This is a genomic window from Dyadobacter sp. CY312 (genome assembly GCF_021390535.1).
GTDB lineage: Bacteria > Bacteroidota > Bacteroidia > Cytophagales > Spirosomataceae > Dyadobacter.
Map to the genome: position 1 here is coordinate 57672 of NZ_JAJUXG010000025.1, position 45814 is coordinate 103485.

Here is a 45814-nt window from a genome sequence, read left to right on the forward strand (position 1 = left end):
GGTCCACTACGAGAAGCAATATTTCAATGAATCTATCACACAAATTCTGTTGAACGATAGCCCCAAGACCAGAAGGTCAACGGCGGGCATTGGTGTAAAACCCCATCTGAGCCCCCGCGAATCGGAAGTGCTGACCCGCATTGCACAGGGATTGACGACGCAGCAGATGGCCACTCAGTTGTTTGTGAGTGCCAAAGCAATCGAATTTCACCGAAGCAGTCTGCTTATGAAGTTTGGTGTTCCTAACACAGCCTTACTGATAAAGACGGCCATGGAAATGCAAATGATTGATTAGTTCTATTTGTTATTACAGGTGATACTCATGAAATTCTGGTCTCCTCGCTCTGGTTGGCGGATCTTTCTTTTTATTCTGGTTGTACTAAGTGGCGGGTTTCAATCTGTTAAGGCAGTAACGGATACAACCTCTGTTGATAGCATAAAGAAACAGATTAAACTATTAGTGCAGGATAAGTACTATAGTCAGGCTGCAAAGGCTTATGATTCCTTGGGTAAACTATACCACCGACAATATGGGTACAATAAATACACGATGGACTCATATTTCAGCAGCTTGAAATATTACAGTTTAACGGGCGATTCTCTGGGGTATTTTAATCAGTACCTGGTGATAGGAGACTACTATACCCAGGACTATTTCATGCATGCTTACGCCGAACAATATTTAAAAAAAGCCCAGCAATATTTCGAGCGAACCCGTAACATGCCCAAAGTCATCGAATCTCGATTGGGTTTAGAAAATATAGCTCAAAATGTAGAACCTATGCCGCCCGGTTTGAAAACGCACTTGCGTGAAACCGTGCGGCTTAGCGTGCAGTATAAACAGCCCTATTCTCAGGCGTATGCGCTTAGTCTGTTGGCCAATACATACTCCCGCGCCAAGCAGCCCGATTCTGCATACTATTTTGCCAGCCGAAGTCTGATCATATCAAAGCGATTACAAGTGAACTGGTTAATTGCCTTAAATCACTTTTACCTGGGCCTGGTCGAGCAGTTCAGACATAATAGTATGGCGGCCATAGAAGCCTACCAGAAAAGCTACGACTTATCGAAGGCTGAAAATAGTTTGGGTATGATGCAGGAATTGTCGCGGCACACGGCAGATAGCTATTCCCGTATGGGCGACTACAAAAGGGCATACGAATGGTCATTGAGAAGGCTTGATTATACAGTCCAGTTTTACGCATCCGAACAAACAAAAAGTATTCGTTTACAGGAACTGGATAGTCAGATTGAAACACTGGCAGTTGAAAAACAACTGGTCGAAGAACAAAGACATAATCAGAATGTATTAAATTCTGTACTGTTTGTTGGACTTGTAATAAGCATTATAGGCGTTTTTACACTGGTGTATCTAAGACGTCAGCAAAAATTGATCGATCATCAGCACACGGTCATAGCCCAGCAACAGATTCGACAATTGGAACTTAAATCGCTACGTGCCATGATCGAAGGCCAGGAAGGCGAAAGGAGCCGGATTGCGCGTGATCTACACGATGGCTTGGGTATCCAACTGTCTCGAATTAAACTATTCATTGAAGCGCATCAGGAAGAATTGCCTTCATCTATCAAAAGGCCTCTGAACCAGTTTCTGGATGAAGCCTGCACCGAAACCCGGCTGATCTCTAATGACCTGCGGCCATACGCACTGTCAACTTTCGGGCTGGTTACAGCACTGGAAGACCTGGTGCAAAAACTAAATCTGGTTAATAAAACAAAGCTGATTTTAGATCATTATGGCCAAATGCCACCTTTGGGCGATGAAGCTGCGGCTATGATCTACCGGGTGGTGCAAGAATTGCTTAATAACGCGCTGAAACACGCGCACGCCCAGGTGGTGACGGTCCAACTTATGGTAAATGAAGAAGCAATCTTAATTAGTGTGGATGACGATGGCCTGGGAGCTGATTTCGATAATCTGCTTTCAAAAGGAAATGGAATCGCTAACATTAATTCCCGCATTGCCTATCTCGGCGGGCATGTCATGTGGCAAAGCGAAGTGGGAAAAGGAACCGCAGTTATGATTTCATTGCCCATGCAAAAGTTACAAAAAATAGAAGCGCTCGCATAACAGAGGTTGAGCGATTTAAACTTACGCCAACATTCTGCCTACCGAAGTCAACCCCGAATCCTTCCTATGAAGTCTGGGTCTAAAGGGGAACCAGCATCTGTTAAAAACCATCTTTTTTAGAAAGCCGAAATTAAATGCTGCTTCCTTGCCTAGGGTTTTCCCTAAGTTTTAAAAAAGTAGGGTTTTCCTTAATGCATCTTCATGTCGATCCGTCCTATTTTTGCTAAGTAAAATTCTATTTGGCCTATTCCTAATCTTTGCCTCACAAGTGTATGCGAATACTCGTACTAAATAATTTTATGTCGACATTTCGAGCGTTGACAGCGACAATCGCTACTTGTCTTGTTGCTTTGCTGGGCAGTAATTCCTCACTATTTGGCGCTGATACAATTAAACTGGAGGCCGAAGCAACCCAGGGTGTAACCCTTAATGGCGTGCAGATTGTGAATGACCAACCTGGATATTCAGGTTCGGGCTATGCCTGGGGTTTCGATGATGACAGCAACGGGGGCAATAATATGGTTTTTACATTCTCAGCTCCGGCAGGAAGTTATCAGCTTACCATTGGATACTACTCACCCTACGGTGATAAAAAGACCTTACTGACGGTGAACGGTACCGCCAGCGAATATGATCTGAAATTGACAGACGGTAACTTTGGATCTTCTGTAATTGGTTCGTTTGAATTACTGAACGGGCAGAACACCATCACGATTAATAAGAATTGGGGCTACTACGGCATTGACTTCATTTTGCTCACGCCCGCATCGGTCAAGCCACCCACAGTTGTTGCGCTGGTCAATGGACGGGCCGAAGTAGAAGCGGGCGATTTGACGGGGGTGGATGTGTCAAACGCCAATGCAGGGTTTTCGGGAACGGGCTATGTAACAGGTTTCGATAATGCGACAGATCAGGTGAGTATTACGGTCAATGCCAGCGCAGGGCTGTACGACTTGTCTATCGGCTATGCGTCACCCAATGACGACAAAGGGGTTGACTTTCAAGTCAATGATGAAAAAGGAAGCAGTACCTTGAAGCAAACGTTCGGAGGGTTTACGAGTTCAGGTGCCGGGAAATTTCTGTTGACTGCCGGACTAAACACCATCACCATTTACAGAGGTTGGGGATACTTCGATATCGACTACATTCAACTGACACCAACGACAGCCTCGTTACCAGGTAAACCTTCAAAAGTGCTTGTCGATGCGCAGGCTACGTTATCAACGAAGGGGTTGTTTTCGTATCTGGTTGACCAATACGGCAGTAAAGTACTTTCAGGCCAACAGGATGACGTCGAATATGTCCTGGAAAAAACGGGCAAAGAACCAGCTATTGGTTCGTTCGACCTGATGGACTATTCGCCCAGCAGGGTTGAGTTCGGCACTTCGCCCATGCGTAGTAGCGAAGCCATTATCGACTGGGCCAGGAAAGGTGAAGGCCGTGGGATTATCAGTCTGCTGTGGCACTGGAACGCCCCCACCGATCTGATCAATCAGGCACCTGATCAACTCTGGTGGCGGGGATTTTATACCGAGGCTACCACCTTCGATCTGGCGGCTGCCCTGGCCGATAAAAACAGCACCCGTTACAAGCTATTGCTCAGTGACATTGACGCCATCGCCTTTCAGCTCAAAAAATTTCAGACGGCTGACGTACCGGTGCTCTGGCGCCCTCTGCATGAAGCCCCGGGCGGCTGGTTTTGGTGGGGAGCGAAAGGGGCGGGCCCGTTCAAGGAACTCTGGCAATTGATGTACAATCGACTGACCAATTACCACCAGCTGCATAATCTGATCTGGGTATATACAGGCACGGATACGATCAATCCCGACTGGTACCCTGGCGATCAATACGTGGATATTGTTGGCGAAGATATTTATGCAGATCCAACAGCCAATCTGAGTGGGAACTGGGCGAATGCTCAAACCCTTTTCAACGGCAAAAAGCTGGTAGCACTAACGGAAACGGGTAATTTACCAGACCCCGACAAAATTCGTGGATTTGCTACGTGGTGGTCGTGGTTTGCGGTATGGACAGGATCGGATTATATCAAAAAACAGCCGATTGATCAGTTACAAGCAGTGTATGCGGATAACGATGTGATCACGCGGGATGAGCTTCCAAACTGGCGGCCACCCGTTACGCTAAAAGTACAGTACCAGGATGCCGACAAAGGCAGTGCCAGCAACTCAGCGATCCGGCCAAATTTAATGCTGATTAATGAGGGATCAACGCCGGTTCCATATAGTGAACTTACGATTCGGTATTGGTTTACGGCTGAAAATTACGCAGGTATCAATTCCTACATTGACTACGCGCAACTCGGTGGCAATAAAATCAAAACCAAATACGTGTCGCTGCCTAATCCGCGTAATGGCGCTACCGGGTATCTCGAATACAGTTTTGATCCATCGGCGGGCAATCTGGCGGTTGGTAATTCAGGCGTAATCCAATCTCGGTTTGTCAACAGCGATTATTCAAACCTGAGCGAGCAAGACGACTATTCCTATCAGGCAGCAACGAATTTCACTCTCAACAATCACATCACATTATACCGTACAGGTTCGGATGGTGTAGCGCAATTGATCTGGGGTATTGAACCTGATGTGGTCCCGTCGTTTGTGAAGCTGAAAGCATTGACTCAAAACCGGAATAATGCGGTAAGTAACAGCTCGATCAACACATTCATGAGCATCGTTAATGAGGGTAATGTGCCCGTTTCTTATGGGGATCTATCAATACTCTATTGGTTTACGGCAGAAGGAACGCAGAATCTGAATTTTTTCACGGACTACGCCAAGCTTGGCAACGCCAACGTAACCGGTCAGTTCGTGAGGGCTGGGGAGCGAAGCAAAAGCGATACCTATTTGCAACTTCATGTCAAGCCAACAGCGGGTATGCTATACCCGGCAAGCAATACCGGAAATATTAAGTATAGAATTGCCAAGTCCGACTGGTCCAAATTTAGCGAGAGCAATGACTACTCATTCAAGCCAGCGGCAGCAATGGATACGAATAGTCAGGTAACAATCTATTACAAAGGTCAACTGGTATTCGGGACCGAGCCGGCGGTGCTTAACAGCACCCGTTTGGCAGCTGATGAAAAAACGACTGCTTTACAGGTTTCTGTGCTGGGAAATCCAGTGGTTGGGGAAAATGCCCAGGTGGACATTCGGGGTGCCGCGGGAGCTGCGGTGTGGATGTCGCTCACTACGGTAAATGGTATAACTGTACTTGAAAAAAAGATAGATCAAGCCGTTGAAATAGAGCGTCAGATTCTGCCTTTGGGCAAAAGCACCGGCATCTATCTACTACGTGTCCGTACGCTAAATGAGTCTTCAACTGTAAAAATTATCAAACCTTAACCAGTTACCCCGACGCATCGCTCGGAGGTAAAGAACCTTATCCCTTCGTATCAATAAATTCTAAATATAAATATGAAAGAAATTGTATTTGACAGAATCAATCAGTACAAAACGCTGACGTTAGGTTCACTCTTTCTGGTCGTGCTAACAGTCTGCACAGCCGTTGCCCAGCAATGGCAGGTTACGGGTAAGGTTACTGAGAGCCAGGGGGCTAGTGGTGTGCCAGGCACCAACATTAAAGGTACCACTACTGGTACGGTTTCCTGATTCTGAAATTCCCCAGCGGATTGAGGCGGGAATATAAAATGTCAAAGGTGAATCGATGGAAACAAATGTTTGATTCCATGATGCCCTCATGCTTGGAAGATGCTTTGACAACTGAGCAGGTCACGGATATGGTAGAGTATCTGAGCAGTTTAAAGAAAATGTAATGTGACATCAAATGTCGGCGCATATAAGATTTATAAAACATATTAAGAAATGGAGATTAGTGAAAAGAGACGTTCAGTTTTAAAAACTATGGCCGGGGGAGCCGGCTTGCTAGGGCTGCCCATGACAATGACTGACGTCTGGGGTGCTACTGAAAAAGTACTCGGGTCGGTTTTGAATGGGCAAATCAAGCATTCCGTATGCAGGTGGTGTTATGATAAAGTTCCTTTCGAAACCTTCGCTGCGGAAGTGAAAAAATTAGGAATCACTTCTATTGAGCTCTGTGGTCCGGCAGAATGGCCCGTTTTGAAAAAAATGGGGTTAACATGCGCGCTGCCTTGGGGAGAAGGATTGACCAGAAGTCTGGACCGAGGATTTTGCGACCCGGCTAATCATGATGAGCTTATTAAGGGTTTTGAAGACATTATACCTAGAGTGCGAGAGGCTGGTTATGATCAGATTATTTGTTTTTCAGGAAACCGCCGTGGAATGAGCGATCTTGATGGGATGAGAAACTGTGCGGTTGGTTTAAGGAAACTCATGCCGCTCGCTGAAAAACACAATGTGACAATGGTGATGGAACTGCTCAACAGCAAGGTTAACCACAGAGATTACATGTGCGACCGCACTTTATGGGGAGCAGGCTTATGCGATATGGTAGGATCAGAAAAATTTAAATTGCTTTACGATATCTACCATATGCAGATCATGGAAGGAGACGTGATTGCGACCATCAAAAAATACAGCAAGTACATTTCGCATTATCACACTGGCGGCGTGCCGGGAAGAAATGAAATAGACGAAACTCAGGAGTTGTATTATCCTGCTATAATGAAGGCAATTGTGGCAACTGGATACAAAGGATTCGTCGGACAGGAATTTGTTCCCAGCCGCAAAGATGATATAGCATCTTTAAAACAAGCGATTAGCATTTGTGATGTGGTCTAGCATAAATCACATTACCATGTTTTACCTGCTTTCTTTCTGACTCTACTACTAATTCTAAATGTATCTCAAGTTTGTAATGAATAGAATATTAATCGCATTAGCCGTTTTCTTTTTTGTGTCAAGCCTCGTGGTCCGGGCTCAGAAACTGATAGATCCGAAAGCGACAAAACAGACCGCCACACTTTACAAGAATATGCATGAGCTAGCCAAAAAACATACACTTTTTGGTCATCAGGACGCTACCGATTACGGACACGGTTGGCGTGATGAACCTGGACGCTCGGACGTGAAGTCGGTTGTTAGCTCGCATCCGGCCGTGATCGGTGTCGACATTGCACCATTGACCGGCAGGTCAATGGAATCTATACAAAAAAGTGAAGTGCGTTTAAGAAAATTGGTAACAGATACCTATGCTCGTGGTGGTATTACAACCATCTCCTGGCATTTTTCTAATCCGGTATCGGGTGGTGATTTTTACTGGAAGGATTCTGTGTCATTACCAGCTGTTAAATACATTATTCCGGGAGGTAAAAACCATGATGATTACAAGCTTATTCTGCAAGGTCTTGCAGGCTGGTTCAAAACTCTGAAAGGTGCAAACGGGGAGCACATACCACTTATTTTCAGACCTTACCATGAATTCGACGGAGATTGGTTTTGGTGGGGCAGGGCACATTGCACGCCGGATGAATTCAAATCACTGTGGCAATTTACTGCTGGTTACCTGCGGGATAGTCTGGATGTCCATAACCTGATTTACGCATTTTCTCCTGACAATAGATTCAACACTGTCGCAGAATTCACAGAGCGGTATCCGGGCAACGACTGGGTTGACCTGGTTGGAACGGATAACTATGGAGATATGGGGCGCGATGGCAAGTACAATCTGGAACAAGCGATAAAAAAACTCAAAATCGTAAATGACTTTGCACTGGAAAACAAAAAGCTGGCCGCGATGACCGAAACAGGCCTGGAATCCATCGTTAATCCGGTTTGGTATACCGAAGTACTGCTTAAAGTGTTACGAACGAATAAGTTGAACCTCGCTTATGTGCTCGTTTGGCGCAATGACACCCAAAGCCCTACACATTACTATGCACCTTTTCCTGGACATGCTGCCGTACCGGATTTTAAGAAGTTTTATGATGATCAATACACATTGTTTGAAAGCGATCTTAAAAATATATATGGCAAATAGCGCCGCGTATCCGAAACAACTTAACCAAAATGCATATGGATTATAGCTAAAACAAATCACGCTGGTTAACCAAATAAACCACTTCGGATTGGCCTCCGAAGTGGTCACATCCTCACTGAGATCCTTGGCCAGATTCAGTGCAGGACTATCAGGTAAATACAGCCAGGAATTTCCAGAAAACCTATCGTGAAATATTCAACCCAATTATTGTAAAAGTATGAAACATGCTTTACTAAGTCAACGTGGCTGTGGCTGGGCTTCAGCCCGGCTGGTGCCGCCTCTTTATTTTAAAATCACAAAGCTAACCATGACTACAGCCTGTCTTATTTTCGTGGCTGTGATGCAGGTAAATGCCGGCGGACATAACAACATTATCACAAGACAGACTTCCTACAAAACGGCTCCAAACCGGTTGCCAGTTATTGATGTGACAGGAAAAGTGGTTGACGACAAAGGAGAACCGCTTCCGGGCGTCAGCATTGTGATCAAAGGATACTCGCAAGGAACAACTACGAGTTCTGACGGTAAGTACTCGCTGGCGGTTCCAGGGAACAGTTCGGTGCTGATCTTCTCATTTGTAGGATATTTATCCAAAGAAGTAGCCGTTGGAACACAAAGCATTATCAACGTAACGCTCGCAGTAGATGACAAGGCGCTGGAAGAGGTCGTCGTTGTTGGTTACGGTGAAATGAAACGCGCCGATCTGACCACCGCGCAAACATCGGTTTCTGCCAAGGACATTGAGAAAACAGTAAACACGACCATCGAGCAGGCTATTCAGGGCCGGGCGGCGGGTGTATATGTCACGCAAAATTCAGGACAACCCGGCGGCGGGATTTCGGTCAATATCCGTGGTGTCAACTCGATCAGCGGGAGCAATGAGCCACTGTATGTAGTTGATGGCGTACAAATTCCCGGGCAGTCAGCCTCCTATGGCTCACAGAGTTCTTCGAATCCGCTGGCAGGTTTAAATCCAGCCGACATTGAATCCATTGAGGTATTGCAGGGGCCTTCTGCAACAGCTATTTACGGGTCCCGTGCGACTAACGGTGTGTTAATTGTAACAACAAAAAGAGGAAAGGCGGGCGATACCAAGATTGCCTATGGCTATCAATATAGCCTGCAAACACCACCATCAGCGATGAAGGTGATGAATATGCCGCAGTATGCGCAAATGGTGGGTGAATATCATGCCATTGCAGGTGGAGATACGCCGGGAGAATTTCTGGATCCATCGCTTTTGGGACCAGGTACCGATTGGCAAAAGGAGCTTTTCAAAAGCGCACCAATGAACAAGCATCAGCTAAGCCTGAGCGGAGGGAATGAGAAAACGACCTACTACCTGTCGGGTGAATACCTCAAACAAGATGGTGTTGCACTGGGTTCGGGTTTTGATAGATACGGATTCAGGCTGAATTTGGATAACAAACCAAGAAAATGGGCCACAATTGGAGCGAACCTAAGTTTTAACCAAACCAATGATAACCTTACAACAAGTCAGGAAAACGTGATTGCCAGTGCGTTGCAGCTAACGCCTCAAATTCCGGTGAGAAATCTGGACGGATCGTGGGGCGGGGGAGATGAGAACAATGGTGCCAACCAATTCGCACCTGTAAACCCGATTGCGATCGCAAATCTGACCACAAATAAATTGGTCAGACGGCAGTTTTTGGGAGGCTTAAATCTGGGAATAGAGATTATCAAAGGTCTTAATTTCAGATCTTCGTTTAATACCAACCTTGGGTTTTCGAACTCGACCTATTACATACCGACTTACGCCATTGGCTGGGCACGAAATGTAGCTGCTTCCCTTAACAATGTGACAGGGACAAATACATATTATAACTGGAATCAGCTTCTGGAATACAACACGCAACTGGGTAAGCACAGTATCAACGCTATGGTTACCCATGAAGCACAGGCTTCTACCTACAAAAATGTGGGTGCCACCCGGACCGGATTTTTGACCAATGACATACTGGATGTCGCTGCCGGAGACGCGCTTACTTCCAGTAATTCGGGTGGATCCGGCGAATGGGCGATGGAGTCGTATCTGGGAAGAGTGAATTACAATTATGCTGACCGATACATTGTGATGGCAACGGTAAGGCGTGACGGTTCTGCCAATTTTGGTAAGGAAAATAAGTGGGGCGTTTTTCCGTCCGTTTCCGCGGCATGGCGGGTTTCGCAGGAGTCATTCTTTAACATACCGTTTATCAATGATCTGAAACTGCGTTTTGAAACCGGCGTAACCGGGAACCAGGGAGGCGGTGGAATATATTCACCCATGGGAACCGGGGCAACGCCCACCTCTACCGGTTTTTTACCTACCAAGTACAGCAACCAGGGTTTGAAATGGGAAGAGACAAAGACCAATAACTTCGGTATTAATGTGGCATTGCTCGACAACAGGATTCAGTTTGAGTTTGATTATTATATTAAGGATACCGATAACCTGCTGATGGAGAAGCCGCTTCCCTGGTATATGGGAACCAATGGAACTGGCGCGGTAAGCTCTCCTACGGTTAACATAGGCGCTTTGCAGAATAAAGGTTTTGGCTTTACGATCAACACGGTCAACATCAACCGGGGTGGTTTTAAATGGGAAAGCAATCTGAATATTTCCAGTTTTAAGACCAGGATCAAATCTTTCTATTCCGAAAGTGCATTCGTAGACCGTACCTCATGGTGGATGCAGGACTGGACGCAACGTGCACAGGTCGGTCAGGCGCCATGGCTGTTCCGGGGTTATGTGGAAGAAGGTTTGTTCCAAAATGTTGCTGAAATTGATGCTAGTGCTGTACCGGTGGATAACAATGGACAAAGGTTGCCAACGGATATTGACAACATCTGGGTTGGAGACGTGAAATTTAAAGACATCAATGGTGATGGCAAGATCAACGAAATGGACCTGACCAACATTGGTAATCCATGGCCGAAACTGTTTGCCGGTTTCACAAATACATTTTCCTACAAGGGTTTCGATCTCAGCTTGCTTTTCACAAGTACTTACGGAAACGACATTTACAACTACCTGGCCAAGCTCAATACCAATGCAAGTAACATTAACCTGAGCCGCAACCTGCTGGTTGGCGCCATGGACTATGCCAAGCCCGTCACCAATGAGAGCGGCGAAGTAGTGCTGGCAAATCCAGGAACGGACGTAGCCCGAATTTCGAACGGACCGAATGGGAATTTCAACAGGCACACCGACAAATGGGTTGAGGATGGCTCATTTATCAGACTAAAAAATGTTTCGCTGACCTATAATGTGCCTGCCTCATTGATGTCGAAACAGAAAGTGGTACGCGGTGCAAGGGTGTCGGTTGGGGCACAAAATGTGCTCACTTTTACGAAATACACAGGCTTTGATCCGGAAGTAGGTGCTTATGTGTCAAGGGATTCCAGTCCTGGTAATCAGGCGATAGGGCTTGACTACGGCCGCTATCCGCTCACTCCAATTTACACTTTTAGCCTGGGCTTGGACTTCTAAAAATGAATCAAATGAAAAATCTTAAATACATACTTTATAGTAGCAGCTTTCTGGTCGCACTGCTAGGCCTGACATCCTGTTCAGAAGACTTTCTTGAAAGGCCGCCTGTGGATGCCATCGTAGATGCTGGTTTTTACCAGACGGATGATCAGGTTTTGGCATCTACCGCATTGCTTTACAGCAAGGTTTGGTTTGATTACAACGATAAGGCTTCTTATAATCTGGGTGATTTCAGGGCAGGTACCGCATTTTCGGCTTACAATGACCGCGGTAATGTGCTTTTTAACACAACCGGAAATACACCTGAGAACGGTTCGGCATGGCGTTCATTTTTTATAGTTGTGGGCCAGTCCAATCTGGCGATCACCAATATCAACCAGTATGCAGGAGCGGGCGTTTCTCCAACGATCAAAAAAATGGCGATTGCAGAGGCCAGATTCATGCGCGCTATGGCTTACAGATTTCTTGTAATGAACTGGGGCGCTGTTCCGATCATTGAAAATAACCTTGAATTACTATCGGATACCACTGTTTCGAGAAACACACCGGAAAGCGTATGGAAGTTTCTGACAAGTGAAATGCGACAAGTGGCGGAGGATCTGCCTGAAACTCCGATACGTCCCGGGCGTGTGACCAAATGGTCGGCAGAAGGCATGCTGGCACGTTTCTACCTGACGCGTGCAGGAGTAGAATCGGCCGGATCAGGAACCCGGAATCAGGCCTTTCTGGACAGTGCCAAATACTATTCAGAAAGAGTGATTACCCAAAGCGGATTGTCGTTACTCAGAAACTACGAATCGCTGTTCCTGTTTCCTTACGATAATAATTCCGAGTCACTCTTCTCGCTTCAATGGGTTTATTCTCCCGGTGCTTTTGGTACTCAAAATTCAACACCGGCGTATCTGGCGTTCAGTCCCGACATTGCCAACGGTGACGGCTGGGGAGGTGACAAAAGTATGACATGGTGGATGCTCAGTCAGTACGAAGGAATCAGAGTAACGGCAACAGGTATGCAGGGACGCACAGTGGATCAGCGCTTAAAAGCCACATTCATGCTGCCGGGCGCTTCCTATCCGGAAATCACGCAGACGATTCCTGGCGGTGAGCAGAAACTGATCGTTCCCAATACCGGCGGCGACAACAATTTTTTATCCATAAAAAAATACGTGACCGGAAAAGCCAAAGATGTCGGTGGCATGTCGGCTGCGCAGAACTACGGACATGATACATACATGATGCGACTTGCTGAAATGTATCTGGTGTATGCAGAAGCCGTTTTAGGTAATAATGCTTCTACCAATGATGTAAATGCTCTGAAATACTTCAACGCAATACATACGCGGGCGGGCTTGCCGGCTTTTACAGGACCTTTGACTTCGGACGTGATTTTCAGGGAACGACTCATCGAATTTGCTATGGAAGGAATGGCGTGGTATGATCTGGTAAGCCTGCATTACTACAATCCGGCAAAGGCCTACGAAATTCTGAACAGCCAGGACAGAGGATTGTTTGCCACCGCACCCGACCAGTTCCCCAACCCGACCTCGTGGACATTCACCAAAACGGAATGGTCCACTACCGAGCGCACGATCAATGCCAATAGTGGAAACTTTCTGCTGCCAATTCCATCGGCGGAGTTGAGCCAGGCACCTAATCTGCAAAAACCACCTGTTGATTATTACAGCAAGTAATTTTCGTGATTTATGAAAATCGATATTCAAATGAAAAACACATATAAATTGGCTTTGTGCCTCGCCATACTGGCGTTCATCGCCGTATTTCAGATCGCCTGTAAGGAAGATGATCTTGCTAATAATGGAGAGCCGTCAATCACCTACATCCGCGTTACCAATCCGGCATCTTCGGACTCACTGCTGGTTGGAGCGTTTCAAAATAATCTGATTGCGATTGTCGGTGAGAACTTACAGGATGTGCGTGAGATCTGGTTCAACGATCAGAAGGCAGTACTGACACCAACTTATGTTACAAGCAAGAGTATTCTGGTAAGTGTTCCGGCAATGGTTCCAAAGGAAATCAACAACATCATGAAAATGATTTTCGCAAATGGGCGAACACTGGAACACAAGTTTGAAGTGCAGATCAACGAACCCGAATTGCTCAGCATGAACTGTGAATATGTGCCGGAGGGAAGTGTAGCAACCATCAACGGAAACTATTTTTATCCGCCGCTTACAGTAACATTTGCAGGAGGGGTAACAGGGGAATTGGTTTCTGTTGAAGACCAGATCATTCAGGTGCGTGTGCCCAAGGGAGCCGTTGCAGGCCAGCTAACGGTAAAAACCACTTTTGGAGAAACGAAATCAGACTTTTGGTTCAGGGATAGTCGCAACATCTTCTTAGGAAATGATCCTTTCGTGGGTTGGTGGAACCAGGCCTACGTGGTGACCAAGCCAGGGGCAGGAGATCCTGTTGCGATTAATGGAAACTACATACGGGTGAAAGAGGCGATCAGCGGCTGGCAGTGGAAGGAAGTGGCTGGTGGCCCGCCAGATGCAATGGGGCCGATCAGCAAAAATATTCCTGATGCGGCTATTTTAAGACCAGCGGATTATAACCTGAAATTTGAGGTAAATACCCTGAAACCCTACAACAACAATTTGCTCAAGATTAATGTAGGATTGGCCAATGACTTCCTCACCGACGCCTACCAATGGGCTCCACCTTACGATACAAAAGGTGTATGGAGAACGGTGACTATTCCTTTTGAGGATGTTGCGGCCAGCTACGAAAGTCTTGGTATAAGAATGAGTGTCAGTCCTAATGGTTATTACACAAGATTGTTGTTTCATGGGGGAGGAGACCTTGACGCCGATATCTCGCTGGATAATTTCAGAGTAGTGCCAAAAATTCTTAAAAAATAGAGCTAACGACTTCCATGATGAAAAAACGAATATACCAACGGTTTTTAACCGTAACAATTTTATTACTGATCTTCAGATTACTCGTTGCCTGCAACGAAAATGAAGTCGCCAAGAGTGACGAGGTACAATTGCTCAGTTTCGGGCCATCGGGTGTGATGTTGGGAGATACGATCAGTTTTATCGGTAAAAATCTGGACAAAGTGACTTCCATAGAATTAACAGGTGCCAGTGTTCCGGCTTCTGCATTCATGAAACAAACGCCCGAGCGCATTACGCTCAAAGTTCCGAATGAAACATCGGAAGGACTCGTGACTTTGAAGACACCGGCGGGAGACATTGTTTCAAAAACAATATTAAGCCTGGAAGTAGCTGTTAAAATTTCAAAAATACCGGCACGGGCCAAACCTGGTGACAATATCACCATCACAGGAGAGTATCTGAACTGGGTGAGGGGCGTCACATTCGCATCGGATACCACAGTTATTGAATTTGTGAGCCAAACCATGACCGAACTGGTGGTAACCGTGCCATTCGGCGCCCAAACCGGCCTGATTACACTTTCAGCAGGCGGGACGGAACCGCTTTCGATTGAGTCAGAAACGGAGTTGGTGGTAACAATGCCAGCAATAAAAAGTTTTTCACCCGCACGTGCGGAACGCGAGAAAAATCTGACGATAGCGGGCACAAATCTGGATCTGACAATGGGCGTGCTGTTTACAGGTTTAATTGAGCCGATAACAGAATTTGTAAGTAAAGCACCCAGTCAGTTGGTCGTCAAAATCCCAAAGGAGGCAGCAAAAGGCAAAATCAGCCTGATCGCATATTCCGGTGTGCCGGTTGTATCGGCTGACACACTAAAATTTGTAGGCGATAAATAGCAACTCCAAACTAATTAAACAGTGAAAAAAATATATTTGAGTCTGGCGCTTATGGCAGCATTTGCCGGTGCCACCGCCCAGCAAAAACCAGCCTCGGCGCAAGCGTTAAACTACAAAGCTGATCTGAAAGCCAGCGGAATCACTTTGGAGAAAACAACGCGTATTGATTCTCTGCTACAAAGTTTTGTGGATCAGAAAAAAGCCAGCAGCCTTGTTGGTTTTGCAACAAAAGACGGTAACGTGGTATACAATAAGGCATTTGGTTTCAAGGACGTTGAAAACCAAATTCCAGCGTCCGTGGATGATTATTACATTCTTTTTTCACAAACCAAAGCAGTGACAACCGTGGCTTTTATGACTTTGGTTGAAAAGGGATTGGTTTCGGTCGATGATCCGGTTTCAAAGTATTTTCCTGAAATTTCCAATCAGGTTGCTACGGCGCTGAATGAAGATGGAACGCTGGAAACCAGGCCGGCGAAAACTCCCATGACTTTCGCACATCTAATGTCGCACTCATCCGGACTTGGAGCCGGGCTGGTCGGAAAAGCGCGCCGCGCCGAAATGGAGAAAAAAAATGCTGCTGGGGGAGCGCCAGTGGGACCGGGGCAGCGAACCGGCGGAGCAGGCACTGCCAGATATCTCAAAGATGATATGATTGCTTTGGCAAAATATCCACTGGGCTTCGATCCTGGTAGTGAGTGGAATTATCACATCAGTACCAATATGCTTGGCTATATGGTCGAGGTGATCTCTGGTAAAAGTCTGCGTGAATACGTAAAGTCGACTGTACTGATTCCACTGGGAATGAGTGATACGGATTGGTACTATGAACCGTCAGCTATGAACCGTTTTGTGAAGGCATACAACGGTGTTGACGGCGACCTGATTCCACAATCCAACAAGTTCAGCGAGGCCACGATCAGCACTGTTCAAACCTATGCGGAAGGAGCCATTGGACTCAATGGGCCGATTGGTGACTATGCCAAGTTTTGTCAGATGCTTCTGAATAAAGGGGAATACAACGGCAAACGTATTCTCAAAGCGGAAACAATTGAAAAAATGACCCGCGTCAACCGTCTGCCTGCTGTGAATTCCGGTGGAAAAGGGTTTCAATTCGGGCTTGGATTTGAACTTTACAATGCTGACAAAAAGCCGGTTCCAGAGGTGTCCAACACCGCCTTTGCCTGGGGCGGACTCTACGGCACAGACTACATTGTAGATCCTGAAAACAATATGATTGTGTTGTTTTATCTGAACATGCCAAAGCACGAGCCGATGTATAAACCATTTCTGAGCAAGGCCTATCAGCTGTTTAAATAGTCATCAGCTTAACCCTGCCACTACAACAATGTTTTAATAGAGGGGAGGAAGGAGTAATTTCTCCCTTCCCTTTTTCTTTCTTTAATTACGTCTCACATTACAAGAGCTATCTTGCTCCTAATCTTGATGTTAAAATCTTGCGACTTACTAAATATATGTATGATGAGGTCCTTAAAAATGGCTTTTGCCTTGTCTGGTTTACTTTTAACAACATATTCCTCCCGGGCACAATCACCTGGCAAACCGGAGAGCAACCGGTTCACCAAAGTTGTACTTGCTCAGCGTCTTGAAGAGCCCATGCAGTTTCAAATTTTAAAAGACGGCAGGGTTCTGTTTGCTGAAAGGAAGGGTAAATTGAAGGTTTACGATCCAAAGTCACAAGCACTTGAAACAGTTGCAGAGTTTGCCGTCAGTACAAAATATGTCAATAAAGCAGGAGAAGTAACAGAAGGAGAGGATGGCATGCAGGGAATCATCCTGGATCCCGATTATGAAAAAAACCACTGGATTTACATTTATTATTCTCTGGCTGGTGACGAGGCAAAAAACATCTTGGTCCGTTATGAGTGGCATGGTAAAGAGTTAATAGAAAGCAGCCGAAAGGTGGTTTTGGAAGTGCCCGTTCAGCGTGAGGAATGCTGCCACGTTGGTGGAGGGATGACATTCGATAAAGACAAAAATCTCTACCTGACAACCGGTGATAATACGTTTTCCCGTGCCTCAGATGGTTTTGCTCCCTTGGATGAAAGACCAGGAGAATCTGCCCGCGACTCTCAGAAGTCATCTCCAAATACAAATGATTTGAGAGGGAAAATTCTGAGAATCCATCCTGAACCAGATGGCACGGCAGGGGCCGCCCCATACACCATTCCAAAAGGTAATCTTTTCCCTGTGGGAACGCCTCAAACCAGACCTGAGATTTACACCATGGGTAACAGAAATCCCTGGCGGCCAACGATCGATTCGAAAACCGGATGGCTTTATTGGGGAGAAGTTGGTCCGGATGGCTCACGCGATGACCTGGAAAAACGCGGACCGCAATCCTACGATGAGTTCAACCGTGCCAAGGGACCTGGATTTTACGGATGGCCGTACTTTGTTGCCGATAACAAGGCGTACATAAGATATGATTTTGCAACCAAAGTTTCAGCGGGACCATTTGATGCCGCAAAACCTGTTAATAATTCTCCAAACAGCACAGGCTTAAAAGAGCTTCCTACTGCACAACCTGCGTTTATCTGGTATTCAAAAGCGCAAAGTCAAGAGTTTCCGCTAATGGAAAGCGGCGGAAACAGCGCCGTTGGCGGTCCGGTTTTTAGGAAGGCCGATTTCAAAAATGCCTCCCGATCATTTCCGGAATATTATGAAGGTAAATGGTTTATAACTGACTGGGTACGGGGATGGGTGAATGTAGTAGAAATGAATCAAAGCGGTGAGTACAAATCAATGGAGCGCTTTCTGCCTGATCTGAAACTGAAAGGACCTATCGATATGAAATTCGGGCCGGAAGGTGACCTGTACGTGCTTGAATATGGAAACGGGTACTTCAAGGATAATCCCGAGGCAGAACTGATCCGGATTGAGTATAACAGCGGAAACCGGAAACCCCTGGTGGAAGCATCAGTGAGCAAAACGGCGGGCGCACTTCCTATGCAGGTGACATTTTCGTCGGCCGGGACCAGGGATTATGATCAGGATGATTTATTGCAATATGAGTGGGTGATCACCAAAAATAATGTGGCTTTTAAAACCCTGAAAGAAGCCAATCCATCTGTTACTTTTACCACGCCTGGTACTTACAAGGCAACCTTAACGGTGACCGACAAGGCCGGAGAGAAAAATACCAAATCGGTGGAAATAAAAGCAGGTAATGAACCTCCTATGGTAGATTTTAAAATAACCAAAGGAAATTCTACCTTCTTTTTCCCAGGAAAAAGTATTCAGTATCAGGTGAGCGTCAGCGATAGGGAAGATGGCAGTCTTGCAAACAAAAGGATACTGCCATCGCAGGTTTCGGTCAGCACCAATTACCTTTCAGAAGGTTTTAATTTGACTAAAATAGCACAAAAACAATTGAGTGTAGATGCATCGGCGCAGTATGCAACAGCCATTTCGCTAATCAATAACGGAGATTGTAAGGCTTGTCATGCTACGAATGAAAAGATGCTGGGGCCTTCATTCCAGGAGGTGTCTTCAAAATACAAAGGGGATCCGACTGCGATGGCAGCTTTGTCTGACAAGATATTAAAAGGTGGCTCGGGTGTTTGGGGAGATGCATTTATGCCTGCCCATCCGACGATGGCGGAAAGTGATATGAAAGGTATTGTCAAGTATATCATGAGCTTGTCCGACGCCCCAAAACCTGCGAAAACCCTGCCTGTAAAGGGTACTTACACAACTGTTGTACCAAAAGGAGATACGGAAGGCAGCTTCATTTTCCGTGCCGCCTACTCGGACAGAGGCACAAAAACAGCTCCCGCTCAGTCGTCAGAAGCGACTGTTGTGCTCCGCAGTCCGGTAGTTCCGATATCGTTTGCCGACCAGATTCAAGAAATTAGCTTCAACAATGACAGTACCGTGGCATTTGTCAGGAACCCGGGTGGATCGTTCAGACTCAGAGGGACTGATCTTACAGGTATCAAACAAATCGAGATTGTCCGAGCGCCCGGCAGAAATTCGACTACACCGCTCTCAGGAACAATCGAAATACATGCTGGCGCCGCAGACGGAATTCTTTTAGGTAAGCTCTCGGGTGAATACAAGGATAAAGTGATTGTCGACGTAACTCCCATGGCAGTATCTGGTGTAAAAGATATTTACTTTGTCTTTACCGGAGCGCCACTCAGAATAAAAGCAATCCGGTTTGGTCAGGGTGAATAAAATCAATCAATAGTAATTAGATCATTTATGTATAAAAAAATAATCCACTCCGTTTTACTGATCATCATTGTAACTGTTTCTTTTGCCCAGAATGCGCCAATCACTATCCCGATAGAGACCAGACAAAACGTTATGGTGCTGCAAACGAATGAGGAAAACCATCTTGGAATAACCTATTTTGGAAAGAAATTAAGTCAGACAGAGGAATACAAACTCATTCCTTCGCAAAGCCGTCAACGTGACGGTAATGCGGGTATTTACAATTCGGCTTATACCCCGTCGGGAACATGGAGCGTGTCCGAACCTGCTCTTCAGCTAACACATGGCGATGGAAATAAATCACTGGATCTTGTTTATGTTAGTCATAATGTTACAAAAGAAAATGAAAACGTAACTGTTACAAGCATCGTTTTAAAAGACCCGGTTTACCCGGTTGAGGTAACACTTTTTTACAAAACCTATTTTCAGGAGAATGTGGTTGAGCAATGGAGTGTGATTAAAAGCGAAGAGAAAAAGTCGGTCACGCTTGAAAAATATGCCTCCGCAAATATGTATTTCATAGCAAAGGATTATTATCTGACGCATTACAATGGAACATGGGCCAAAGAGATGAATCCGGAAGAAGAATTACTGACAGCCGGAATCCGGGTATTGGATTCTAAACTTGGGACTCGCGCCAATCTGTACCAGCCACCAAGTTTTTACTTGTCCTTTGATAAACCGGCAACAGAAACCGAAGGAAAAGTTTTACTGGGAACCCTGGCCTGGTCAGGGAATTTGCGGTTAATCGCGGGTATCAATCCATATGCTTCTGAGTACCCGCTCGCTTCAAAGCAGGAATTTAAAACGCCTTCTTTTATCTACACCTTCTCGGAAAACGGAAAAGGCGAAGCCAGCCGCAATTTGCACAACTGGGCTAGAAAATATAGAATTCTGGACGGTGAAGGAACGAGAATGACACTTCTGAACAACTGGGAAGCTACCTATTTCGACTTTAACTAAGATAAACTTTCTGAGCTTTTCAGAGACGGCAAGAAGTTAGGCGTGGATATGTTTTTGTTGGATGACGGTTGGTTTGCAAATAAATATCCAAGAAACAGTGACGGAGCAGGATTAGGAGATTGGCAGGAAAACGTTAAAAAACTTCCTCATGGTATAGGTTATTTGGTAAAAGAAGCACAGAAGACCGGGATAAAATTTGGGATCTGGGTTGAGCCGGAGATGGTAAACCCCAAAAGTGAATTGTATGAAAAACATCCGGATTGGGTTGTCAAACAGCCACAGCGCCCTGAACACTACATGAGAAATCAGCTCCCGCTGGATTTGACAAATCCGGAAGTTCAAAATTTTGTTTATGGAATTCTGGATAAACTTTTCACGGAAAATCCTGATATAGCCTACATTAAATGGGATTGCAACGCGGTCACCTATAATGCTTACTCTCCCTATCTTGAAAAGAGCAAACAAAGCCAGTCTCAGTTTTACGTGGATTATGTAAAGGGATTGTACAAGGTTTTGGAAAAGCTGCGGGCAAAGTATCCAAAAGTACCGATGATGCTTTGCTCTGGCGGCGGTGGCCGTGCAGATTACGAAGCACTAAAATACTTTACAGAATTCTGGCCCAGCGATAATACAGATCCATTGGAAAGAGTTTTTATGCAATGGGAATATTCTTATTTTTTTCCGGCAATCACGCAAAGTGCACACGTAACGGATTGGGGAAAACAGCCGTTGAAATTTCGCACTGATGTGGCCATGATGGGTCGGTTGGGATATGATATCGTAGTAAGTCATTTAAATGAAAAGGATTTCAAATTCAGCCAGCAGGCCGTCGCTACATACAATGCTGTGAAGGACATCATTTTCCAGGGAGATCTTTTTCGCTTGGTGGATCCTAAGAAAAATGATTACGCCGCGCTGATGTTCGCTGCTAAAAACAAGTCCAAAGCAATTCTGTTCTCTTATCTGGTCGGAAACAGAAATGGTGACGGCTCCGATACACCGATTCGCCTGGAGGGATTGGATGCTTCCAAAAAGTATAGAGTGAAGGAGTTGAATCTGCATCCTGAGACAAAGTCTGCGTTGAAGGAAGAACAGATTTATTCAGGAGAATATTTGATGACGGCCGGATTCAATCCGGTTGTGAATGCGAGAAGGACGAGTGTGGTAGTGGAGATTGAGGCAATGTAGTACGCTTTGTTTTTCGACAACAGTAATAGTCAAAGCCGAAAACGGAACATTACCTGTGCTTTCATTTTTTGTCCATGATCTAAAATAAAAATACAAATCAAATTAACCATGAAGTCACAAGCTAAAAAGTATTTATCGATTCTGTTGCTGTCTGTGCTAATCCCGACGATATCCGCCAATGCTCAATCTGTAAAATTTCCCGAAGGCTGGACCGATGGTTATGCCTATGTCAGTGGAATACGCTCGCACTACTACCACGCCAAGCCTGCGCCGGGTAAACCTGTGATGGTGATGGTGCATGGTTATACAGACATCGGGCTCAGCTGGACTACACTAACTTTGAAATTGCAGGACGCTTATGACATTTATATGATTGATGCGCGAGGTCACGGTTTGACCGATCCGCCTACTGCATCGGATAATGGGGAAACCATGATCAAAGATGTAGTCGATTTTGTAAAGTTCATGAAATTTGACAAGCCGATTCTGATTGGGCATTCCATGGGAGCTGCCACAGTGATGCGGGTAGGGGCGCAATATCCTGATTTGGCCAAAGCCATTATCATGCTTGACCCTTTTGTTGGTAATCGTCCTACCCGGCCTGCACCATCAAGCGCGGCGCCAGTCCGCAGGCCCAATATGTTCAAAAGTCCGGATACCCTGGTAGCCCAGAATAATACGCCATTTGAACAGGTTGTAGCGACAGGCAAGCGCCAAAATCCACTGTGGTCTGATTTGGATATATATTATTGGGCAGTCTCAAAAAAGCAATATCACGGGCCTTATTCACCCGAACAAGCACAGGCAATGACAGGTACGATGAGTACAGCAGACGCCCTGGCAAAAATAAAGGTACCGGCACTGATCTTAAAAGCAGATGGGAAGCCTGAAGTACGCAAGGCCAACGAAGAAGCGGCTCGTGTAATGCAAAACGGCAAATTAATTCATATTGATGGAGCAGGGCATAATCTGCATCACGATAAGCTGACGAAAACAGTGGAAGTATTGAATGCGTTTTTGCAGGGTATATAATTATAATTCTTTCGTTATGAACCGGAAAAATATATCAATAACGCTGTTAATAATTGGTCTTTCGCTTGCTCTGCGATTTACTGTTGACGCCCAAACATTCGAAGAAAAACCACTATGGACATCGGGTATCAACGATAATCCCGTGAAATATGATACTGCCGAAGAGGTGATAAATTTCGATGTACAACCCCAGTCTCTTTCAAAGAAGAACCGGGTCTTTCGCAAAGTTTCCGTTCCTACTTACGTTCTTCATCTACCACCGCCCGGAAAAGGAACGGGGGTCGCCGTAGTGATATGTCCCGGAGGTGGTTTTGTAGATAATTGGTTCGATCGTGAGGGCACCGACCTTGCACTTTGGCTAAAAGAACAGGGTGTGGCATCGTTGGTGTTAAAATATCGCTTGAATACCAGAGATAGCAGCAGAAATTTTGTAATTCCCAGGGATACATATTTTGAAGCTGTGTTCGATGATGCAAAGCAGGCCATCATAACTTTACGAAAAGATGCAGCTAAACTTAAAATTGATCCCAATAAAATTGGCATAGCAGGTTTTTCGGCTGGTGGAACATTGGCGCTAGAACTCGCAGCAACAGACGAAATAAAAGAAGGCCCCGGCAAGGTTAGCTGGAAACCCAATTTCGCAGGTCTTTTTTATGCTGCATTTTTAAGAAATTATACTGTTCGAAAGAAAAGTTGTCCGCCGGTTTTTATCATCAATGCACACGACGATAAGTTGACTACAGCCTCCAAAACTGTTGAGTTTTATTCATCGGTGCTGAAAGCAGGGATTACGGCCGAAATGCATATTTACAATAAAGGCTCTCATGGATTTGCAATGGATTTTACAAAAGGAGAAACCCTGAAATACTGGCCTGAGAGTTTTTTAGCCTGGTTGAAGGACATTGGAATGACTCAAAAAAAGTAAGCATCTTCAGAGGAGAAAAGTTACCGTCTTGCTAGCCGCTTTAAGCCTTGCTGAGGAAAAGAAAATTCGTGTCAAGAGCTATAACCATTTTTGATGGTAGATGTGATTCCGGACAGCTTCTTACAAGTGTGGTGATGGAAATTGGAGAATACCGAGCCGTTGACCACCTTAAATCGGGAATTAAGATCATGTCATTTCGGATTGAATTGACCAATATAAATGACTGACTGGTAGTTGTGTAACTCATGAAATAAAAGAATGGGTCGGTGGTCAATCTGCCACGGAATCTAGTGGTCATGTCATCCGAATTCTCCATGCATAACACTCTCAAATTTTGCTATTTCCCTTTATTTCCCTGTGTATATCCATAATCGCCTGGCTCAAAACCTGCATATCCGTCTGGGGTTCGGGTAGCTCCCGGCTGCTAAAACTGTAAAACTTCCAGATTTCAAGGATATCATCAGCACTGACGCTGTAAGGTTCATAGAGTTTGTTGTAAGATCTGAGCAGCACCGTGCCATCGGAATTAATGGTAACCTGTTTGAAGACAAAATCCTGTTGCCCTTTCAGGATAACAATACAGGGAGTGTCGGCTTTCAAGCTTTTCCAATCCTGCAAGTATTGCCCGATGATATCGCTGCCTTCCGGAATGGGCTGCATTGAATCACCGGTCGTCGGAAAAATGCGGTGGGTATGTCCTTTGGGCAGGTTGGGCATCGTAAACTTTGGAAACTGCGCCAGGTATTCGGGATCGGAATAGCCTGCACGGTAACCAGCTTTGGCCTTCACCGGTACATATTCGATGTTTTCCTTGTTGTCAGAATTTACCGTAATGGCAAGCACCCGGATTTTTCCACCGGTCAGATACACGTCATTACCTGCTTCCAGCTCTCTTAATTTAAGCTCCGACAGCTTTGACAAATCAACACGCAACAGACTGTCTACACTGATTTTGAAAAAATCGGAGTAGTTCAGATAGTCTTGTGGCCGGGGAGATTTGGTATGCCCGTTTTCGAGTGCATTCAGTTTTGTTCTGGTCAGCGATATCTTGGCAGCCAGCGTTTCCTGGCTCATTTTGCGCCGATCACGAAGGAATTTTATGTTGCTGCTGAAAAATATTTTTTGACTATCCATTTTAAGTTTGTTATAATTACAATCAATGAAATGATACAAATTGTATCAAATGTAAGAAAACGTCTTGAATTATGATGCAGTCAGCGAATAAAATGGACATGGTCAGCAAACTCCAAAAGGACATACTTGGTTTGCAGGGGTTTCGTACTGTAACCCAGAGCCAGCATACCGATTTCGGTCTGGGTGTCATAGAGCGGTCTTTCCCAAACGGGGTTTTTCCAACGGGTGCTGTTCACGAACTGGTCAGCCATGGCCGACAGGACGCAGCAGCAACAAGCGGATTCATTGCTGCCATACTGGGCAAGACCATCAGGCAGGGCGGTCTGGGCATCTGGATCAGTCAGAAAAGGACCATATTTCCACCTGCACTCAAATTTTTTGGCGTTGACCCTGACCGCATCATTTTTATTGATGTGAAAAACGAAAAGGACTTAATGTGGATCGTCGAGGAGTGCCTTAAATGCAAGGCACTTACTGCAGTTGTAGCAGAATTAAAAGAGATCAGCCTCACCGAATCACGCAGGCTGCAACTGGCTGTGGAGCAAAGCCGGGTAACCGGGCTTATGCACCGTATGAACCCGGCCACAATCAACAACACTGCCTGCACGGCCAGATGGCAGGTGCGTTCACTTGCCAGCGAACCGCAGGACGGAATGCCTGGTGTAGGCTTTTACCAGTGGCATGTACAGCTGCTTAAAGTGAGAAACGGTCACAGCGGAAGCTGGGTTGTCCAGTACAAACCAGGTCAGTTTAACCACATGCAAAAGCCAGCTACGAGAATGGACCGTCAACTTCTAAAAACAGGATGATATGTCAAAAAGATATGCAGCCATCTGGTTTAAACATCTGCTTACAGATCAGCGGATTGTCAGACGTCCCGAATTAAAAGACAAGGCTTTTGTAATAGCAGCCGTGCAGCGGGGACGGATGGTCATTACAGCGGCCAGCGTTACAGCACAGAAGCGGGGAGTGAAAACCGGTATGGTGCTCGCTGACGCCCGGGCGATTGCACCTGCCTTGGAAGTGATTGATCACAAACCGGATCTGGAAAAGAAATTGCTTCTGGTCATTGCAGAGTGGTGTATCCGATACTCGCCCATTGTTGCATTGGATCTTCCTGACGGTCTGATCCTGGACATCACCGGATGTGTGCATCTGTGGGGTGGAGAACCGGCTTATCTCAAAGACATAAACCAGCGTCTGGCTGTGCAGGGTTACCAGGTGCGTTCAACCATCGCCGATACAGTCGGATGCGCCTGGGCCAACAGCCGGTATGGCCGCATCAAAGCCATCATAGAACCAGATGGGAGTAAAGAGGCGCTTTCGGTGATGCCGCCACAGGCACTCAGACTGGACGATAGCATCCTGGAAAGACTCGAAAAGCTTGGGTTTTATCAGATCGGACATTTTATGGACATGCCGCGCACGGTGCTCAGACGCAGGTTCGGCCAGCAGCTACTGATCCGGCTGGATCAGGCTCTGGGATTTGCCGCCGAGCAGATTGAGCCGGTCCGCCCTGTTGAGCCGTATCAGGAAAGATTACCCTGTTTGGAGCCCATACGCACGGCCAAAGGAATCGAAATAGCACTTCAAAATCTTTTGGAAGCACTTTGCAAACGTCTTGTCAAAGAAGGGCTTGGAATAAGAAAAGCAGTGTTTAAAGCCTACAGAATGGATGGCAGCCCTCAGCAGATTGAGATTGGGACGCATAGTGCATCATCTAATATTTCACATTTATTCAAACTCTTCCAGCTTAAAATAGTCCGTTTGCGTCCGGATCTGGGCTTTGAGCTGTTTATACTGGAAGCGCCTGTTGTGGAGCAGATCAGTCAGGATGCCATGATGCTCTGGAATATTTCTGGAAGTAATGACCAGGCCGAAATCGCAGAGCTGCTCGACCGACTCATCAGCCGGGGCGGACCGGATATTGTTAACCGTTACCTGCCAGCCCAGCATTACTGGCCGGAGCGCTCAATCAAACTGGCAGGCTCTCTGGTGGAAAAACCTGAATTCGGCTGGCCGGTAGCGCATCCCAGACCAATCAGCTTACTGCATGTTCCCCAGCTTATTGATGTCACAGCCCCGGTCCCGGATTATCCGCCCATGTTGTTTCGCTATCAGGGCCAGGTGCACAATGTGATCAGGGCAGACGGTCCCGAGCGCATTGAGCAGGAGTGGTGGATTCAGCAGGGACTACACAGGGATTATTACATCATAGAAGACCAGAACGGAGCCCGCTACTGGATCTTTCGTTTAGGCCACTACGGTGCGCATGAGCATCCGAAGTGGTTCATTCACGGATTTTTCTCTTAACGGTTTTGCTATGGACTACACCGAACTACAGGTTACGACCAATTTTAGTTTTCTTCGCGGCGGATCACATCCCGAAGAACTGGTCAATCAGGCTGCCGATCTGGGTTACAAAGAAATCGCCATTACCGATCACAACACGCTCGCTGGCATTGTGCGGGCGCATACCGCTGCAAAAGCCAGACGGATCAGAGTCATTGTAGCCTGCCGGTTGAATCTGATCGATGGTCCCTCGCTGCTGGCTTACCCGACCGACATGGAGGCTTACAGCAGGTTATCGGGACTTCTGTCCATGGGAAACCTGCGCACTGAAAAAGGGAAGTGTGAACTCTGCAAAGCTGATGTTTACGCCCACAGTAAAGGAATGAAGTTTATTGTTTTGCCGCCCGCGATCTTAAACGAGTATTTTGAATTTGATGCTGGCTTTGCTGTTGACCTGGGCGAGTACCGCAAGAAGTTAGGCACAGATCTATACCTGGGCGCAAGCAGGTCCTACATGGGTGATGATGCAAAAATACTCTTCCGGCTTGATGAGCTTGCCCGAAGCCTGGATATCCCCATGGTCGCAACCAACGATGTGCATTACCATCATACTGACCGCAGGCAGTTGCAGGACATTGTGACCTGCATCCGTGAAAAATGCACGATTTACAACGCAGGTTTCAGACTGCACCAGAATGCAGAGCGCTATTTAAAACCGGGTCAGGAAATGCTAAGACTCTTCCGGCAATATCCGAATGCGGTGCTCAGGACCAAAGAAATTACAGATGCCTGCCAGTTTTCGCTGGATTCGCTCAAATACGTTTATCCCCAGGAAATCACCTCAGAGAACCGCAGCCCACTGCAGGAGCTGACTTATCTGGCCTGGAAAGGTGCCAGAGCGTTTTATGGAGATATTTTGCCTGAAAAAATAACCAAAGCGGTGGAATATGAGCTCACTTTCATAGAAGAGATGAACTATGCTCCGTACTTTTTGACGGTTTATGACATTGTACGGTTTGCCAAGGAGCAGGGCATATTGTGCCAGGGAAGGGGATCAGCCGCGAATTCAACGGTCTGTTTTTGTCTGGGAATTACAGCCGTTGACCCCACCAAGTTTGATCTGCTCTTTGAGCGCTTTATATCCTCAGCACGTAATGAGCCGCCGGATATTGATGTGGATTTTGAGCACGAAAGGCGTGAGGAGGTCATCCAGTACATTTACAACAAATACGGCCGGGACCGCTCGGCCATTGTTGCAACCGTGACCCAGCTGCACCAAAGAGGTGCGATCCGGGACGTTGCCAAAACGATGGGCATGTCTGTGGATGCGATCAACCGGCTGGCAGGCTCGATATGGGAGTTTACCGATGAATGGTTTGATGGCAAACGCATCAGCGAACACGGTTTTAATCCGGATGATGCGCACCTTAGGAAAGTATTGGACCTGACTTCTCAGTTCATGGGCTTTCCCCGTCAGCTTGGCCAGCATACGGGCGGTTTTGTGATCACCCAGGGGAAAATCACGGATCTGTGCCCGATTATCAATGCGAGAATGGCCGACCGCACCAACATCGAATGGAACAAGGACGATATTGATGCGCTTGGTTTCTTAAAGATCGATGTGCTTGCCCTGGGTATGCTTACCTGCATCAGAAAAGGATTTGACCTGATCAAAACGCATTACGGCAAAAGCCTTACATTGGCTACTGTTCCACAGGACGATCCGGATGTTTACAAAATGATCTCTGCTGCGGATACCGTCGGTGTTTTTCAGATCGAAAGCCGCGCGCAGATGTCGATGCTTCCCAGACTACGGCCGAAAAACTTTTACGATCTGGTCATCGAAGTCGCCATCGTGCGCCCTGGCCCCATACAGGGGGATATGGTGCATCCCTATTTGAGAAGACGTAATGGGGAAGAACCGGTTGAATACCCGTCCAAAGAGCTCGAAGAAATCCTGGGACGAACACTGGGCGTCCCCCTTTTTCAGGAGCAGGCGATGAAGATTGCCATTGTGGCTGCGGGCTTTACACCGGCAGAGGCTGATGGACTGAGGCGAAGCATGGCTACCTTCAAAGCGAAGGGGCTGGTGGCGCAGTACGAGAAAAAACTTGTGGAGGGTATGATCGGCAAAGGTTATACCGAGGAGTTTGCCCGGCGCGTTTTTAAACAGCTGGAAGGTTTTGGCAGTTATGGTTTTCCCGAAAGCCATGCGGCCAGTTTTGCGCTTTTGGTTTACATAACAAGCTGGATCAAATGTTATTACCCTGAGGTTTTCGCTGCGGCCCTTCTCAACAGCATGCCGATGGGTTTTTACCAGCCGGCCCAGATTGTCATCGACGCTCAAAAGCATGGTGTGCAGGTCAAACCCGTGGATGTGAATTTGTCGGGCTGGGACAACCAGCTTGAAGAAAGATCAGGCAAATACCACATCATCCGGCTTGGGTTCCGCCAGGTAAAAGGTTTGTCACAGGCGGATATGTGGACACTGCTTTCGTGCAGAAGCACCGCTTTTAAAAGTATTCATGCGATCCGCGACGTGGGAGTCTCCCAGCAGTCCATTGAAAAACTCGCTGATGCCGACGCTTTCCGCTCCATGGGTCTTGACCGCCGAAAAGCCATGTGGGAGGCTTCGGCACTCTCAGACAGACCGATGGGGATATTTAAAGGACAGCAGTCTCAAAGCGATTTTGAGCCTGAAGTCAGACTGCCCCAAATGAGCAGCTCGGAACATGTGGTGCAGGATTATGCTTCGACATCGCTCTCACTTAAAGCACATCCGGTGAGCTTTGTACGCAGCCGGCTGGCCGCACAATATGCGGTGCGCACAGCAGATCTTGCCAATTACCGCGATGGGATGATCGTGCGTGTTGCCGGTCTGGTGCTGGTGCGTCAGCGTCCGGGTACAGCTGGCGGGGTCTGCTTTATCACCATTGAAGATGAAACCGGATTTTCCAATCTGGTGGTCTTTCAAAACCTTTTTGAAAAATACCGGAAGGAAATTTTAAGGGCCAGACTGCTGATGGTAGAAGGCAAACTGCAAAGGGAAGGGGAGGTGACCCATGTGATCGTCCGCCACTGTTATGATATGTCGCCCCTTTTAAGGAAAATGCACCAGATCGATCAGGATCCGCCCGTCCAGACGCTTTCGAGGGCTGATGAGAAGGACGAGTACGCTTCACAAGCAGTCAATAAAAAGACACAAATCAGAAAACACGGAGTTCAGACAGAGATTTTTCCGGGTGGGCGGAATTTCAGGTAGTTGTTTAGTATGAACCAACAACATAAATTTATGCCGGTTTTCAAGTCGCCCTTTATTTAGTATCTAATGAAGCTGGCAAGTCTCTGATAAACAGACTAGATCAAATGAAGTGACGAAGCCCGTTATTTATTCAGGCGGAAACCAGGTGACCGACGCTATTTAAAAAAGTCAAATGAAGCTGATGACCAACTTTAAAACGTTAATTTTTCGATGGGACCACAATTACTATCCAAGGATTTGAAGCTCGTTTTTATAGAAACAGCGGTGTATGATACCAGCGGTAATATTGCATCAGTAAGGTTGGGTTTCGAATTTTTGAAGCTTGAATATACAGTCCTGCTAAGTAAAAACAATGTAGAAAAAGATATCAACTTCGTTGATGCTGAGGGTGATTCGGAGCTCTTCGATTCTTTCCTTCATCAGATTGAAGAGCTACATTGGCAAGAAATGAAGGACTTATTCGCAAGGTATGAGTTACAACAAAACCCATATGTTCGGGGCTAGTAACCCCATTTGTCTTTGTCATTGTTCATATTACAAAGTAGTGTAAAGTCTCTTATCATGGTGGTTGTTCAAGGCCTGGAGAGTGCAGTGTATTTAACAACGATAATTCGGAAATTACAGTCATATTCCTTCGGTCGGAAATGAACCATTTTAAAGAGATGATTGACAGTATTATAATTTAAGCAAGGTTATTGTTATTAGGTGGTCAATCTGCTATGTAATCCAGTGGGCAGGCTATCCGAAATTTCCACTCCGTTGCGGATGTAACAATTCTTAACGCTGCCGCTCCAATGATTCTTCATTTAACGACAACCACCTATGAAGGCGAAATTACACGGTATTTCGAGCGCGAGACGAGTAACAAAAATGTTGTTACTAACACACACACAGCTGCTGTTGTAATGTTGCGCCTTGCCGATAAGTTTATCATTTTCAGAAGTGATCTTAGATTACATACAGGCAAACTACGAATTTCGTGTTTACTTCCTACCGTGAATCCTCCTTTGAGAACGGCAGCAATGTTGTGAGTATAACATCATAGAATTTTATCGTATTTTAATCGAACTTACCAATAAAAAATAAAGCTTTTTTATTGGTAAGTTCGATTCGGCAGATATGTAAAGTGATATTTAAACATATTATTTTCTTAAAATTATTTATTTTATTTATAGAAAAATTTTAATTTTATTCTGTGATTAGCCAATCAGCTAGCGGGTTGGGAACGGTGTATGTAAATCCAGTGGTAGAATGAAGTGCCACAGGCAATGTTAAACATAGTTTCACTTTTTTCTATATGTTGCCAATTAATTCCTTTACGTTGTAACTGCTGTTTTTTTTTAGTTTGTTGGTAGGTGTATATGTTTATTTATATGTACTAATATTCTAATTTTCAGTTATTTATGTGTTTTAAAGAAAAGGGGAGCGACATAATATCTATTGAGTGTTTCTTTGAAGGATAACCAAAGCAGCGACATTTTTTAGCCGGTCTCTAAGATTAATCATTAAAAACTTCCTCCAGCCATACCATCATTTATTGCAAGCAATTCAACCCGGACTGCGAGCTATTACGTAATTTTTTCTATGAAATTTTTCTAGTTACCTGTGACTTTTTTCTGTTTCATACGTACAATTTAATGTTTTAATAAACATTGAGTCTACAATACACTTTTAACTGATCGTAGTATGAAATATTTCTCCTGTCTGCTTCTTTCTTTTCTTCTGATTGCAACGTTTTGCCAGGGGCAGAACTGTACAATCAATGCCGGGGTAAACAGTTCTGTCTGTCTTGGCCAGCCGATCCTGCTGGACGGAAGTCTTGGTGGACCTGCTAATTCATCTTCGGTGAAATGGGCATTGGTATCCCAGCCCGCTGGTGCAAATGTGACCATTAATAATACAAACAGTTTGTTGACCAATGTGGGTAATGTCTCGATAGTCGGTATTTATACCTTCAGTTTGAACGCTGTTTGTGGTGATGGTGTGGCCATTGTTGATCAAGTTAGTGTTACGGTCAATCCGGTCCCGTCTGTGCCAATCCTTAGCGGATCCTCGAACTTTCCCTGTTATAATGGAGGTCCTGTGAATTTATCCGCTACTTCGCCAGGACCGGGGGAAACTGTATCATGGTCTCTGGTGGGAGGGGCCTCGGGCACCTTCGGCTCTTCAGCGTCGGCTAACACCACCTTCACGCCAACTTTTCCTATTGAAGAGTGCGCAGCTACTTCTTCAATTACCATCCGCTATACAATCAGGAATGCTGACGGTTGTGAGAGCTCTGCAACAAGGAATTACACTTTTGCGCGAAACTATAGTCTATATGCTACTGCCAGCCCTACTCAGGTTTGTGGTAACACGACCTTTTTAAAGGGTAGTTGCCCTGGTTCGGGGACTGTTTCATGGACACAAATTTCAGGTCCAAATACCGCTTTAATTGGTAACGCCAACGTAAGAAACACCACTGCCGGTGGATTAACAGCGGGAAACTATGTTTTCAGGTATACGGTTTCGGGTGGTTGCAGCCCCGGGACCGCAGATGTGAACGTGACGGTTTCAGGTTCATCTGCAGTAACTCAGGCTAATGCAGGAACGGATCAATATCATTGTCAGATTCCTGATATGGTACCATTAACAGCAAATAAACCAGCAGTGGGTGAGACAGGCACATGGAGTCAGCTATCAGGTGGTGCAACAACCATTGCCGTTCCCACCCACTTTAATACCACTGCCAGCGGTATGACCAATCAGGGGGCTCCATACACCTACCTTTATACCATAAGCAACGGAACCTGTTTCACAACTGATTCGGTAACTATATATAAACGCCCTGAAATCACTTTGACTGGGGCCGATTCAGAAGTCTGCCAGGGTACCGGAACCGGTCAGATTACACCTATTAGTACCAGTTCGTACGGATACAACCAGCTGGATACGGCAATTGTTAATATAACCTTTATCTCGGGGCCGACAGGTGCAGTTGTGAATACTGCTGTACGCAAAGGAACGGGTGGCGGAGCTTCGGTTATCTCTTTTCAGAATTTGTCCGTCGGACGAACCGTAACATGGAACCTGTCCAGAAGTGACCTTTATTCTCAGTCTATAAATCAAAATTCACTGTTGTATAACCTCGATTTTCTCTTTCGGGTTAACGACTTTGTAGGGGTATTTAAATTCCGTGTGAGCATGACCACAGCGTGCGGAACTGTAGAAAAAGAAGTCACTATTACCAGAGGACTAACCGGGCCGGGCGTGAATGCCGGTACTGATGTGGCACTTCCCTGTAACACTACAAGTGCAACACTGGCGGGCAATCTTGCAGATAACAAAGGCTTGTGGAGTGCTTTGCAATTGCCAGCGGGAGCAACCAATCCATTTACTCCGGCCAATCAAGCCTTGAGAAATCCACCAATCAGCGGTCTGATCGCAGGAACGTATGTTTTCCGGTACACAAATAATATGGGGCCATCCTGCACAGCTAACCAGTTTGACGAGGTGAAGCTTGTCGTATCCAACACGCCACCCCCCGCACCCAATGCCGGAGCAGATGTAGCCGGTTGTGCGGGAAGTATGACGCTCAATGGTTCTACACCTCCGGCAGATGCCTTTGCAAACTGGACTGTCGTGAGTCCGGCAGCTTCCGGCATTACATTCTCTAATCCGTCAGCGTCTAATCCGACGATAAACAATCTGCAACCCAATACCTCTTATACGCTTAGATATACTTTCACGAATGGTTGTGGATCGAGCTTTGACGAAGTGAGTATCAATACCAACGCTTCTACCGGACCATCGAAACCCACAATCACCAGTGCTACATTGGCAAACTGCGCTACTCTGACCAGAACTTTGCCGTCCAATGTGAGTATCGTTGTAAATCATCCGGCTCTTGATCCGGGCACCGTCGCGACCTGGAGTGTTGTTACAGTGCCGGGTGGTATTGTCCACACGGCTACTGCCAATAATGCTACAAGCACGACAGTTGCGTTGCAGAATGTGACCCAGTCCACTGTTTTCTCAATTGTCTATACACTTAGCAATGCGAGTTGTCCGTCATCCATTGTTTCGGACACATTGACTGGCTATATCAGGAAATCAACGGATGCAGCAACCTATAGCGCAGGTCCGAGTCAGCAAATTTGTTCAGTACAATCTTATCCGGTTACAGTCAACCTCACTGGTTCGGCCAGTACCGGACCAGTCCACTGGAGTCAGATATACAGTTCTGTTGGCGGGCAGGCTGCTATAGCCACACCGTCTAATTCGAGCACCACTGTCACAATCCCAGCGGACGGAATGTACCGTTTCCAGTATGAAATTAAAAGTGGTACTGATCCTGGATGTCAGGGACTATTAGGACAGGATATTATGCAGGTCACAACTTCATCGCCGGGGCTGATCGCTCTGGCTGGTGATGATATACAATTCTGCAATAGTACAGGAGTCACAACACTAAATGCATCTGTGGTAGGCAATGGGCGCTGGGAGGTTTATCAGGTACTCAACGGAAGTGCTCCGGTAATCGGAACGGTCAACTCTGCAAGCTCCAATCTGACATTTAGTGGCTCGGGGTCTGCCTATCTGAGATGGAATTCCTATGGAAGTATTATGGAATGCGGGCCATCAAGTTCTGATCTGGTGAAAGTTACCTATACAGCCCCGTCCAGTGCAGGGAGTGACATTAGACTTTGTGACGCCACGTCAATAAATCTGTCTGCGGCTAATTCCGAGCCGGCGACAGGAACCTGGTCACAACTATCCGGACCAGGTGCAAGCATACAGAATACATCCAATCCTCAGACACTTGTGAGTGGTCTTACAGATGGCAGTTATCTATTCAGGTATACAGTAGACAATGGAACCGGGTGTACAACCACGGACGATGTGTCGGTGCTCATCTCCAGCAGCAGCGATGTTGCTGATGCAGGCCCGGATGCAGATGCCTGCAGTGGAGGGACTAACAAGATTCAACTTGATGCCGGTCTGCCCCAGACGGGGTCTACCGGAACATGGTCCTTGACCAGCAGGCCGGCAGGTACTGCGGAAGGAAGTTTTTCAGACATTCATGACCCGCTCGCCATCTATGACGGTATGACCCAGCCGGGTAAATATGTTTTCGCCTGGACTGTGAGCAATGGTATCTGTTCAAGTACCGATTATGTTGAATTCACATCCACTGCCACTCCCTGTACATTGCCAGTTACTTTGGTGAGTTTTACTGCAAGAGAAGAGAATGGAATAGCGGCCTTACATTGGATCACATCGGAAGAATCAAATTTCAGTCATTTCGAGCTTCAGTATTCAGTTAATGCAAAAACCTTCCTAAAGCTTGCTGATGTCTCATCAAATAACCATTCAGGACAGCCCTACAGCTACATCCATCATCAGCTGGATCACAAGGGATATTATCGATTGAAAATGATAGACAGGGATGCCACTTTTGCTTACAGCCGGATAATATCTGTTGAGTTGAAAAGACCGGAGATTGTAATCTTCTCCAATCCGACTCCGGACTTGCTTCAAATCAAAGGGCTTAGGGGAGGAGAGAACGTTAGAGTCTACGATAAGCAGGGGAAAATCCTGATGGTTTTAGAAAATATCAAGGTTGGACAAAAAATAGATCTGGCACATTTTATTCCGGGTATATATACTGTGGAAATCGTTATGGAAGGCGGACAGACGTTTCGGGGAAAAGTAATAAAAAGTAATTAAAGGTTGGGGTTGGTATTCGGGCAGTAGGACTTGTGTCGTCAGGCATCCGTTCTACTGCTTGTGCTGCTTTTGTCGGAAAAGAGCGCTTTTTGCTATTGATGACTCACCTCTGAACAGGCGACCTTTTTTCAGCACCGTATGAAGGAGCAATATTCATTACAGAAATTATGTAAAGACGATTGGTATATCTTAAAGAAGATTAGGCTAGAAGCGCTACTGCTCGATGCTCAATCATTTGGTTCTAGCTATGAAAGAGAATCTGCTTATGCTGAGATTCATTGGCGCGAATTCATTGGAGACCGTAGAGATCGTGCCATTTTTATTCTCAAAGACGGCGCCGTCGTAATAGGTATGACCGGTATTGTAAAAAGCCGTGATGAACGCGATGAAGCCATACTAATCGCATCTTATATCCGAAATGAGTATCGCAGGATCGGACTCTCAATGATGCTGTATCAAGCACGGCTGAATTGGGCGAAGGCTGAAAACATTCCTTCGGTCATCGTCTCGCACCGCGAAAGTAATCTTGCTTCAAAAATGGCTAACCAAAAATTCGGTTTCCAGTACACCTGTGAGCAAAACAAAACATGGTCGGACGGGGTTACAGAAAAGGAGATTTTCTATCGTTTAGCTTTACGTTGATTACTTAACTAAATGCCTGCATTACGGGGCAAGAGTTAGAATTCCCGGTCCAATAAAAGCGCAAGGTAGAATTGCAACAATTATGTGGACAAGAAGTTAAGCCGCAATTTTCTGCTTGTTTAAATTTTCTTCCAATTCGCTCGGAGATACATACCCAACAGCAGAGTGCAATTTTTTTTGTTGTACCAAATTTCGATATACTCAAAGACAATAATAGAAGCCTCTTTCATTACTAATAAACTTGTTCTGATAAACGCATTCGGTTTTCAAAGACTTAAAAAGCTTTCCGCAACCGCATTGCCCTAGCAATTCTTCTTTTTACATATAGTTAAACGGGATAAAAATATTGGGTTGACCCTGTATTATTGGTGCTGCCTAAGAAAAAGTGGAAATACCTTACGCCTTGTGAGGATCAACTAAATAGTCACCATAGTGATCCATAACGTGAAGGAGCTGGAAACTTCATTATTTGATGATGTGAAATTCCTCTCCGTTACTAATGTAATAGTTTTGGCTTAAATGTTAGATCTTTTCATTGAAAATAGTAGTCTGTTAGACAGGCTTTTAGAGTTTTTGAGCTTAATTGTTCAGTAATAGCACGTTTCGTAACTTGCTCTATCAGAGTCGATAGCAGACAATTGTTAACCGTCATATATTTCCAGAAATAATTTGCTGGTTTCTGCTCCCCTAAAATAAATAGTATCCGAACAACATAAACTCCGATTTAGTGGTAAATTGGGTCAATAGTACTTTATTTATCAATAATATAATTTATCTTAAACAAGACTGTGTATGAGAGAAAATTTCTTCAAACCTTTTTTGCTTTTAATCCTACTTCTAGTGGCTGTTATATCTCGTGTTCTTGCACAAGACTTTACAGTAACCGGGATCGTAAAGGATGAAACCGGAGCTGTGGTTCCAGGTGCTACTATTCTTGTAAAAGGTACCACAGTGGGTACAGCTACGGACGCAAGCGGGGCATAACAGCATTAAAGTACCAGATCAGACATCAATCCTGGTTATTTCGGCAGTTAGTTATGCCACCCAGGAAATATCCGTTGACCAAAAATCAATTATCGACGTAACACTTGCTCCTGAAACTACTCAACTTGCTGATGTAGTCGTGATCGGGTATGGAACACAAAAGAAGGGGGATCTTACTGCACCTGTTTCCACCATCAATACGGAGGATATGCTGAAACGTACAACTGCAACACCCATGGAAGCGTTACAAGGCAGTGTGCCTGGTGTACAGGTAGTTGCCAGTGGATCGCCAGGAAGTTCTCCGAGCGTTCGGATACGTGGAATAGGATCCTTCAACAATTCCAATCCTTTATATGTGGTGGATGGTATGTTTGTAGACGATATTGGTTTCCTTAATCCAAATGACATTGCAGACATGTCCGTTCTGAAAGATGCATCCGGAGCCGCAATTTATGGTGTTCGTGCTGCTAATGGTGTTGTACTAATTACTACGAAAAAAGGAAAGTTGAACATGAAAACCCGTGTAACTTATAACGGTTATGCTGGTTTTCAGGTCCCAACCAATGTTCCTAAAATGGCAAACGGCAGCAATTTGCTGCATATGCTTTGGACTGGAGAACGCCTGCTGATTCAGGATCGGTAAGAGAGTCGGTAGCCAGATACGGTGGTAGCGGGCTTAACCCCTCAACAAGCACAGATTGGTACAAAGCACTCCTTCGAAAAAAAGCTCTGATCACCAATCAGGGCGTGGATGTTCAGGGTGGTAGCGATAAGGTCACCTACACGGCAGGTTTTAATTACACCTACCAAAATGGGGTAATGGAAGCTAAAAATGACTTCAAAAGGTATAACATTCGTTTACAGATGGAGGCCAAAGCTTTTCCTTGGCTAAAACTGGGTTTCACCTCGATACTTAACAATTCCACAACTCATTTTCCAAACAATGAAGCATTTTTAACTGCCTATACCGCCTCTCCCTTGATTCCGATTTATGATGAGAAAAACGTCATCGCATTTCCGGTAAAATTCTCTAACAGCGGACTCATTGGAAGAGGGGATGCCAACGCTTTAGGTCAGGCATATTACAATTTTAACAGACTGAAACAATTCCAACTGTTACCATCCATCTATGCCGAAGCTGATTTTTGGAGCAACCGACTTACCTTTCGCACCCAACTTAGCCAGCTTTACTCCTCTGGTTTGAGAGCCAATTACGTTCCTCAGCGTAACCTTGGAGTTGCAACTCTGGTCTCGAATCTGGCATCAACTCAGGAACGGACCACCAATTATATATTGGATAACTTGCTAACTTATCGAGATGGTATTGGGTCACATAACTGGACTGTGCTATTGGGGCAATCATCACGTCAGGAACAGTGGAGAATGACGAAGGTTGCGGCAGACAACGTTCCGGCAGACGAGGAATTCTGGTATACCAGACAGGGAACACCCAATGCCTCTTATTATGATGAAGATGGTTATAGGAACAGAGGAGTGTCTTTCTTTGCACGTGGTACCTATGATTTTGATAGCAAATACTTGCTAACGGCCACTTTCCGTGCCGATGGCAGCTCTAAATACCAAACTAAGTGGGGTTATTTCCCGTCGGTAGGCTTGGGCTGGGTATTATCCAAGGAAAATTTCATGAAAGACCAGAACACATTTGACTTTCTGAAACTAAGAGGTAGCTGGGGTAAATTAGGTAACGATGGTATCAGACCCAATTCCGGATATGCCAGTGTAACTGTCGGAAACCCTGGCTCGTCTATTTTTGGCTCTGTGGGTAACGCGAACGGACAGTATGTCCCAGGATATAATGTAAACAACTTCTTTGCAAATATTACTTGGGAAGTAGTAACAGAGTGGGATTTTGGTGTTGATTTTGAGTTGCTAAAAAATAGATTGAAAGGATCTGTCGATTATTACAATCGTAGAACCAGTGACGTTGCACTGGAAAGATCTTTCCCTTTTGGAGCTCCCAACATTTATGGTAACTGGGCTTCAATGGACAACAGCGGGGTTGATGTTTCTCTAACCTGGAATCACCAGGTCGGGAAACTGGGCTATCATTTAGGTGGTAATCTATCTACACTCAAGAATAAGGTAACCGATATCGGATCACTTCTAAATATTCCAGGCGGGTATCCGGAATGGATGGCCGAATTTCCTAACCGCATAGAAGTAGGACGTCCTATTCAGTACTTCTACGGGTATGAGGTAGCAGGAATATATCAGAACCAAGGCGAAATAGATGCTGATCCAATTGCCGCGAGTGCGAATGCCGCAGTACCTGGAACGGTACAACCAGGATTTTTTAAATACCGGGATCTGAATGGAAATGGAACACGCGACGATGGTGACCGCACCTTCCTTGGATCTTACCTGCCGAAGGTAACTTACGGTTTTAATGCCGGTCTGAATTATGGTAATTTCGACTTAAATATAGTTTTCCAAGGTGTAGCAGGAAATAAAATCATGAATCTGAACCGAGGCAGGTATGTTAAGGGTCAATCATCGCTTAACCTGGATGCTGAATTTTACGAAAACCTCTGGACAGGTGCCGGTACAACAAATGAGTATCCTTCTGCTTATGCACTTTCGAAATCCTGGAACCGCCCTCAGGGTGCTTCCTTCTTTGTAGAAAATGGTGCTTATCTGCGCGTTCAAAACGTACAAGTCGGTTACAGTTTCAAAGCAGGCAGTAAAGCGCCTGTATCAATGCGCGTTTTTGCCACAGCTGACAGACCCCTGATTTTCACGAAGTACTCAGGATTTACACCTGAAATATCAGGAATTGGGTATGACTCCAATGTATATCCGGTATCAGCAACATACAGTATGGGCGTAAGAGCCACTTTTTAATTCTGGTTTTTAACATTACATTTTTTGCAATGAAAAATAGCAAGCACAAAATATGGATTCTAAGTCTGTTAACAGCTACGCTTTTTATTCTGCCCGGCTGCTCCGACTTTTTAGACAATCCGCTCGAAAATCAGACTCCGTCTGTAACCATTGATTATACGGATATGAACCGGATGTACCAACCGGTATCTGGTACCTACGGCTCACTAAGCAAAGGAGGATTTGCTTCCTGGGTACACACATTTATTAAAACTTCACAAAGTGACGATATCGACCCGCGTACCGGGTACAGCGAGGTGAATGAGCTGATCCACACCTATAAAAGTGGTGCAGTGATCAAAGGTTTTTGGGCTCTGGATGACATGTGGAGTAGATATTATGGAACCATCCTCACTTGTAACAGTGCATTAACAGAACTGGATAAGTTTGGCGCAAATATTGCTGCTACGGATGAAGCAAACAAAAAACTCCTAGCTCGGTACCAAGCCGAAGTACGTTTTATAAGAGCGTTGACACATTATTTTGTAAGCAGGTCTTTTGGTAATGTACCTATTCTTGGTATTGAAAGTGTTGATCCTGCGTATCTGGGAACGGTTGGCAAAAGTAAAGTGGAAGATGTAAGAAAACACGTGATTGAAGAAATGGATTTCTGCATTGCCAATCTGGAAGACGTACGTCCAAACGAAGCTGCTCACAAAGGCGGGCTCACCAAGTACACGGCATTGTTTCTTAAAGCTAAAGCAGCAATGGATCTTGCTGGAAATGATAACGGAAGTGTTTACTGGAATACCGTATTGGAGAGCACCAATCAAATTATAAACAGCAACAAATTCTCACTTTTCCCTGATTATTACCAATTGTGGAAAAAACCAGGAAAGCTTTCTGATGAGTCAATTTTTGAATTACAATATACCGATTTCGGAAATCCGACAGGTGATGTAGTCACTTCTGGTGGTCAGGTGTGGGATAATTTCCACCTTTTCCAGGCTCCTCAGAATACTTATGGCGGGCCAATTAACGGAGATGGCTGGCTGGTACCTTCCGACGCTGCTGTTAAATTTCTCAAAGATCGAAACGATGCTGTGAGAATGAAAACTACCATTCAACTTTGTGGTATTGACGGCCGCCCAGGTACATTTTCTGTAACACCCGATGGCGATACCATTTCGGGAAATACAGCGGGCAAGAAATACTTTAATGGTAAGGCATACTTACCTAAGTCACAAATGACTCCGGGAAGAGTTGATTGGTACGGTGCCAATAATAACGTGCGTGTGTTTCGCTATGCAGAAGTATTATTGATGAATGCGGAGGTAAAAATTCGCAAAGGACAAAGCGGAGATATTCCTCTCAATTTGGTCCGTCAGCGCGTTGGACTTACGCCACTTTCCAAAGCGACCATACAACAACTTCTGGATGAGCGCCATGCAGAATTCATATGCGAATGGTGGGGAGAACGGTTTAACGACCTTGTACGAACCGACCAGGCAGCAACTGTACTGCAAGGATTTGTTAAGGGAGAAAGTGAATTTTTCCCAATACCTCAGGCCCAGGAAGACCGAAATACAAATCTCAAAAATTGAGAAGTAAGCTTTGGTTTATAACCTACGGCTTTAAAGCAGAATGGGTGCAGATCGATTATGATTCTTTCCTGTTCTGCTTTAAAAATCCTGAGATAATTTATACCAGTTATGCTCGTAAGCTGGCCGCAACACGGCTACCGTGTGGGCGTAGATATCGTTATGGATATCAGATTGGAGAATTCGGAGCCTTTGACCACGGCATTTCGGTAATTAAAGACGTATTGTTTCGGTAAGAATTGGTCAGTTTAATTAAATGATTGTTATTTATTTAACTCATAATTACCAATAATCTAGTGATGGTCAATCTGCCACGGAATCTGGTGGTCACACTGTCCGAATTTTCCAACCTCCTGTCCTGGCAGCTTCATCCATCCGCAAGATTTATCATGCTCAGTTGTAAGACTCACCGGCGGCCGCGCATAAGGAGATTACATGTAGCGGTTTGGGATGACCGTGTCGGATTTATAAGCCCAAGGTATATGTCATTGAAGCAGAATTGGTTGGCTGAAATATCAACCTGCCTTTCGAGCTCAGTCATCTGGATTGGGAAATGATATTTTATCTTGGCTTTGATTTTTTGATCGATCTAGGGTCAAGTTGGCTGGTAGTATCATATTGGAGCGGATGAGCAGCGGAAAATGCATAGACTTTAAACATTTCGATTGTACCGGTGCGGGATTAGAATAGCTATGATTGGTTCATCGGCGTTACCCGTTGCCTCACTGGAAGTTGAAAGAATCAAGGATGTTTATGGATATCCCAGCAAAAAATAATTAACTATAATCATTTAAATGTCAAATAGTTAAGTTGGAGAGTGAATCATCGTATCCGCCGCTTGCGATGCTGAAAATCCTTTTCTCATAAGGATGCATGAGTATGTGAGACTTTACAAGACTTTTTGCCCTAGATCGATAGAAGTGCACCTCTGAGGTCAGTATTGATTGCAGTTCAGATCGGAATAATACACAGGAGTTCAGTGCCTTTTGGGGATGTAACGATATCCAGAGATCCGTTCATTTCCTGTATTCTGTTTCTGATGGATTGCAAACCGACGCCTTTGGTATTTGTCTTCGGGTTCGTGTCAAATCCCCTGCCATCATCAGTGATCTGAAGGGTCAGTGAATGATCTTCTTCATAAATAAAAAGCTTGATTTTACTGGCCCTGGCATGTTTGATAATATTGGCCATCGCCTCCTGAATGATGCGCAACAGATGAACGCGGGTTAGGGGAGATACTTTTTCCAGAGAAAGGTGATCTACCTCAATTTGTTTTTCATAGTTGTCGCCGGCAAGCGCATTTGAAACGATCTTTTCTACACTTTTGGAAAAAGCATCCAGTTCATCTTCTGTTCCTTGTGTGTACCACTCGTGGCTTTTCTCTCTGGTAGCGATATAGGTTTTTTTTGCCAAATCGGATAATTGTTGCAATCTGTCTCTTTTTTCAGGATCGACTTCACCCATTAATTCTGTCGCCAGGTGATTACAAATGTGGACCAGATTGCCCGAAATTCCGTCATGAAGTTCCATCCCAAGCTTTTTTTGTACCGTATTGGCTTTTGCTTCCAGTTCTGCGATTTGAATCTGCGTGGTATTATTGAGGTATTCTATTTGCCTTTTCATTTTCGCATCCCTGGCCTTTTGCCTTAAAATGAATGAAGCAACTGCTATAATAAGTAAAGTTGATATGACAAAAATGACGATGTTCCTGTTGCCTTTTTCAATTTCGGCAGTCACGAGTTGCTCGGTGCGTTGCTCTGCTACCATGTTGGCGTACATGTTATTATGGATGTCGGCCGTTTTTGTCGCTATGATGGAATCATTTATTTCGTATGCCTTCAGTAACGTATCGTACGCAGATCGGTAATTGTTTTCCTTCGCGCTTAGTATACTGGAATAAAGTAAATATTTAGTTGCACCATCTCCAAACGAATTTTTGGAGTCAGAAGCAACTTGTTTTTTTAGGATGTTAAAATAGTATCTGCTGCTATCAGTTTGATTTTGTTTGATATTGAAGTCAATCATTTTCGTCAGCACAGCCCTTTCAAAAGCCCTGAGCCAGGCAGATGGTGATTCGGTTTGCATAGCCCTGACAAAGGTTTCGGCATCGTGCAGCACGGTCCACTGCTGCCTGGTATCCTTTAATACCTTCGCTCTTGCATGTTCTGTCATGTACAACAGCAGCCTGCATTGTTGTCTCCTGATTTTATTGAACCCCGCATCCTTTTCAATTTCTCTGAATATGCCTTCCGACAGATTGCATATTGCAAGCACTTTCAGGCTATCCTCTTTTTTCGCATAAATCTGAGCGGCATGATTAAGGATAGTCATCGCATTAAAGCAGGTGAGATAATGCACCTGCTGTTTTTTTAGCAGACCGGGCAACGATTTTAGAAATGGGAGATTATCCTGAAAAATACCCAGACGTTTATCAATATTACTTTGCTCATCTCTTCCATAAATGGCCAGAAGCAGCCGGGGTTCACTCAGGGAATTGACATAACCCACTGACTTTTTTAATTCCTCCTCCTGTTTCTGTAAATAATAAATTGAAAATCCCTCCTGATGAATGGCAATGGAATGATTCGCAAGAATACCATAGTAGCTGGCCCTGTAAGGATGATAAGATTCTTTGGACCATGCTATTTTTCTAAATGTTGCCAGTCTTTGCTTTAGTTGTGGTTCTTTCAGCGATTGCCCTGCAAGTACCTCCACTTTCCGAAGGTAAACTGTATCATGCACTGATTTTGAAACATAGTCCGATAACAAACTTTCCCACTCCCGGGCAGGTGTATTCTTTTGTCCAAAACCATCAATCCCCCAAAGCAGGAAGCCTATCAGAAAAAGTATAGCCTGCTTTCCGTTAATAAAACCTGGGCGGCAGGTTTCGTCCCGGAATGTGGAAACGGAGCAATATTCTTGCATGAAGCCTTTCTGTTAATGTATCTGTTCAAACCAAATTGTTGTCATAGCCGTATTTCAGCAGCTCCGTAGTGGAGTGAAGGTTTAGCTTGCGCAAGATGTTTCGTTTATGGGTCATCACCGTAATAGGGCTTATGAACAATATCTCTGCGATCACTTTGGTGCCTTTCCCGGCGGCTATCAGTCTGAGAATTTCCATTTCCTTTGCGGTTAATGCGGTATTTTCTGCTGATAAAATACTATCTGCCAATTTTCCGCTCAGATCGTTGCTGATAAACTTTTTACCAAGATAGGTGTACTCAAGAGCAAGTTTCATGTCACGGGGTTCAATTGCCTTACTCAGGTAACCATCGGCTCCGGCAGCAAGACAGGTTCTGATACTATTCGCATCGACCACACCTGTTATTACTATAATAATAATATTCTTAAAGGTTTTTCGGCAATAGGTAATGAACTCCAGCACATCCTGGCCCGGTATGATCAGATCGGTGATTACAAACCTGTAACTACCGCCCTGTAAATGCTTTTTCGCCTTGTCGACAGAAAAGCAAATATCAACTTTGGAACCGGGTGGTAAAATCTTTAATAATAGCTCTTTAAAGCCTTCTGCTACCAGAATATGGTCATCAATCAATAATATATCCGATGCGGCGATCTCGGCTGTGTTGTGCATTTTACAAAGTGGTTTTTGATGCAAATATATCTGATAAAATGAAATTTTAAACTACTGTATATGAGGTATATTGAGATAGATAAAAGGTATAAAAATGATCAATTTGAGTGATTGTTTTGGGCTGAAAA

At 45.2% G+C, this 45814-nt stretch carries 30 protein-coding genes and 1 pseudogene (1 of these 31 running past the window's edge); 28 read left to right on the forward strand and 3 right to left on the reverse strand.

The annotated features are described in order from the left end of the window. From LZG71_RS27095 to LZG71_RS27165, 16 genes and pseudogenes are all read left to right on the forward strand, one after another. A protein-coding gene (locus LZG71_RS27095) for a response regulator transcription factor (RefSeq protein WP_233825862.1) crosses the window boundary here: on the forward strand, positions 1-295 show its end. Its footprint begins 353 nt before the window's first position; only the last 295 of its 648 coding nucleotides appear in the window; its start codon lies off the left edge, out of view; the stop codon is at positions 293-295. Positions 296-322: 27 nt separating this feature from the next. Next, positions 323-2089 (forward strand): sensor histidine kinase, encoded by a 1767-nt coding sequence (locus LZG71_RS27100; RefSeq protein WP_233825863.1) that lies wholly within the window; start codon positions 323-325, stop codon positions 2087-2089. Positions 2090-2388: 299 nt separating this feature from the next. Continuing rightward, complete coding sequence (locus LZG71_RS27105) at positions 2389-5451, forward strand: glycosyl hydrolase (RefSeq protein ID WP_233825864.1); 3063 nt, start codon at positions 2389-2391, stop codon at positions 5449-5451. A gap of 72 nt (positions 5452-5523) precedes the next feature. Next, positions 5524-5718, forward strand: a complete 195-nt coding sequence (locus tag LZG71_RS27110; RefSeq protein WP_233825865.1) for a hypothetical protein — start codon at positions 5524-5526, stop codon at positions 5716-5718. 213 nt (positions 5719-5931) lie between these two features. Further along, on the forward strand, positions 5932-6828 hold the full coding sequence (locus LZG71_RS27115) for a hydroxypyruvate isomerase family protein (RefSeq protein WP_233825866.1): 897 nt from the start codon (positions 5932-5934) through the stop codon (positions 6826-6828). 76 nt (positions 6829-6904) lie between these two features. Beyond that, positions 6905-8026 carry a glycoside hydrolase family 26 protein gene (locus LZG71_RS27120; protein WP_233825867.1) on the forward strand — a complete coding sequence of 374 codons (1122 nt, stop codon included), beginning with the start codon at positions 6905-6907 and terminating at the stop codon, positions 8024-8026. Positions 8027-8333: 307 nt separating this feature from the next. Beyond that, on the forward strand, positions 8334-11519 hold the full coding sequence (locus LZG71_RS27125; RefSeq protein ID WP_233825868.1) for a TonB-dependent receptor: 3186 nt from the start codon (positions 8334-8336) through the stop codon (positions 11517-11519). 11 nt (positions 11520-11530) lie between these two features. Then, positions 11531-13210 (forward strand): RagB/SusD family nutrient uptake outer membrane protein, encoded by a 1680-nt coding sequence (locus LZG71_RS27130; protein WP_233825869.1) that lies wholly within the window; start codon positions 11531-11533, stop codon positions 13208-13210. Between the two features lie 30 nt (positions 13211-13240). Continuing rightward, on the forward strand, positions 13241-14401 hold the full coding sequence (locus LZG71_RS27135) for a glycan-binding surface protein (protein WP_233825870.1): 1161 nt from the start codon (positions 13241-13243) through the stop codon (positions 14399-14401). A gap of 14 nt (positions 14402-14415) precedes the next feature. After that, positions 14416-15279 (forward strand): hypothetical protein, encoded by an 864-nt coding sequence (locus tag LZG71_RS27140; protein WP_233825871.1) that lies wholly within the window; start codon positions 14416-14418, stop codon positions 15277-15279. Between the two features lie 21 nt (positions 15280-15300). Then, positions 15301-16599 (forward strand): serine hydrolase, encoded by a 1299-nt coding sequence (locus LZG71_RS27145; RefSeq protein ID WP_233825872.1) that lies wholly within the window; start codon positions 15301-15303, stop codon positions 16597-16599. A 159-nt stretch (positions 16600-16758) separates the two neighbouring features. Then, entirely contained in the window at positions 16759-19479 is a 2721-nt protein-coding gene (locus LZG71_RS27150) for a PQQ-dependent sugar dehydrogenase (protein ID WP_233825873.1), read from the forward strand. A gap of 132 nt (positions 19480-19611) precedes the next feature. Then, positions 19612-21339: pseudogene (locus LZG71_RS27155) on the forward strand (alpha-galactosidase); the annotation flags it as partial. Positions 21340-21399: 60 nt separating this feature from the next. Further along, positions 21400-21669, forward strand: coding sequence for a GH36 C-terminal domain-containing protein (locus LZG71_RS30640; RefSeq protein WP_310587793.1), 270 nt, complete (start codon positions 21400-21402; stop codon positions 21667-21669). 108 nt (positions 21670-21777) lie between these two features. After that, the gene (locus LZG71_RS27160) at positions 21778-22701 is read left to right on the forward strand and encodes an alpha/beta fold hydrolase (protein WP_233825874.1); all 924 of its coding nucleotides are present in this window, start codon (positions 21778-21780) and stop codon (positions 22699-22701) included. Positions 22702-22717: 16 nt separating this feature from the next. Continuing rightward, positions 22718-23626: an alpha/beta hydrolase gene (locus tag LZG71_RS27165; protein WP_233825875.1), complete on the forward strand. Its 909-nt coding sequence runs from the start codon at positions 22718-22720 to the stop codon at positions 23624-23626. A gap of 327 nt (positions 23627-23953) precedes the next feature. Here the strand turns inward: LZG71_RS27165 and LZG71_RS27170 are convergent, their stop codons facing one another. After that, a complete protein-coding gene (locus LZG71_RS27170) occupies positions 23954-24760 on the reverse strand; it encodes a LexA family transcriptional regulator (RefSeq protein ID WP_233825876.1) in 807 nt (268 codons plus the stop codon). A gap of 71 nt (positions 24761-24831) precedes the next feature. Here LZG71_RS27170 and LZG71_RS27175 point away from each other — a divergent pair, with 71 nt between their 5' ends. The 12 genes from LZG71_RS27175 (at position 24832) to LZG71_RS27230 (ending at position 42327) form a co-directional block, all read left to right on the forward strand. After that, positions 24832-25569 (forward strand): ImuA family protein, encoded by a 738-nt coding sequence (locus LZG71_RS27175; RefSeq protein ID WP_233825877.1) that lies wholly within the window; start codon positions 24832-24834, stop codon positions 25567-25569. Between the two features lies 1 nt (position 25570). Then, positions 25571-27073 (forward strand): DNA polymerase Y family protein, encoded by a 1503-nt coding sequence (locus LZG71_RS27180; RefSeq protein ID WP_233825878.1) that lies wholly within the window; start codon positions 25571-25573, stop codon positions 27071-27073. Continuing rightward, positions 27033-30314: an error-prone DNA polymerase gene (locus LZG71_RS27185; RefSeq protein WP_233825879.1), complete on the forward strand. Its 3282-nt coding sequence runs from the start codon at positions 27033-27035 to the stop codon at positions 30312-30314. The genes LZG71_RS27180 and LZG71_RS27185 overlap by 41 nt, the downstream gene beginning before the upstream one ends. A 210-nt stretch (positions 30315-30524) precedes the next feature. Next, a complete protein-coding gene (locus LZG71_RS27190) occupies positions 30525-30818 on the forward strand; it encodes a hypothetical protein (protein WP_233825880.1) in 294 nt (97 codons plus the stop codon). A gap of 290 nt (positions 30819-31108) precedes the next feature. Further along, positions 31109-31345 (forward strand): hypothetical protein, encoded by a 237-nt coding sequence (locus LZG71_RS27195; protein ID WP_233825881.1) that lies wholly within the window; start codon positions 31109-31111, stop codon positions 31343-31345. Positions 31346-32000: 655 nt separating this feature from the next. After that, a complete protein-coding gene (locus tag LZG71_RS27200; RefSeq protein ID WP_233825883.1) occupies positions 32001-36023 on the forward strand; it encodes a PKD domain-containing protein in 4023 nt (1340 codons plus the stop codon). 138 nt (positions 36024-36161) lie between these two features. Continuing rightward, on the forward strand, positions 36162-36665 hold the full coding sequence (locus LZG71_RS27205; RefSeq protein ID WP_233825885.1) for a GNAT family N-acetyltransferase: 504 nt from the start codon (positions 36162-36164) through the stop codon (positions 36663-36665). 792 nt (positions 36666-37457) lie between these two features. Further along, a complete protein-coding gene (locus LZG71_RS27210) occupies positions 37458-37649 on the forward strand; it encodes a carboxypeptidase-like regulatory domain-containing protein (RefSeq protein ID WP_233825887.1) in 192 nt (63 codons plus the stop codon). A 139-nt stretch (positions 37650-37788) separates the two neighbouring features. After that, positions 37789-38292, forward strand: a complete 504-nt coding sequence (locus LZG71_RS27215; RefSeq protein WP_233825889.1) for a TonB-dependent receptor plug domain-containing protein — start codon at positions 37789-37791, stop codon at positions 38290-38292. Further along, the gene (locus LZG71_RS27220) at positions 38256-40511 is read left to right on the forward strand and encodes a SusC/RagA family TonB-linked outer membrane protein (protein WP_233825891.1); all 2256 of its coding nucleotides are present in this window, start codon (positions 38256-38258) and stop codon (positions 40509-40511) included. Before LZG71_RS27215 ends, LZG71_RS27220 begins: the two co-directional genes overlap by 37 nt. 29 nt (positions 40512-40540) lie before the next feature. Further along, complete coding sequence (locus tag LZG71_RS27225) at positions 40541-42094, forward strand: RagB/SusD family nutrient uptake outer membrane protein (RefSeq protein WP_233825893.1); 1554 nt, start codon at positions 40541-40543, stop codon at positions 42092-42094. After that, positions 42091-42327 carry a hypothetical protein gene (locus LZG71_RS27230; protein ID WP_233825895.1) on the forward strand — a complete coding sequence of 79 codons (237 nt, stop codon included), beginning with the start codon at positions 42091-42093 and terminating at the stop codon, positions 42325-42327. Before LZG71_RS27225 ends, LZG71_RS27230 begins: the two co-directional genes overlap by 4 nt. A gap of 715 nt (positions 42328-43042) precedes the next feature. On the opposite strand, the gene LZG71_RS27235 is transcribed toward LZG71_RS27230, so the two are convergent. Both LZG71_RS27235 and LZG71_RS27240 read right to left on the reverse strand, forming a co-directional pair. Continuing rightward, entirely contained in the window at positions 43043-45016 is a 1974-nt protein-coding gene (locus LZG71_RS27235; protein WP_233825897.1) for a sensor histidine kinase, read from the reverse strand. Between the two features lie 25 nt (positions 45017-45041). Further along, the gene (locus LZG71_RS27240) at positions 45042-45686 is read right to left on the reverse strand and encodes a response regulator transcription factor (protein WP_233825899.1); all 645 of its coding nucleotides are present in this window, start codon (positions 45684-45686) and stop codon (positions 45042-45044) included. Positions 45687-45814 lie beyond the last annotated feature (128 nt).

What these genes read in the sequence shown, in the direction of transcription:
- LZG71_RS27225 (WP_233825893.1), top strand. Translation starts at nt 40,541, where the DNA reads ATGAAAAATAGCAAGCACAAAATATGGATTCTAAGTCTGTTAACAGCT.
- LZG71_RS30640 (WP_310587793.1), top strand. Translation starts at nt 21,400, where the DNA reads ATGTTCGCTGCTAAAAACAAGTCCAAAGCAATTCTGTTCTCTTATCTG.
- LZG71_RS27195 (WP_233825881.1), top strand. Translation starts at nt 31,109, where the DNA reads ATGATTCTTCATTTAACGACAACCACCTATGAAGGCGAAATTACACGG.
- LZG71_RS27115 (WP_233825866.1), top strand. Translation starts at nt 5,932, where the DNA reads ATGGAGATTAGTGAAAAGAGACGTTCAGTTTTAAAAACTATGGCCGGG.
- LZG71_RS27130 (WP_233825869.1), top strand. Translation starts at nt 11,531, where the DNA reads ATGAAAAATCTTAAATACATACTTTATAGTAGCAGCTTTCTGGTCGCA.
- LZG71_RS27105 (WP_233825864.1), top strand. Translation starts at nt 2,389, where the DNA reads ATGTCGACATTTCGAGCGTTGACAGCGACAATCGCTACTTGTCTTGTT.
- LZG71_RS27235 (WP_233825897.1), bottom strand. Translation starts at nt 45,016, where the DNA reads ATGCAAGAATATTGCTCCGTTTCCACATTCCGGGACGAAACCTGCCGC.
- LZG71_RS27205 (WP_233825885.1), top strand. Translation starts at nt 36,162, where the DNA reads ATGAAGGAGCAATATTCATTACAGAAATTATGTAAAGACGATTGGTAT.
- LZG71_RS27135 (WP_233825870.1), top strand. Translation starts at nt 13,241, where the DNA reads ATGAAAAACACATATAAATTGGCTTTGTGCCTCGCCATACTGGCGTTC.
- LZG71_RS27175 (WP_233825877.1), top strand. Translation starts at nt 24,832, where the DNA reads ATGATGCAGTCAGCGAATAAAATGGACATGGTCAGCAAACTCCAAAAG.
- LZG71_RS27200 (WP_233825883.1), top strand. Translation starts at nt 32,001, where the DNA reads ATGAAATATTTCTCCTGTCTGCTTCTTTCTTTTCTTCTGATTGCAACG.
- LZG71_RS27160 (WP_233825874.1), top strand. Translation starts at nt 21,778, where the DNA reads ATGAAGTCACAAGCTAAAAAGTATTTATCGATTCTGTTGCTGTCTGTG.
- LZG71_RS27110 (WP_233825865.1), top strand. Translation starts at nt 5,524, where the DNA reads ATGAAAGAAATTGTATTTGACAGAATCAATCAGTACAAAACGCTGACG.
- LZG71_RS27190 (WP_233825880.1), top strand. Translation starts at nt 30,525, where the DNA reads ATGGGACCACAATTACTATCCAAGGATTTGAAGCTCGTTTTTATAGAA.
- LZG71_RS27100 (WP_233825863.1), top strand. Translation starts at nt 323, where the DNA reads ATGAAATTCTGGTCTCCTCGCTCTGGTTGGCGGATCTTTCTTTTTATT.
- LZG71_RS27180 (WP_233825878.1), top strand. Translation starts at nt 25,571, where the DNA reads ATGTCAAAAAGATATGCAGCCATCTGGTTTAAACATCTGCTTACAGAT.
- LZG71_RS27120 (WP_233825867.1), top strand. Translation starts at nt 6,905, where the DNA reads ATGAATAGAATATTAATCGCATTAGCCGTTTTCTTTTTTGTGTCAAGC.
- LZG71_RS27140 (WP_233825871.1), top strand. Translation starts at nt 14,416, where the DNA reads ATGATGAAAAAACGAATATACCAACGGTTTTTAACCGTAACAATTTTA.
- LZG71_RS27170 (WP_233825876.1), bottom strand. Translation starts at nt 24,760, where the DNA reads ATGGATAGTCAAAAAATATTTTTCAGCAGCAACATAAAATTCCTTCGT.
- LZG71_RS27165 (WP_233825875.1), top strand. Translation starts at nt 22,718, where the DNA reads ATGAACCGGAAAAATATATCAATAACGCTGTTAATAATTGGTCTTTCG.
- LZG71_RS27185 (WP_233825879.1), top strand. Translation starts at nt 27,033, where the DNA reads ATGAGCATCCGAAGTGGTTCATTCACGGATTTTTCTCTTAACGGTTTT.
- LZG71_RS27210 (WP_233825887.1), top strand. Translation starts at nt 37,458, where the DNA reads ATGAGAGAAAATTTCTTCAAACCTTTTTTGCTTTTAATCCTACTTCTA.
- LZG71_RS27150 (WP_233825873.1), top strand. Translation starts at nt 16,759, where the DNA reads ATGATGAGGTCCTTAAAAATGGCTTTTGCCTTGTCTGGTTTACTTTTA.
- LZG71_RS27240 (WP_233825899.1), bottom strand. Translation starts at nt 45,686, where the DNA reads ATGCACAACACAGCCGAGATCGCCGCATCGGATATATTATTGATTGAT.
- LZG71_RS27125 (WP_233825868.1), top strand. Translation starts at nt 8,334, where the DNA reads ATGACTACAGCCTGTCTTATTTTCGTGGCTGTGATGCAGGTAAATGCC.